Source organism: Solimonas variicoloris DSM 15731 (assembly GCF_000382285.1).
Classification (GTDB): domain Bacteria; phylum Pseudomonadota; class Gammaproteobacteria; order Nevskiales; family Nevskiaceae; genus Solimonas; species Solimonas variicoloris.
This window is the reverse complement of sequence record NZ_KB907943.1, coordinates 1-51,575: the sequence shown is the minus strand read 5'-3', so window position 1 is coordinate 51,575 and position 51,575 is coordinate 1. Positions and strand designations below refer to the sequence as shown.

At 65.6% G+C, this 51,575-nt stretch carries 53 protein-coding genes, 1 tRNA gene and 2 pseudogenes; 29 read left to right on the top strand and 27 right to left on the bottom strand.

The features are described 5' to 3' along the window. Both H149_RS0116375 and H149_RS24425 read right to left on the bottom strand, forming a co-directional pair. Positions 1-241: transposase (locus tag H149_RS0116375; RefSeq protein ID WP_020650852.1), on the bottom strand; the 241-nt coding region annotated here is incomplete at its 3' end. A 58-nt stretch (positions 242-299) separates the two neighbouring features. After that, positions 300-596, bottom strand: a pseudogene (locus H149_RS24425) (MobA/MobL family protein); the annotation flags it as partial. Between the two features lie 342 nt (positions 597-938). Here H149_RS24425 and H149_RS23415 point away from each other — a divergent pair. From H149_RS23415 to H149_RS0116370, 5 genes are all read left to right on the top strand, one after another. Then, entirely contained in the window at positions 939-1,133 is a 195-nt protein-coding gene (locus tag H149_RS23415; RefSeq protein WP_154654882.1) for a hypothetical protein, read from the top strand. A gap of 93 nt (positions 1,134-1,226) precedes the next feature. Continuing rightward, positions 1,227-1,673 (top strand): conjugal transfer protein TraD, encoded by a 447-nt coding sequence (gene traD, locus H149_RS22885; RefSeq protein WP_083931068.1) that lies wholly within the window; start codon positions 1,227-1,229, stop codon positions 1,671-1,673. Between the two features lie 239 nt (positions 1,674-1,912). Then, positions 1,913-2,401: a Panacea domain-containing protein gene (locus H149_RS22385; RefSeq protein WP_051101888.1), complete on the top strand. Its 489-nt coding sequence runs from the start codon at positions 1,913-1,915 to the stop codon at positions 2,399-2,401. Further along, positions 2,379-2,846: a hypothetical protein gene (locus tag H149_RS23405; RefSeq protein WP_154654880.1), complete on the top strand. Its 468-nt coding sequence runs from the start codon at positions 2,379-2,381 to the stop codon at positions 2,844-2,846. The genes H149_RS22385 and H149_RS23405 overlap by 23 nt, the downstream gene beginning before the upstream one ends. A 93-nt stretch (positions 2,847-2,939) precedes the next feature. After that, positions 2,940-3,048 (top strand) — tRNA-Ile (locus tag H149_RS0116370). A gap of 787 nt (positions 3,049-3,835) precedes the next feature. On the opposite strand, the gene H149_RS23400 is transcribed toward H149_RS0116370, so the two are convergent. From H149_RS23400 to H149_RS22880, 3 genes are read right to left on the bottom strand one after another with little or no spacing between them, the layout of a single operon-like run. Then, entirely contained in the window at positions 3,836-4,198 is a 363-nt protein-coding gene (locus H149_RS23400) for a hypothetical protein (RefSeq protein WP_154654879.1), read from the bottom strand. Continuing rightward, complete coding sequence (locus tag H149_RS23395) at positions 4,195-4,890, bottom strand: hypothetical protein (RefSeq protein ID WP_154654878.1); 696 nt, start codon at positions 4,888-4,890, stop codon at positions 4,195-4,197. Before H149_RS23395 ends, H149_RS23400 begins: the two co-directional genes overlap by 4 nt. Positions 4,891-4,906: 16 nt before the next feature. Beyond that, positions 4,907-6,271, bottom strand: a complete 1,365-nt coding sequence (locus H149_RS22880) for a tyrosine-type recombinase/integrase (RefSeq protein WP_083931066.1) — start codon at positions 6,269-6,271, stop codon at positions 4,907-4,909. A gap of 493 nt (positions 6,272-6,764) precedes the next feature. Between H149_RS22880 and H149_RS24120 the strand changes: the two are divergent. From H149_RS24120 to H149_RS0116320, 8 genes and pseudogenes are all read left to right on the top strand, one after another. Beyond that, positions 6,765-7,022: pseudogene (locus H149_RS24120) on the top strand (transposase); the annotation flags it as partial. A gap of 216 nt (positions 7,023-7,238) precedes the next feature. Beyond that, positions 7,239-9,536, top strand: coding sequence for a type I restriction-modification system subunit M (locus H149_RS0116350; protein ID WP_020650848.1), 2,298 nt, complete (start codon positions 7,239-7,241; stop codon positions 9,534-9,536). 2 nt (positions 9,537-9,538) lie between these two features. Further along, entirely contained in the window at positions 9,539-10,663 is a 1,125-nt protein-coding gene (locus H149_RS0116345; protein WP_039749265.1) for a DUF4062 domain-containing protein, read from the top strand. Next, positions 10,660-12,066 (top strand): restriction endonuclease subunit S, encoded by a 1,407-nt coding sequence (locus H149_RS0116340; RefSeq protein WP_020650846.1) that lies wholly within the window; start codon positions 10,660-10,662, stop codon positions 12,064-12,066. The genes H149_RS0116345 and H149_RS0116340 overlap by 4 nt, the downstream gene beginning before the upstream one ends. Beyond that, on the top strand, positions 12,063-13,529 hold the full coding sequence (locus H149_RS0116335) for an ATP-binding protein (RefSeq protein ID WP_020650845.1): 1,467 nt from the start codon (positions 12,063-12,065) through the stop codon (positions 13,527-13,529). Before H149_RS0116340 ends, H149_RS0116335 begins: the two co-directional genes overlap by 4 nt. Before the next feature lie 144 nt (positions 13,530-13,673). Next, on the top strand, positions 13,674-16,688 hold the full coding sequence (locus H149_RS0116330) for a type I restriction endonuclease subunit R (RefSeq protein ID WP_020650844.1): 3,015 nt from the start codon (positions 13,674-13,676) through the stop codon (positions 16,686-16,688). Positions 16,689-17,099: 411 nt separating this feature from the next. Beyond that, the gene (locus H149_RS22375) at positions 17,100-17,969 is read left to right on the top strand and encodes a TIGR04325 family methyltransferase (protein ID WP_020650843.1); all 870 of its coding nucleotides are present in this window, start codon (positions 17,100-17,102) and stop codon (positions 17,967-17,969) included. Positions 17,970-18,048: 79 nt separating this feature from the next. After that, on the top strand, positions 18,049-19,161 hold the full coding sequence (locus H149_RS0116320; RefSeq protein ID WP_169518368.1) for an alpha/beta hydrolase family protein: 1,113 nt from the start codon (positions 18,049-18,051) through the stop codon (positions 19,159-19,161). Between the two features lie 433 nt (positions 19,162-19,594). Here H149_RS0116320 and H149_RS21415 read toward each other — a convergent pair whose 3' ends face one another. Then, entirely contained in the window at positions 19,595-20,305 is a 711-nt protein-coding gene (locus tag H149_RS21415; protein ID WP_281167596.1) for an SDR family oxidoreductase, read from the bottom strand. Positions 20,306-20,449: 144 nt separating this feature from the next. On the opposite strand from H149_RS21415, the gene H149_RS0116310 reads away from it, so the two are divergent. From H149_RS0116310 to H149_RS0116300, 3 genes are all read left to right on the top strand, one after another. Further along, complete coding sequence (locus H149_RS0116310) at positions 20,450-21,343, top strand: AraC family transcriptional regulator (RefSeq protein WP_020650840.1); 894 nt, start codon at positions 20,450-20,452, stop codon at positions 21,341-21,343. Positions 21,344-21,693: 350 nt separating this feature from the next. Then, positions 21,694-22,923 carry a metallophosphoesterase gene (locus H149_RS0116305; RefSeq protein ID WP_020650839.1) on the top strand — a complete coding sequence of 410 codons (1,230 nt, stop codon included), beginning with the start codon at positions 21,694-21,696 and terminating at the stop codon, positions 22,921-22,923. Positions 22,924-23,322: 399 nt separating this feature from the next. Continuing rightward, entirely contained in the window at positions 23,323-24,096 is a 774-nt protein-coding gene (locus H149_RS0116300) for an SDR family oxidoreductase (RefSeq protein WP_020650838.1), read from the top strand. On the opposite strand, the gene H149_RS22370 is transcribed toward H149_RS0116300, so the two are convergent. Then, entirely contained in the window at positions 24,084-25,436 is a 1,353-nt protein-coding gene (locus H149_RS22370) for a GGDEF domain-containing protein (RefSeq protein WP_020650837.1), read from the bottom strand. The two genes, H149_RS0116300 and H149_RS22370, sit on opposite strands and share 13 nt — an antisense overlap. A 150-nt stretch (positions 25,437-25,586) precedes the next feature. Between H149_RS22370 and pncB the strand changes: the two genes are divergently transcribed. Further along, positions 25,587-26,753: a nicotinate phosphoribosyltransferase gene (gene pncB / locus H149_RS0116290; protein ID WP_020650836.1), complete on the top strand. Its 1,167-nt coding sequence runs from the start codon at positions 25,587-25,589 to the stop codon at positions 26,751-26,753. Positions 26,754-26,772: 19 nt separating this feature from the next. On the opposite strand, the gene H149_RS0116285 is transcribed toward pncB, so the two are convergent. After that, positions 26,773-27,246 carry a cupin domain-containing protein gene (locus H149_RS0116285; protein ID WP_020650835.1) on the bottom strand — a complete coding sequence of 158 codons (474 nt, stop codon included), beginning with the start codon at positions 27,244-27,246 and terminating at the stop codon, positions 26,773-26,775. 167 nt (positions 27,247-27,413) lie between these two features. On the opposite strand from H149_RS0116285, the gene H149_RS0116280 reads away from it, so the two are divergent. The 6 genes from H149_RS0116280 (at position 27,414) to H149_RS21400 (ending at position 33,113) form a co-directional block, all read left to right on the top strand. Beyond that, on the top strand, positions 27,414-29,183 hold the full coding sequence (locus H149_RS0116280) for a M14 family metallopeptidase (RefSeq protein WP_020650834.1): 1,770 nt from the start codon (positions 27,414-27,416) through the stop codon (positions 29,181-29,183). 88 nt (positions 29,184-29,271) lie between these two features. Continuing rightward, positions 29,272-29,727, top strand: a complete 456-nt coding sequence (locus H149_RS0116275) for a metallophosphoesterase family protein (protein ID WP_020650833.1) — start codon at positions 29,272-29,274, stop codon at positions 29,725-29,727. 55 nt (positions 29,728-29,782) lie between these two features. Beyond that, on the top strand, positions 29,783-31,210 hold the full coding sequence (locus H149_RS0116270; protein WP_020650832.1) for a M20 family metallopeptidase: 1,428 nt from the start codon (positions 29,783-29,785) through the stop codon (positions 31,208-31,210). Positions 31,211-31,339: 129 nt separating this feature from the next. After that, entirely contained in the window at positions 31,340-32,008 is a 669-nt protein-coding gene (locus tag H149_RS0116265) for a CsgG/HfaB family protein (RefSeq protein ID WP_020650831.1), read from the top strand. 59 nt (positions 32,009-32,067) lie between these two features. After that, positions 32,068-32,448, top strand: coding sequence for a DUF4810 domain-containing protein (locus tag H149_RS21405; RefSeq protein ID WP_020650830.1), 381 nt, complete (start codon positions 32,068-32,070; stop codon positions 32,446-32,448). Beyond that, positions 32,445-33,113: a DUF799 domain-containing protein gene (locus H149_RS21400; protein ID WP_020650829.1), complete on the top strand. Its 669-nt coding sequence runs from the start codon at positions 32,445-32,447 to the stop codon at positions 33,111-33,113. Before H149_RS21405 ends, H149_RS21400 begins: the two co-directional genes overlap by 4 nt. A 10-nt stretch (positions 33,114-33,123) precedes the next feature. Here the strand turns inward: H149_RS21400 and H149_RS0116250 are convergent, their stop codons facing one another. Both H149_RS0116250 and H149_RS0116245 read right to left on the bottom strand, forming a co-directional pair. Then, positions 33,124-33,942: a shikimate 5-dehydrogenase gene (locus H149_RS0116250; RefSeq protein WP_020650828.1), complete on the bottom strand. Its 819-nt coding sequence runs from the start codon at positions 33,940-33,942 to the stop codon at positions 33,124-33,126. A gap of 223 nt (positions 33,943-34,165) precedes the next feature. Beyond that, positions 34,166-35,095 (bottom strand): NAD(P)H-dependent flavin oxidoreductase, encoded by a 930-nt coding sequence (locus H149_RS0116245; protein ID WP_020650827.1) that lies wholly within the window; start codon positions 35,093-35,095, stop codon positions 34,166-34,168. A gap of 197 nt (positions 35,096-35,292) precedes the next feature. On the opposite strand from H149_RS0116245, the gene H149_RS0116240 reads away from it, so the two are divergent. After that, positions 35,293-35,898, top strand: coding sequence for a hypothetical protein (locus H149_RS0116240; RefSeq protein ID WP_020650826.1), 606 nt, complete (start codon positions 35,293-35,295; stop codon positions 35,896-35,898). Positions 35,899-35,901: 3 nt separating this feature from the next. Here H149_RS0116240 and H149_RS0116235 read toward each other — a convergent pair whose 3' ends face one another. Beyond that, positions 35,902-36,807, bottom strand: a complete 906-nt coding sequence (locus H149_RS0116235; protein ID WP_020650825.1) for a LysR family transcriptional regulator — start codon at positions 36,805-36,807, stop codon at positions 35,902-35,904. A gap of 132 nt (positions 36,808-36,939) precedes the next feature. Between H149_RS0116235 and H149_RS0116230 the strand changes: the two genes are divergently transcribed. Beyond that, a complete protein-coding gene (locus tag H149_RS0116230; RefSeq protein WP_020650824.1) occupies positions 36,940-37,317 on the top strand; it encodes a cupin domain-containing protein in 378 nt (125 codons plus the stop codon). A 6-nt stretch (positions 37,318-37,323) separates the two neighbouring features. On the opposite strand, the gene H149_RS0116225 is transcribed toward H149_RS0116230, so the two are convergent. The 3 genes from H149_RS0116225 to H149_RS0116215 all read right to left on the bottom strand — a co-directional run bounded on the left by H149_RS0116225 (position 37,324) and on the right by H149_RS0116215 (position 39,210). Further along, positions 37,324-37,806 carry a carboxymuconolactone decarboxylase family protein gene (locus H149_RS0116225; protein ID WP_020650823.1) on the bottom strand — a complete coding sequence of 161 codons (483 nt, stop codon included), beginning with the start codon at positions 37,804-37,806 and terminating at the stop codon, positions 37,324-37,326. Between the two features lie 131 nt (positions 37,807-37,937). After that, positions 37,938-38,675 carry a dienelactone hydrolase family protein gene (locus tag H149_RS0116220; RefSeq protein WP_020650822.1) on the bottom strand — a complete coding sequence of 246 codons (738 nt, stop codon included), beginning with the start codon at positions 38,673-38,675 and terminating at the stop codon, positions 37,938-37,940. 85 nt (positions 38,676-38,760) lie between these two features. Beyond that, the gene (locus tag H149_RS0116215; RefSeq protein ID WP_154654876.1) at positions 38,761-39,210 is read right to left on the bottom strand and encodes a hypothetical protein; all 450 of its coding nucleotides are present in this window, start codon (positions 39,208-39,210) and stop codon (positions 38,761-38,763) included. Positions 39,211-39,327: 117 nt separating this feature from the next. Between H149_RS0116215 and H149_RS0116210 the strand changes: the two genes are divergently transcribed. Continuing rightward, positions 39,328-39,552, top strand: coding sequence for a helix-turn-helix domain-containing protein (locus tag H149_RS0116210; RefSeq protein ID WP_020650820.1), 225 nt, complete (start codon positions 39,328-39,330; stop codon positions 39,550-39,552). A 14-nt stretch (positions 39,553-39,566) separates the two neighbouring features. On the opposite strand, the gene H149_RS0116205 is transcribed toward H149_RS0116210, so the two are convergent. Then, the gene (locus H149_RS0116205) at positions 39,567-40,265 is read right to left on the bottom strand and encodes a glutathione S-transferase N-terminal domain-containing protein (protein WP_020650819.1); all 699 of its coding nucleotides are present in this window, start codon (positions 40,263-40,265) and stop codon (positions 39,567-39,569) included. A 62-nt stretch (positions 40,266-40,327) separates the two neighbouring features. Here H149_RS0116205 and H149_RS23385 point away from each other — a divergent pair, with 62 nt between their 5' ends. After that, positions 40,328-40,654: a hypothetical protein gene (locus tag H149_RS23385; RefSeq protein ID WP_154654875.1), complete on the top strand. Its 327-nt coding sequence runs from the start codon at positions 40,328-40,330 to the stop codon at positions 40,652-40,654. On the opposite strand, the gene H149_RS0116200 is transcribed toward H149_RS23385, so the two are convergent. Continuing rightward, positions 40,651-40,884: a hypothetical protein gene (locus H149_RS0116200; RefSeq protein ID WP_154654874.1), complete on the bottom strand. Its 234-nt coding sequence runs from the start codon at positions 40,882-40,884 to the stop codon at positions 40,651-40,653. The two genes, H149_RS23385 and H149_RS0116200, sit on opposite strands and share 4 nt — an antisense overlap. 123 nt (positions 40,885-41,007) lie before the next feature. Beyond that, positions 41,008-41,616 carry a DUF2946 family protein gene (locus tag H149_RS21395; RefSeq protein WP_020650817.1) on the bottom strand — a complete coding sequence of 203 codons (609 nt, stop codon included), beginning with the start codon at positions 41,614-41,616 and terminating at the stop codon, positions 41,008-41,010. Positions 41,617-41,667: 51 nt separating this feature from the next. Between H149_RS21395 and H149_RS23380 the strand changes: the two genes are divergently transcribed. Together H149_RS23380 and H149_RS0116185 are read left to right on the top strand one after the other, a co-directional pair. After that, the gene (locus H149_RS23380) at positions 41,668-42,021 is read left to right on the top strand and encodes a hypothetical protein (RefSeq protein ID WP_154654873.1); all 354 of its coding nucleotides are present in this window, start codon (positions 41,668-41,670) and stop codon (positions 42,019-42,021) included. Positions 42,022-42,088: 67 nt separating this feature from the next. Further along, the gene (locus H149_RS0116185) at positions 42,089-42,796 is read left to right on the top strand and encodes a uracil-DNA glycosylase family protein (protein ID WP_020650815.1); all 708 of its coding nucleotides are present in this window, start codon (positions 42,089-42,091) and stop codon (positions 42,794-42,796) included. 102 nt (positions 42,797-42,898) lie between these two features. On the opposite strand, the gene H149_RS21390 is transcribed toward H149_RS0116185, so the two are convergent. The 10 genes from H149_RS21390 to H149_RS23375 all read right to left on the bottom strand — a co-directional run bounded on the left by H149_RS21390 (position 42,899) and on the right by H149_RS23375 (position 51,345). Next, on the bottom strand, positions 42,899-44,635 hold the full coding sequence (locus tag H149_RS21390) for a hybrid sensor histidine kinase/response regulator (protein ID WP_083931062.1): 1,737 nt from the start codon (positions 44,633-44,635) through the stop codon (positions 42,899-42,901). Positions 44,636-44,781: 146 nt separating this feature from the next. Then, entirely contained in the window at positions 44,782-45,960 is a 1,179-nt protein-coding gene (nhaA, locus tag H149_RS0116175; RefSeq protein ID WP_020650813.1) for a Na+/H+ antiporter NhaA, read from the bottom strand. A 63-nt stretch (positions 45,961-46,023) separates the two neighbouring features. Continuing rightward, positions 46,024-46,485, bottom strand: a complete 462-nt coding sequence (locus tag H149_RS0116170; protein ID WP_020650812.1) for a YaiI/YqxD family protein — start codon at positions 46,483-46,485, stop codon at positions 46,024-46,026. Positions 46,486-46,489: 4 nt separating this feature from the next. Continuing rightward, the gene (locus H149_RS0116165; protein WP_154654872.1) at positions 46,490-46,954 is read right to left on the bottom strand and encodes a coiled-coil domain-containing protein; all 465 of its coding nucleotides are present in this window, start codon (positions 46,952-46,954) and stop codon (positions 46,490-46,492) included. A 512-nt stretch (positions 46,955-47,466) separates the two neighbouring features. After that, positions 47,467-47,847: a VOC family protein gene (locus H149_RS0116160; RefSeq protein WP_020650810.1), complete on the bottom strand. Its 381-nt coding sequence runs from the start codon at positions 47,845-47,847 to the stop codon at positions 47,467-47,469. Between the two features lie 265 nt (positions 47,848-48,112). Further along, a complete protein-coding gene (locus H149_RS0116155; RefSeq protein ID WP_154654871.1) occupies positions 48,113-48,490 on the bottom strand; it encodes a hypothetical protein in 378 nt (125 codons plus the stop codon). A 75-nt stretch (positions 48,491-48,565) separates the two neighbouring features. Further along, positions 48,566-49,438 carry an alpha/beta fold hydrolase gene (locus H149_RS0116150; protein WP_154654870.1) on the bottom strand — a complete coding sequence of 291 codons (873 nt, stop codon included), beginning with the start codon at positions 49,436-49,438 and terminating at the stop codon, positions 48,566-48,568. A 120-nt stretch (positions 49,439-49,558) separates the two neighbouring features. Beyond that, complete coding sequence (locus H149_RS0116145; protein ID WP_020650807.1) at positions 49,559-49,858, bottom strand: hypothetical protein; 300 nt, start codon at positions 49,856-49,858, stop codon at positions 49,559-49,561. 266 nt (positions 49,859-50,124) lie between these two features. Beyond that, complete coding sequence (locus H149_RS22870; RefSeq protein ID WP_083931071.1) at positions 50,125-50,916, bottom strand: phytanoyl-CoA dioxygenase family protein; 792 nt, start codon at positions 50,914-50,916, stop codon at positions 50,125-50,127. Positions 50,917-51,030: 114 nt separating this feature from the next. Next, on the bottom strand, positions 51,031-51,345 hold the full coding sequence (locus H149_RS23375) for a hypothetical protein (protein WP_154654869.1): 315 nt from the start codon (positions 51,343-51,345) through the stop codon (positions 51,031-51,033). Positions 51,346-51,575: the final 230 nt, after the last annotated feature.

The window sequence follows — 51,575 nt, the reverse complement described above, 5'->3', positions numbered from 1 at the left end:
GCACCTCGCGCTCCAGCTGCTTGAGCCGGTCCTGCTCGGCCGTCGTCACGCCGGGCCGCAGCCCGTGGTCCCGCTCATGCCGGCGAACCCACAGCCGCAGCGTCTCGGCCTCGCAGCCGATCTTCGCCGCAATCGACTGGATCGCCGCCCACTGCGATCCGTGCTCGCCACGGTGCTCGAATACCATCCGCACCGCGCGCTCCCTGACCTCCGGTGAATACCGCGTCTGCTTCTTGCTCATAGCTCCATCCTCTCAAAGAGTGGAGCCTCCGAGATAGTCGGGGCGGTTCAATCCTCTGTTCTGGGCTGAGTTCATGAGGCAGTGCGATCAGGAATTCACGCGCGACCGTGGAGTTCTTGCGCTTCTCTGTTTTCTCGACCTGGTTCCAAAGGGTGGATTGATCCTTGGCCCATGCAGGTGAATTCTTGGGCAGCAGGATTTCAGAATGAGCGAGGCCTGGGCGTTTGCTGTAGTCATATCTCAGGCCAGTGCCTTCATCCAGAAAATTATCCCTGGCCCGATAGGCAGCTTTTGCGACCGCTGAATGTCCAGCAGACCGGGAAAAAGTTTTGACCTCACACCTATAAATTGCCATCCATTTTGCAGACCTAAATAACAAGGGAAAATCTTTCGCTTCTGCTGTTGGGGTCAAGGGGGCTTCATCCCCTTGCGCGGGCAAACGGCTTCATCGTTTGCATAACCGCGCTTTACGCTTCGCTTTGATGTGGCTTTTGAGGGCCACCCTTGTTCTTTGGATCAACTCCGGTTCTTACATATATGGTGACTCCTTTTCACCGACCGGCAAGGTTTTTCTCTGTTACAAGAAAAAGTCAGAAATGCAAATTTTTGGGCCACATTCATTGTGGCAACAAAGCGCCTCCCGCTTGACTCTTTTTTCTCGTCCGTCATCTTGGGAAATAACTACTAAGGTGGGTTTATGAGCGAAGTGGACGATGTGAAAAAAGTTTTGAGAAGAATTCAGCACAGGGCAGACACACTGCTTCATGAACTCAATACCGGAGCTAAACGGCGATCTGATCTTGTCATCACGAAAGAGCCTCAGAAGTTTGTGACCGAAGCACAGAACCTAGATAGGGCTTTGCAGGGTTTGCCTGTGAGCCATGTGGTTTAGGCAAGATTTGGCCCTGCGAAGCAGAAACAGATGCCACGGCCTTGATCTTTTTCATCTTCGAGTCATCTTGGGATCAAGAACCATAGATGAACGATGAAAATTGAAGCCCAGATAGAACGACTGACCAAACAGCTAAAAAACAAGAAGGCCCGCCTTGCATCGAAGAAGCTGGCCGAGAGAAACAGAAAGCGGGCACATGACCGAAGGGTGAGAGATCAGCGCATCTACAAGCTCGGTGGCATGGTCGAGAAAATGGGCCTTGATACACTGGATGATGATCTGCTGCTAGGCATGCTTTGCCTCATGAACAGGAACGCGCACAAGCCTTCCTGGTGCAGAAAATTCCTTGAGCTTGGCAAACCATACCTAGCCATCGGAAAGAAGCTGCCACGGCCTTCTGTGCCTTCTGATGAAAGGATCAAGGCAGCGACTGAGGGGTTTTACAGTGCGGAGCCTGAAGAGATCAGGCAGTCAGTAGAACAGCCCGCTATAGAGCCATCATCTTGGGTTTCAGTCGAAGATGGACAGCAAGGAGCTTGAAGCCGTGCTGGCTGTGGTTCGCCGAGTTCTGGAAGAAAACCATGCGTACTACATGGCCCACCCTGACTATCCCATGCCTAAGCCATGTATGTGGCCGGATGAATTGACGGGGGAGATTAGGGCCGAACTTGCGGGAACATTCGTCACAAAATCGCCTCAAAACCACTCGACCAAAACCGCATCAGGATTGACTGAAACTTGACCAAACGATATACTTAGTGTAAGCGAGGAAATGTGCCGTGAAAAAAGCAATCGACGTGGCGAAATGGCTCATCAACAGGACTCATGCTGATGATGAAGTTGGCGCCGCCATTACCCATCTGAAAGTTCAAAAGCTTCTGTATTACACAGAGGCTTGGTCTCAGGTGCTGCGCGGCAAACCGTTTATGCAAGAAGATTTCCAGGCTTGGGCGCACGGTCCTGTGGTTCAGGAAGTCTTCGATGTTTTCCGCGACAAGAAGTGGGAGTCCCTCCCACCTCAGCAGCTTGACGTCGAGTTCGATGATGAAGAGAGAGAGCTTCTGGAACAGGTCTACGACGTTTATGGCGAAATTTCAGCCAAGAAGCTGGAAGCGATGACACATGGCGAGAGACCTTGGATTTCTGCGCGCAATGGGCTGCCAGCAGAAGCAAGGTGCAATGCAATTATCAGCAAGGCTTCGATCAAGGAATTCTTCCAGGATAAGTACAAAGAAGCCTTAGCCGATGAAGAAAATTCCCAAGGATAAAATTCATTCCGAACCCGAAATCAAACTATCAGATATTGAATCGAAGGTTCTTGGCGTTTCTCCCCACAAAAGCAAAAACGTAGAAGTTCCGTACATTGCCCTTAAGTATTACGATTATGGATGGCAATGTCTTTCCGCGTGGGAGAAGGATGAGCTGAAGGCTTTTAGCTCATTTTCCGAGAAACTCGGCCAAGTGACTTGGCAAAAAATATTCGAGTCTGGCGGCTCGCTCGGAAAGAAAACGGGCTTTGGCTATACGAAGTTAGATGAAGCGAAAATTGCCCAATCTGCTGCAACCCATATCAAGAAGGTTAAAGACAAGATATCGGCCGACATCAACATCTTCGAGTTGAGAGTGTCGGGAGACATGAGAGTCGTAGGCTTTCGAGCGAAAGAAACCTTCTTCTTGGTTCTGCTGGATAGGGCGCACGCAGTTTGCCCCTAGAAGGGCCTTGTAAGCCGCCGCATGCCAATGCATGATCTTGCCATGCTCATCGCAACCAATACCTTCCTCATATGTCCGTGCGTGCATCTGCATGCCCGGATAGCTCAAAGGTAGAGCAGCGGCCTTATAAGCCGATCAGTCCTTCGGACTGCTTCGCCAGATTAGCGACAGGTTGTGGGTTCGAGTCCCACTCCGGGCACCACCTTGATGATGGTGTTTCTTTGGGCCGCATGCGCCGGCCAGATTTCCTGCTTTTCTCCAACTCACGAGCGCTAGCTCGTGCCTGCAATCGTTCGGAAAAATTTCCGAAAATCTTATAGGGGCCCATTGCATTGGCCCCTCGATTTTCACTCTCGTGAAAATCTACCCCCTCCGCTTGAACAGTGCCTTGCACTGTTCAAGTCCGGTTCTTCCGTAGTGGGAAAAGCTTCCAAGGGCTGAACCCATGCTGAGTAAGCGAAGCCTTGCCCGCAAGGGTTTGGCTGTGCCGAAAAGGGACAGCCAAAGGTCGGCCATCCCTGCTGGCAGAAGCAGGGTTCAAGCAACCTTGGACCCTTTTCTATTCTTCACCTTGCGGTGCGCCTGGGTTCCTTAGTTTCTGCACAGGCCCAGCTTACCGACCGATGCCATGCTGGCGAAGCAAAGCATCCATCTAAAGCTAGTGACCACAGCGGCAGACCTTTCGGGCTTCTCTGTTGCTGTCATGGGTATCCCCGCTTTTACAGCACATCACAATCAGGCCAAACCGAGACAAAGAACATCATCCTAGGGACGTACAAACCTGGTTGCTGCGGGATTAGGAAGTTTTATTTCCCCATAGCTCGCAATGACAAGCTATGAGATTTTGCCGGGAAGTCAACGGGCAACAAAAAACCCAGCCATCGAAAGTTGCGAGCTATGAGGGGCTGGGCTTTGATTTGTCTGTGTGGTTGGAGCCATCAGGGAGACAATCTCAGTATTGCGGAAATTTTTTGGTCGTCAAGCGCTTCTCATAGAAGTGGGCCCGCTTTCTTCTTGGGGTTGCTCTTTTGCAGGTGTGGCTTGTCCAGCACATCAGCCTTGATGATGCTGTTCTGTAACTCTGCTTTAGCCTCCGCAATTTCTTCCGGCGAGAATTCAACGCCTAGATATTCATCGCCTGGGTCTTCCGTGACTACCTCATGCCAGACCTGATAGACGTTGCCATCGAAAAAGACTTCCAGTGTGCCAGTCAGCGCTTGCCCACCGCCAAGCAATTCTCGAAATTTTTCAGGATGTTTTTTCAGTAGCGCCCTGATCAAAGCTTCATCGACGTCCTTGTCTGGGAACTGATCTGGTTGAAGCAGAATGATTTCAAGACTATCTGGGGTCATAGCAGCTCTCTTTTGGCGGGCTTTGGTGCAGGGCCTTCTTCCGTTTCGCGTGCCCTGAGCTTCTTTGCAGTCTTCTTGTCGATATTTTCTTTGAGCGTCTGGGCGGCAATGCCTCGTATAAAGTTATCCAAGGTAGTCGCTGGGCCATCTATCGTTGCGTCATAATCATCGTAGATGGGCAGTAGCCATCGAAGCGCCTTCCTTATTTCTTCTGGAGCTTGCACTTTGATGTAATCGGCAAAAATGGACGCCTTCTTTCTTCCCAACTGCTCCTCTAGCATCTTGCGAAGAGAAATGCTGGAGCCAGCAGGAATGTCAGATAGTGCGCTTTTTACGTGTACCTTATTGATGTGCATTTCAATATTTTCTTCGCACATTGCCCGGTAATCCTCCAGAAGCTCCAAATAATCTGCGGTGGCTTCATTCATCGAGGCAGTCGAAAAATTTATTTCAACCATCTGCAGCATTTCGACGGGCAGCTTTTTCTGAAATTTCTTATACAGTTTCAGAAAAATGGGCTGCATCGGCCGCACCCATATTTCCCAACCAGTCTGATCCAATTCAAGTACAGCACTCATGTCGGTTGTAGCATCCCATGAGCCATCAGGGGCAGTGCTGAACTTTGTTGTATTGAAGACGTGCAAGGCGCATTTTTGCCACTTGAGCACGTTTTCATCGGTAATGATTTTCATGGTCGCCCTGATTTTTCTAAGTGGATGAACCCTGCAAAAGTGCCAACAGCTTCTCTTTGAGAAGGGGGTTATTTGCTGCCGCCTGCACATCTGAAAGTAATTTATCTGGTTCAGCTACTTCTGGGTCAGATTGGCCGGACAAGCGCTTTAGCCGTGCTTCTCGGACTTCATATGCCGGCCTCAGTGCATCAACCTTGGCCTTGATGGCGAAGTATCCGACCGTTACGTCTTGATTGATGCCTGCATGGTTCATTGCCGACTTCACGAGGAACAGATTGCTCCCTGTATCTCCCACCAGTTCAGAGGCAAATGTTCTTCTCAAGTCATGGGGGCGAATGGTGAGGCCGCTTTCCTTGGCAAGCATTCCCAGCACATTCCTGACGTCTACAAGGGACTTGCCTGCTACACGTGATGCGAACACCCAATCACCCTCTCTGTCTCCATTTTTTTCAATGCGAGCCTTCACAATTTCTACGGCCCAAGGGGTCAGAGGGAAAAAGTGGTCTCGCTTGTTTTTGGTGTTCCTTCCCCGAAACACGGCCACGGCGTTCTTGAAGTCGATATCACTGGTCGTGAGCTTCTGCGTTTCTGTCTTTCTGCCACCCCACAGCAGCAGGCACAGCAGGTAGTCAGCGGTCACACTGACCGAGAACCTTGGATCATCTCGAAGCTTCATCAGTGCCTTGAGCCATGCTTGGCCTGCCGCTTCACCTGTTGGCAGGATTTCTTCTCGACGCTGAACTAGCTGGGGTCTTTTCCATTTGCGCCACAGAGAGAATGGATTGCCTGAAATTTGCAGCTTCTCGGCCTCGAACGCATATGCAGCCCTGCTATAGCGATAGATGCGCCAGCCGGTAGCTAGGTGTTTCTCAAACTGAGGTGCCAAGTCACGCTCAACCGTTTCGATCTTGATTTCATCGAACGGCATGTGCCACAGCTTTAAGGCTTGGAGCTTCTGCGCTGTCTTTTCCCGATCCCTGATGGTCAGGGCGGCGCTGCTGCTTGCCTTGATGGAAGCGTAGTCCAAGAAAACCTTGCCAAAGGTTCGCCGGCTCTTCTCCTGAGCTGCCAAGGTGGCCGCCTGCTGCTGCTTGATGCGCAGTAGGGGATCGATGCCTTCGGCCATCCAGCCGAGCCACACGGCGGCCTTCTTTCTGGCTTCCTCCACTGTCATGGCTGGGTAGCTGCCCAGCGTGCGCTTGACGGAGGTGCTGCCCCCCATCTTCCGCTGCACAAAGAAGCTGATGGCACCGGGCGACACCCGCACGCCAAAGTTCTTCTGCTTGGCGTCCCTGTAGATAGCATCTGCCTGCCGGTCGCTGGCAGTATCTAGCTTCTCAAGGAAAGCCCTGGTGATGGTGGGGCGTGCTTCAGTGTTCATGGGCCATCTCTATGGGGGCCATGTGATCTTATGGCTCCGTGATGGCTCCGGCAAGTAACGGATTTTAAGGGTTCTTGCCGATGCTCTCAGATTTGACGGCAGGAATTAAAGTGCTTTTATTCATGCAGTTATGATGAATTTGGCGGGGAATGACCCTCTTGCTGACAGATGCACAGAGGACTCATAATCTCTTGGTTGCAGGTTCGAGTCCTGCTGGGCCCACCAATAACCTAGAAAATCCCGTCCCGGTACTGTTTCGGTACAGTTCCGGAGCACAGCAGCATCTAGACACGCACGATGGCAGCCATCGTTCAAACGGAATCTCGGAAGTGGAAGGCCGTCATCCGAAAGACCGGATGGCCTGTCACGGTGAAGACGTTTCGACTCAAGCGTGATGCCGAGGATTGGGCTCACCAGACAGAGCGTAATCCTCCCCACCTGAGTGACAACTCGTAACCAGAGCTTTCTGGCATCGTAGCTGCCAGGAGGCATCATGAAGCAGTCGCATTTTACCGAAACCCAGATCATCACGATCTTGATGCAGGCTGACGCCGGCATGGTGATGAAGGATATCTGCCGCAAAGCCGGGATCAGCGAGCCGATGTACTACAGCTGGAAGTCGAAATACGACGGCATGGAAGCCTCCGATCTGAAGCGGACCAAGGAGCTGGAAGCCGAGCTGTCGCAGCTCAAGCGGATGTACGCCGACCTTGCGCTTGAAAGCCGTGCGATGAAGGATCTCATCGCAAAAAACTATAGGGCCGGACGCCAAGCGCACAGAAGCACTGCCCGTCGAAGTCGACACGTCGCTCACCTCGGAGCGGCTGATCCGCGTCTTCGAGCATCTGCGGCAGAAGTAAATCGCTCTGTCTGCAGGACATCCATCACATCGCCGACGCCCTAAAGCGTCCGATATCTCGTAGCTGAAGCTACAAATAAATCAAGAAAATCATCCAAGTACGAATACATGGATCAGGCGACCCACAACAAGATCGTTTCCTTCATCTGGGGCATCGCCGACGATGTCCTGCGGGACCTGTTCAAGCGCGGCAAGTACCCCGACGTCATCCTGCCGATGTGCGTCATCCGTCGCATGGATGCGGTGCTTGAGCCCACGAAGGCGGCCGTGCTCGACACCAAGAAGATGCTCGACGAAGCCGGCATCACGGAGCAGCGCGCGGCGCTGTGCGATGCCGCCGGGCAGGCGTTCTACAACACCTCCAAGTTCACCCTGCGTGACCTGAAATCCCGCGGCAGCCAGCAGCAGTTGCTGGCGGATTTCGAGGACTACCTCAACGGGTTCTCGCAGAACGTCCAGGACATCCTGGAGAACTTCAAGTTCAGGAATCAGCTGCCCACCCTGTCCCGCTCCGACTCGCTCGGCACGCTGATCGCCAAGTTCCTGGATCCCGAGATCGACTTCTCCCCGGCGGGCATCGATAACCACGCCATGGGCACGGTGTTTGAGGAGCTGGTCCGCAAGTTCAACGAAGAGAACAACGAGGAAGCCGGCGAGCACTGGACGCCGCGCGACGCCGTCCGCCTGATGGCCAACCTCGTGTTCCTGCCGATCGAGGAGCAGATCAAGTCCGGCACCTACATGCTGTACGACTGCGCTTGCGGCACCGGCGGCATGCTGACGGTGGCCGAGGACACGCTGACCCGGATCGCGGCAAAACACGGCCAGCAAGTGCGTAGTCTGCTCTACGGCCAGGAAATCAACCCGGAGACCTACGCCGTCTGCAAGGCGGACATGCTGCTCAAGGGCGAGGGCGAGAACGCCGAGCACATCGTCGGCGGCGCGGAGTGGTCAACCCTCGCGCACGACGCCTTCCCGGCCCAGGAATTCGACTTCATGCTCGCCAACCCGCCCTACGGGAAGAGCTGGAAGAAAGACCTGGAGGCAATGGGCGGCAAGGACAATATGCGCGACCCGCGCTTCCGGGTGACGCATGGCGATGAGCAGCTGTCGCTGGTGACCCGGTCGAGTGACGGGCAAATGCTCTTCCTCGCCAACATGGCGGCTAAGATGAACGGTAAATCCGCCCTGGGCAGCCGCATCGCCGAGGTCCACAACGGCAGCTCTCTGTTCACCGGCGACGCCGGCCAGGGCGAGAGCAACATCCGCCGCTGGATCATCGAGAACGACTGGCTGGAAGCCATCGTCGCCCTGCCGCTAAATCTGTTCTACAACACCGGTATCGCGACTTACATCTGGGTACTGACCAACCGCAAGCCCGAGCACCGCCGCGGCAAGGTCCAGCTGATCGACGCAAGCGGGTGGTTCAAGCCTCTGCGCAAGAATCTGGGCAAGAAGAACTGCGAGCTATCCCCGGAAGACATCGAGCGCATCACGCAGACCTTCCTCACCTTCAAGGAAACCCCAGAGTCGAAGATCTTCCAGAATGAAGCCTTCGGCTACTGGAAGGTCACGGTGGAGCGGCCGCTCCGACTACACAGCCAGCTCACGTTGCAGGCCATCGAAACCCTGCGCTACGCCTCTGGCGACGAGGACATCCGTGCACAGCTCTTCGAAGAGTTTGGCGACGCCCTGACGAAGCAGTTCTCGACCATCGAAGCGTCCCTGGAAAGGCGCCTGGCTGAATGGGGCACCGATGATGACGACGGCGAGGACGAGGACGGCAGTGCGAAGAAGGGCCTGCCTGAGAAGAAGCGCAAGAAACTGCTGGACCCGAAGACCTGGTCCCGCGACGCAAGACTGGTCGAGATCGCGATGCTGCTACGCACCGAACTGGGCGGGAACCTGTTCGATGACCACAACATCTTCAGGGATCGCGTCGCGGCCGTTCTGAAGAAGGCCGATGAGAAGATCCCTGCCGCCGATCTCAAGGCGATCCTCAAGGCCGTGAGCTGGCGCGAAGAATCCGCTCCGCCAGTGATCGCCAAGATCCACAAGCCCGGCAAGGTCGCCGCCGACCCGATGCGGGGCCTGTACGAGAAGACGGTAGACGGGAAACCCGCCGTCGTCGAATACGAACCAGATTCCGACCTGCGCGACACCGAGCAAGTCCCGCTGCTGGCAGAAGGCGGCATCGAAGCCTTCATCCGTCGCGAGGTGCTGCCATACACGCCGGACGCCTGGATCAACGAAGACGCCACCAAGATCGGCTACGAGATCAGTTTCACGCGGCACTTCTACAAACCCAAGCCGCTACGCACGCTCGCTGAGATCAGTGCGGACATTCTCGCCATCGAGAAAGAAGCGGAAGGCTTGCTCGACGGCTTGCTCCAGCTGGAAGTCTGAACATGGCGAATTCGAGCAAGCTGCGCGTGATGATCTCCAGTCGTTGCAACGACTGGTTTCCCGCAGGGCAGAAGTCCACCACGCTCACAGACATCCGGAAGATGCTGAAGCGCGAAATCGAGGCGATGGAAGTGGCCGGCAAGCCGACTTTCGAAGTCTGGATCAATGAGGACGCGCCGCCGCGGGGCGGCACGTGGGACTCCTGGGACACCTGCATCGAAGCAGTGAAGGATTGCGACATCCTTCTGGTGCTCAGCAACGGCAACGCGGGCTGGGCGCAGACCGGCGGCGAGATTGGCATCTGCCACACGGAGCTGATGACTGGTCTAGCTACCGCGCCTGCCAAGATCCGCCTCATTGACCTAGGACCAAATTCGCCGAGCACCGGCGATGAAGGCGCACGCAACAAGCGGTTTCAGGACTACGTGCAAACCCAGAGCCTGTTCCGCGGCGCGCCAGTCAAGACGATTGATGATCTCAAGGCGCGCGTGAACGATGCACTCCACGATGCCGTCATCAGCCTCACACAAGCAGGCGTCCGCGAAGCGGCGAAAGGCAAGTTCCATAGCGGTGCGGCCCTAGATTGGTCCCGTCTGGACTTTGCGAGCCGTGAAACGGCCATGATCCACGCAGCGCGAGGCACGCTCGCGGCCCGCACAGGATCGTCAGAGAGCGATGGCAGTCTGTTTGTCCGTCTCAACAAGCACGACGTGCTCGTCGAGGTTCATGCGATTCCAGCCGCGCTCAGCGTCGCGGCGGCGCGCGAGCGGGTCGGGCAGCCCTTCCTGCGGGACCATCAGTCGGTCGCGGCTCTGACCGGCAAGCGTGGTGGGCCGGTACATCTGATCGCCTGCCACAAGACAGCAACCGAAAGTCAGGCCGCCAAGCTGCTTGGATTCCCCGATGCGACGCTGGTTGCCGCACCCTTCGGCATCTTCGCGGCTGACCCGGTGCAGAAGGTGCAATTCGCTTTTGTTACCAACTGCCGTGACGAGACCACCACACGCCACGGCGTTCAGCGCTTTCTGGAGTGGCTGACGCAAACCGGTGAAGAGAGGCTGCTCGTTGAACGAGCGCTAGCACGCGCAAGAATTGTGCGGGCCATCGCCAAAGAGGTGTCGGCGTGATTGGCGATCTCAAGCCCTACTCTGACTACAAGGACGCGGGGCTGCCGTGGTTGGGACAGGTTCCCGCGCACTGGGACCTAAGGCCGGCGTTCGGGGCGTATGAGCCGAACCGTGAGTTGAATCGGGGGATGAAAGAAAAAACCGTGCTCTCTCTGAGCTACGGACGAATCATCATCAAGCCGCCCGAGAAACTGAGGGGGCTCGTGCCGGAATCATTCGAGACGTATCAGATCGTCAATCCTGGCGACCTTGTACTTCGCACGACAGACCTGCAAAACGATCACACCAGCCTTCGAGTCGGGATAGTTCGTGATCGTGGGATCATCACATCCGCTTACCTCGCGTTGCATGTGAAGCCGGATGTCCTGCCGGAGTTCGGATTCCAATTCCTAAATGTCTGGGATGCAAGCAAGGCGATCTATGGCTACGGCTCTGGGTTGCGTCAGAACCTCGATTTTTCACACTTCAAGCGGATGCCGGTCGCGGTGCCGCCGGAGGCGGAGCAGGCGGCGATTGTGCGATTTCTGGACTGGGCGAACGGGCGGCTGGATCGGGCGATTCGGGCCAAGCGCAAGGTGATTGCGCTGCTGAACGAGCAGAAGCAAGCGATCATCCATCGCGTTGTGACCCGCGGCCTCGATCCCGATGTTCCCCTCAAGCCCTCCGGCATTCCGTGGCTCGGGGATATTCCGCATCATTGGGAAGTTAGGCGCGCCAAGCAACTTTGCAAAGCGATCATCGACTGCAAGAACAGAACTCCTGAGTTGGTGGACGGAGGGGATTACACAGTCGTACGCACAACAAACATTCGGAATGGTCGATTTAATCCGAAGGGCTCCTTTCCAACAGATCGCAGCAACTACGCGATCTGGACGCAGCGCGGTGCGCCTAGACAGGGAGATGTTTTCTTTACCCGTGAGGCACCAGTAGGAGAGGCCTGCCTTGTGCCTAATCTGGGCAACCTGTGCATGGGTCAACGGATGATGTATTTTCGGCCCGACACGGCGGCGCTGAATGCGAACTTCCTGTTGCACAGCATTTATGGACCTATCGTTCGGCGCTATATCGAAATCGAGGTGAACGGAAGCACGGTAGGGCACCTTCGACTAGGGCAAGTTACAGGGCTTCCGTTGCTCTGGTGTCCGGTCGACGAGCAGGAACGCATCGTCTCCTTCGTAGAAACTGAGTCGCGGCCGATTGATGTGACCATCTCCCGCCTCGAACGCGAAATCGAACTCCTTCGCGAATATCGGACCCGCCTCGTCGCCGATATCGTCACCGGCAAGCTGGACGTGCGCGATGCAGCGGCGCAGCTGCCCGCTGAAGTAGCCCCTGAAGCCGTCGAAGACGAGGCCGAGATCGTGGACGAACTCGACGCTGAAGCCGAGGACGCTGCTGTATGACGTCCGATCGTACTCCGGAATACCTTGCTGGCCTGGTGCGGGAGCTGTGCAAGCTGCCGCGCGAGACGGAGTGGCTTGAGTTCAAAGGCAACAACTCGGACCCGCAGGAGATCGGAGAGTACCTGTCGGCACTGGCCAACGCGGCGGCATACAGCGGTAAGGCGTTCGCGTATCTGATCTGGGGTATCGAAGACGGCACGCATCGCGTGGTTGGCACGCGCTTCTCGCCCTCTGCCGCGAAGAAGAGCAACGAGCCGCTGGAAACCTGGTTGCTGCGGATGCTCGTGCCGAAAATTCACTTCCGCTTCCATGAACTAACTCTGGACGGTCAGCCGGTCGTATTACTGGAGATCGGCGCGGCATTCCGGCATCCGCTGCGCTTTCAAAACGAGGCGTTCATCCGCATTGGGGCGGTGAAGAAGCCGCTCAAAGACGCGCCGGATCGCGAGCGTGAGTTGTGGCGGGTGTTCGACCAAACACCGTTCGAGCGCGGCACGGCGATGGAGCGGGTTCAGGCCGAAGAGGTGTTGCGGCTATTGGATTACCCGGCTTACTTCGATCTACTCGAACGGCCTTTGCCAGCGAACCGGGACGCCATCATTGAGGCCCTGTCAGACGATGGTTTGATAGAGACCTGCGAGGCGGGCGGCTGGTGCGTTACCAATCTCGGTGCTGTGCTGTTCGCGAAGCGGCTGGAGGACTTTCCTGGCCTGCGCCGCAAGGCGGCACGCGTGATTCAGTATCGGGGCAAGAGTCGGGTCGAGACGCTGAAGGAACAGGTGGGCGGCAAGGGCTACGCCAGCGGCTTTGAGGGACTGATCGGCTACATCAACGGCCTGCTGCCATCGAACGAGATCATCGGCCAAGCTCTACGTCGTACGGTGCCGATGTTCCCCGAGCTGGCGGTTCGCGAGCTGGTGGCGAATGCGCTGATCCATCAGGACTTCTTCGTGACCGGCGCGGGACCGATGATCGAAATCTTCGAGGACCGCATCGAGATCACCAACCCCGGCGAGCCGCTGGTGGATACGCAGCGCTTCGTGGATACGCCGCCCAAGTCCCGCAACGAGGCCCTGGCCTCGCTGATGCGCCGCTTCCGGATTTGCGAGGAGCGCGGCAGCGGCATCGACAAGGTGGTCTTCGAGGTGGAGTTTTACCAGTTGCCCGCTCCCCTGTTTGAAGCTCCGCCAGGGTTCACGCGAACCGTGCTGTTCGCACACAAATCCCTGACGGAGATGAGCAAGGCGGACCGTGTTCGCGCCTGCTATCTGCACGCCTGCCTGCGCCACGAGATGCGGCAGCCGATGACCAATGGATCGGTACGCGAGCGCTTCGGGATCGAAGAAAGGAACAAGGCTGCGGCGTCACGGTTGATTCGTGAGGCCTTGGACGCGGGCAAGATTCGGCTGGTCGACCCAGAGGTCGGCGACAAGCTCCGGGCCTATCTGCCGTTCTGGGCATGATCAGGGGGAGCGGATTTGGTTGATGGGTGGTTGATGGGCGCTTAGGGTACGGGGTGATGGCGCCGGGTGGGGCCAGCAAAAACAGGTAGTTAGGAATCCCCTCTTGGTTGATGGGTGGTTGATGGAGCACCGAGGAGACGGCGTTTGAGCATCGACACCAGCGAAAAGGGCCTGGAGACCCTGATCATGCGGTACATGACGGGCACCGATGGCCTGTCCGTGCCGGCCGGCAAAGCGGCAGAGGATGCCCCGGCCTACGGCAGCGGCGGCTACCTGGCGGGCAGCCCGAAGGATTACGACCGCGCACAGGCGCTGGACGTGGCGCAGCTGTTCGCCTTTCTGCACGTCACCCAGCCGGAAATGTTCAAGAAGCTGGAGATGGCCGACCCCAGCAACCCCAAGGACATCAACCGGCTCAAGTTCCTGACGCGCCTGTCCACCGAGATTGGCAAGCGCGGCGTGATCGATGTGCTGCGCAAGGGGCTGGCGCACGGCCCGCTGAATTTCGATCTGTTCTACGGCACGCCGTCCGCCGGAAACGAGAAGGCGGCTCTGCTGCACAGCAAGAACCGGTTTTCGATCACCCGGCAGCTGGCGTACAGCAGCGACGAGACCCGTCGCGCGCTGGATCTGGGCCTGTTCATCAATGGCCTGCCGGTGGCGACGTTCGAGCTGAAGAACAGCCTGACCAAGCAGACCGCGGCCGATGCGGTGGAGCAGTACCGCCGGGATCGCGACCCGCGCGAGAAGCTGTTCGAGTTCGGTCGCTGCGCGGTGCATTTCGCGGTAGACGACAGCGAGGTGCGGATGTGCACGCACCTCAAGGGCAAGGGCTCGTGGTTCCTGCCGTTCAACAAGGGCTGGCAGGATGGCGCTGGAAACCCGCCGAATCCGAACGGCCTGAAGACCGATTACCTGTGGAAGGAAATCCTGACCCGTAACGGACTGACGGACATCCTCGAAAACTACGCGCAGGTCGTCGAGGAAAAGGACTCGAAGACCGGCCGCAAGAAGCGCGTGCAGGTCTGGCCGCGCTATCACCAGCTGGACGTGGTGCGCAAATCGCTGGCCGACGCTCGCGCGCACGGTGCGGGTCGGCGCTATCTGATCCAGCACTCGGCGGGCAGCGGCAAGTCGAACTCGATTGCCTGGCTGGCACACCAGCTCATCGCCCTGCGTCGCGACCACGCCGAGGTGTTCGATTCGGTGATCGTGGTGACGGACCGTCGCATCCTCGACGATCAGATCCAGAAGACGATTAAGGGCTTCATGCAGGTGGGCGCGACGGTGGGGCATGCGGAGCGCTCGGGTGATCTGCGTCGCTTCATCCAGGAAGGCAAGAAGATCATCGTCTCCACGGTGCAGAAGTTCCCGTTCATCCTCGACGAGATCGCACTCGACGCCGGCAAGCGTTTCGCGATCATCATCGACGAGGCGCATTCCAGCCAGGGCGGCAAGACCTCCGCCGCGATGAGTGCGGCACTCGCGGGTTCCTCTGGCGACGAAACAGAGGAGAAGGACCCGGAAGACGCCATCAACGAGGCACTGGAAGCACGCATGGCGGCGCGCAAGATGCTGACCAACGCAAGCTACTTCGCGTTCACGGCCACGCCGAAGAACAAGACGCTGGAGATATTCGGCGAGGCGCTGCCGCCGGACGCGGAAGGCAAGGTCAAGCATCGGCCGTTCCATAGCTACACGATGAAGCAGGCCATCGAGGAGGAGTTCATCCGCGATGTACTGAAGAGCTACATGCCGGTCGACAGCTACTACAAGCTGGTCAAGAAGACTGAAGACGACCCGGAGTTCGACACCAAGAAAGCGAACAAGAAGCTCCGTCGCTACGTCGAGAGTCACAACCACGCGATTCGCCTCAAGGCCGAGATCATGGTCGATCATTTCCATGACCACGTACTCGCTGCGGGCAAGATCGGCGGCCAGGCGCGCGCGATGGTGGTCACCAGCGGCATCGAGCGGGCGATTCAGTACTTCAACGCGTTCAAGGCCTATCTGGTCGAGCGCAAGAGCCCGTACCAGGCGATCGTGGCGTTCTCCGGCGAGCACGAGTTCAACGGGGCCAAGGTCAGCGAGGCCTCGCTCAACGGCTTCCCGAGCAACGACATCGCGGACAAGATCCAGAACGACCCGTACCGCTTCCTGATCTGCGCCGATAAGTTCCAGACCGGCTACGACGAGCCACTGCTGCACACGATGTACGTGGACAAGGCGCTGTCAGGGGTCAAGGCTGTGCAGACACTGTCGCGCCTAAACCGCGCACACCCGCAGAAGCACGACTGCTTCGTGCTGGACTTTCAGAACAACATCGATGGCGTCACACAGGCGTTTCAGGACTACTACCGCACCACGCTGCTGGCCGACGAGACGGATCCGAACAAGCTGCACGATCTGAAGACCGCGCTCGACGGTGCACAGGTTTACTCGCCCGAGCAGGTGCAGAAGTTCGTGGCGCTATTCCTAGGTGGTGCGGAGCGTGATCAATTGGACCCTATTCTCGATACCTGTGTCGCGGTGTACCTCGCGCAGCTCGACGAAGACCAGCAGGTCGAATTCAAGAGCAAGGCCAAAGTGTTCTGCCGCACTTACAGCTTCCTGTCCTCGGTCATCTCATACAACAACCCCGGCTGGGAGCGTCTGTCGATTCTGCTGAACCTGCTGCTACCGAAGCTGCCGGCACCGAAAGAAGAGGATCTGTCGAAGGGCATCCTGGAAGCCATCGACATGGACAGCTATCGGGTCGAGAAGAAGGCGATTCAGAAGATCGCACTCGCTGATGTCGAAGCCGAGATCGAGCCAGTTCCGACGGATGCCGCCGGCCGCAAGGCCGAGCCCGAGCTGGATCGGCTGAGCAATATCCTGAGCACCTTCAACGAGCAGTTCGGAACACTATTCTCCGACACCGACCGGGTCGCCAAGCGCATCCGCGACGACATCGCGCCCAAGGTCGCAGCCGATGCGGCCTACCGCAACGCGCGGGACAACACGCCCCACACCGCCCGAATGGCGCATGACCTGGCGCTGGGCAAGGTCATGCAGATCCTCCTGAAGGACGACACGCAGGTCTACAAGCAGTTCGTCGAGAACGAGTCGTTCAAGCGGTTTGTTGGCGACATGGTTTACGCGATGACGAATCCGTCGTGATGGTGCGTCTCGCTGCCCGACTCATAATCTCTTGGCTGCAGGTTCGAGTCCTGCTGGGCCCACCACTCCCGCACAGCGGCGCCCGCGTGGCGGGAATGGAAGTTTTGAAACGCCTTCAAACTTCGGCGTTCCGACGTCCAGCCCGAGACCAGCGGCGGTGACGCAACCGGCGCGGACCGTCGTTCCTCCTGCAATCGCGAAGATGCGGCGCGCGCGATAGACCATTCGACCGGCGGCGCGGAGACAGCGGACTTCGCCGGCGGGCGCTGACCGCTGTCCGCTCGGACATCAGCTTTTGCAGTCGCGATGTCCGGGGCGGCGCAAAGCGCGCCCGCTGCGTGGGGTGGCGCACGGTGGCACGCGGGGCGACGGGCGAACCTCCCCGGCCATTGTTGTCTGCCCGTGACGCCCATGAAGCTCGCCGACGATCACTCTCAGGCTGCGCCGGCCGCGCCACCGCCGCAGCGGATGCCGCGGCTGTTCTCGCGCGCGGTGGATGCGAGTGCCGGCATCGGCTGGATGCGGGCGCTGACGGAGCGCGTCTATGCGCAGCGATTCAACCGCTGCACGGCGCCGGTCCGCCTGTTCCGCGGCCTCTATCCCAGCTTCGCGGCGGCACGTCGCGATATTCCGCCGCAGCGTCTCGAAGGCTATGACCACGCCGAGGCGGCGGGGCGCGTCGCCCATGATCGCTTCCGCGTGTTCGCCTCCGATTATCCGGTGCTGCTGTGGCTCAGCCGTCTGCTGCCGGACACGCGTCTGCTGCTCGACTGGGGCGGCAATATCGGCATCAGCTACTACGCCTACCGGCGCTTCCTGCAGTACCCGCCGGGCTGCGTCTGGATGGTCAGCGACGTACCGGCGGTGGTCGAACTGGGGCGCCGCATCGCCAAGCGCGAAGGCGACGCCGCATTGCAGTTCACGACCGGCCTCGAGCGTCTCGCCGACGCCGATGTCCTGCTGGCGGCGGGATCGCTGCATTACATCGAGACGCCCTATGCGGCGCTCGAGGCCGCCTGGCGACGGCCACCGCATCTGCTGATCAACAAGTTGCCGGCATGCGCGGCGCCCGATGCCGTGACGCTGCAGAACATCGGTCCGTCGATCTGTCCGATGCATCTGTTCAATCGCGACGCCTTCGTCGAACGCATCGAGCGGCTCGGCTATCGGCGGGTCGACGCCTGGGAGAACGCCGATCTCGGCTGCCGCATTCCGGGCTATCCGCGATACCGCATCGACGCGTACAGCGGCTTCTATTTTCGCAGCGCCGCGGCATCGTAGACCACGCGGCCACGGTCACGCGCGGATGCCGATGGAACAGCGCTCGCCCGAACGACGGCCCCCGACGATCATCCGCGACATGAGCGGATATGCCGTCGCTCTGCTCGCGGCCCTGGCGCTCGTCGCCTTTCTGTGGCGCGGCGCCGGCATGACGGCGCGCGCCGCCGGACCGTTCGCGGTCGGCACCTCGCGTCTGTCGCTGCGGATGCCGGCCGCAACCGCGTCGGCCGACGTCCGACTCTGGTATCCGAGCGCGCCGCGCCGCTGGACCGACGCGCTCAGCGGCAGCGCGCCCGGCGCGCTCGTCGACGCGCCACCGGCAGCGGCGGGCCGCCCGTTCCCGGTGCTGCTCTATTTCTCCGGCTGGCCCGAGACGAGCATCCAGAACCGGCGTCTGATCGCCGCGCTGGTGAGCCAGGGATATGCCGTCGTCACCGTCATCTACCCGCCGGCGGCGACAGGCCGCGCAGCGACAGCGTTCATGGATTTCTCATCGGCGGCCACGTATCGCGCCAGCCTCGCGCGCGCCGACGCCCGGGTCCGCGAGCACGCGCGCGATGCCAGCGCCGTGCTCGACGGGCTCGCCGCGCTGGACGCGGGCACGCCGCCGAGCCCGTTCAGGGCCATGCTCGACCTGCGCCGCGCCGGCATCTTCGGCTACTCGTTCGGCGGCGCCGTTGCGGCGCAGGCCGCGTGCCGCGACGCGCGCTTCAAGGCAGCGGTCAATCTCGACGGCTGGCAGTTCGCCGAGGCCGGCCGCGACGGCGTGGCACAGCCGTATCTGCTGGTCAGCGACGATGCCCTGCCGTCCGCCGCCGCGCTCGCGTCGGCCGATGCCGAGATCCGCTATCGCGCGCAGCTCACGCAGGAGGACTACGAGCGCGCGCTCGCGCACTTCGCGCGCCACGGCGGCTATCTGCTGGTGCTGCGCGGCGCCGGGCATGCCGACCTCGGCGACGACGGGCCACCGTCGAAGCGCGCGCTGCTGACCGGCGGCGATTCGACGACGCGCCTGCAGCGCATCGTCGCGACCTACGTGCTCGCCTTCTTCGACCGCCATCTGCGCGCCCGCGACACGCCGCTGCTCGCGCAAACGCCGCCCCGGTATCCGGACGCGCGGCTGCAGGCATGGCCACGCCCAGCCGGCAACCGCGCCGATCCGGCCGATCGCTGCGCCAGCGATGGAAGCTGAGCTGCGGCGCCATGCGACGCGCTCGAAGCGCAGCTCCGGCCCCTCCGCGACCAGACTCGGCGGCACGGGCTCGTCATCGAGCAGCAGCGCAGGTTCGTCGCAGAGCGCAAGACCGGTCGGCATCGCGCCGATCCAGCCGAAGCCATCGGCCGGCTCGGCGCCAGGCATCGGCGCCGACAGCCTGAGCACGGCCCGATCGCCGTCGGCCTGCAAATCGACCGGCAGATCGCGCAATGCGGACGGCGGCTGTTCGGCGATGTGCGCGATCGCCGCGGGCCCTCGTGGAGATCGCGCCGCCACCGCTTTGCCGGTGCTGCCTTCGCTCTGGATCAGCACCGTCACCTCGCTGTCGGCGATGCGATCGAGCGGCACCTGGGCACTCCGCATCGCCGGCGCGGCCGGCGGGCGCGTGAGTCCGGCTGCTGTCGCACCCTCAAGCCCGCTGACGGTTCCGCACCAGCGCCACGGCGTCGGCGCCGGCCGGGAAATGCAGCTGGCCGGAGAGGTCGTTGGCGGCGCGCCACACGGCCTCGGCGACGTCGCTGGCCTGCGTCACCGACTCCACTCGCGAGAAGCCGGCAAACACCTCGTGGGCGTAGGCCTCGTACGGCGGTGGGATCAGGCCCTGCATGCGCTGCTGGCCGTTGGCGGCGAAGCTCGTTGACGGACCGTAGCCGGGTTCGACGATCTTGACGCGGATATCGAAGGCGCCGAGCTCGCGCTGGAGCGACGCGGAGAATCCTTCGATGGCGGTCTTGCTCGCGGTGTAGGCGGCGACGAGCGGGAACGGCGCCAGCGTCGTGCTGGACGTGACGTTGACGATGGTGCCGGCCCGGCGCTCGCGGAACTGCGGAAGGACGGCCTGGCACATCGCCATGACGCCGAAAGTGTTGGTCTCGAAGATCTCGCGCACGGTGGCCATCGGCGTGGCCTCGAACGCGCCGAGCAGGCCGATGCCGGCGTTGTTCACCAGCACGTCGATCGGGCCTGCGGCCTGCAGCGCCTGCGCCATGCTTTCGGGCCGGGTGACGTCGAGCGCAACGACGCGCAGCCGCTCCGACGCGGGCAGCAGGTCCTGCCGCGGGGTCCGCATGGTCGCGATGACCTTCCAGCCCTGCGCGAGAAAATGCCCGGCGGTGGCCAGGCCTTAACCGGACGAGCAGCCCGTGATCAATACCGTTTTCATGTCGCACTCCGCGTTTGTGATTGATGCAGCGGAGACGATGGTAGGCAGCCGAACCCGGATGATCGACAATTATCCGTCCATATTTATTTAGCGATCGTCCGGATGAGCGACCCGCTGTCCGAAGTGGTCCAGCTGCTGCGTCCGCGCGCGGTGTTCTCCAACCTCATCAGCGGCAAGGGCAGCTGGGCGGTGCGCTACGCCGAGTACGGGCAGCCGAGTTTCTGCATCGTGCTCGACGGCGACTGCCGGCTCGCAGTCGACGGCCACGAGGCGGTGACGATCAGCGCCGGCGATTTCGTGCTGCTGCCGACGACGCCGGCCTTCACGATCTCCAGCTTCGCGCCGGCGCCGCCCGTGCATCTCGATCCGCATCAGGTCGCCGGCGGCGGCGAGCTGCGCTACGGCATGGCCGGCGGCACACCCGACATGCGTTCGCTCGGCGGCGCGTTCACGTTCGATTGCGCCGATCCGCGTCTGCTGGTGGCGCTGCTGCCGACCATCGTGCACGTGCGGGGTTCGGCGCGGCTGACGCAGCTCGTCGGGCTCGTCGGCGAGGAATCGGACGGCCGCCGGCCCGGCAGCGCGTTCATGCTGTCGCGGCTCGTCGACATGCTGCTCATCGAAGCGATGCGCGCGACGACCGCCGGCGGCGCGCCGCCCGGCCTGCTGCGCGGGCTCGGCGATGAACGGCTCGCCGTTGCATTGAAGCTGATGCATGCGCAGCTCGCCCGCTCCTGGACCGTCGACCAGCTCGCCCGAGCCGCGGCGCTTTCGCGAACGAGCTTCTTCGAGCGCTTCACGCGGATCGTCGGCATGGCGCCGATGGAATATCTGCTGTCGTGGCGCATGGAGATCGCCAAGGATCTGCTCAGGCGCCGGGAGTTGAACGTGTCGGAGATCGCCGAGCGCGTGGGCTATGGCTCGGCCAGCGCCTTCAGCGTCGCCTTCAGCAAGAAGGTCGGCGTCTCGCCCGGCCGGTTCGCGCGCGGTGCTTGAGGAAGCGCTGAGGCATTCCGTCGTCGCGAGGCCGCGCGGCATTGAGGCAGGCCTGAAAAACGCCGTCATCGCGAGGCCGCGCAGCGGCCGTGGCGATCCGGACGCCACCGGTGTCGTGCATCGCGGGATCGCTTCGTCGCCGACGGCGCTTCGCCATGACAATGGATGCGTTTTCAGCGGGTCCTTAAGCCGAAGTGCCGGCAGCGCCTCCGGCTTCCGTCAGCGCATGGAAATAGATTTGTCAGCCTGACGTCATAAAAGCTTTCAATACTCCCGGTCCCGTTTCCGCTCGCTCACCTGCCGCCGCCCTGGCGCGCGGGGCGACGCCAACAGCCGAGGAGATCATCGGGATGCGCTTTACCACCCTTTCCATCGCGGTCGCCGCAAGCGCCATTCTTTGCGGATGCTCCGGCGGCGGCAACGACGCCCCGCAGAAGGCCGTGCTGGCCGCGATCGGCGATTCGCCCTACGGCACCTCGCCGACCGATACCGCGCAGTTCGACGTCTATCCGCAGTTCATCGCCGCGATCAACGCCGATGCGGATGTCTCGCTCGTGCTGCACGCCGGCGACACGCACTCGGGCAAGCAGTACTGCACCGAGGCCTACAACCAGTCGATCTACGATCTGTGGACTTCATTCAAGGCGCCGCTGGTCTACACGCCCGGCGACAACGAATGGGCGGACTGCCACAAGGTCAAGGAAGGCGGCGGCAGCTACAACACCGCCACCGGGTCGATCGATTACGTGGTCGATGGCAACGGCAAGCTGGTGGACTACGCGGGCGGAGATCCGCTGGCCAATCTGCAGCTCGTGCGTTCGATCTTCTTCGCCAGCCCGGAGAAGGCCTTCGGCGGCACGATGGACGTCCATTCGCAGGCCGACGAATACGACACCGCGCATCCGGCGGACAATGCGTACGCCGAGAACGTCTGGTTCGAACGCGGCGGTGCGCTGGTCGTCTCGGTCAACATTCCGGGCGGCTCCAACAACGGCACGGACCCCTGGTACGGCGCCCCGTCGATGAGCCCGGCCCAGCAGCAGGACGTCGCCGGCCGCACCGCGGCGGCGCTGCGCTGGATCGACTACGCGTTCAAGACCGCGACCGAGCACAAGGACCAGGCGGTGCTGATCCTGACCCAGGCCGACATGTGGGATCTGGACGGCAAGGCCGCGGCGCACATCGCCGGCTATGCGCCGTACCTCGACAAGATCGCCACGCTCACGGCCGGCTTCGGCAAGCCGGTGCTGCTGGTCAACGGCGACTCGCACGGCTACCGCTCGGACAATCCGCTCAAGAGCGGCGCCGCCTGCGTGACCGAGGATTCAGCCGCGCCGTCGGAGATCGCCTGCACGGACGACGCCTACGCCAACCAGTCCGGCAACCGGTCCTCGTCCGCGGACGTCGAGAATTTCCATCGTCTGGTCGTGCACGGCAGCAGCGCGCCGCTGGAATGGCTGAAGCTCAGCATCGATCCAGCCGCGAACGCCGCCGCCTCCGACGACAAGGCCGGCAGCGGCGCCTTCGGTCCGTTCAGCTGGACGCGCAAGCCCACGAACCTGCCGCAAGCGAATTCGTAACAAGCGGCCTGCGCCGGCTGCAACCCGGCACCGCCCGCGACTCGCGGGCGGTGCCTTTTTTGTACGGCGCGCATGCCGACGTAGCGCCCGGCCGCCACCGCTCTCTGCTCTCTGCTCTCTGCTGTCTGTTTCCTGTTTCCTGTTTCCTGTTTCCTGTTACCCGCGACTCTCGCACGTTGCCCGTCCCTGGGGCCGCTCTGAAAAACACCGTCATCGCGAGGCCGCGCAGCGGCCGTGGCGATCCACAGCCGCCGCCGGCGTCGTGCCCCGCGGGACCGCTGCGGCGCACGACGGCGACCCGGCTTCGCGATGTAGGCGCCTTTGCCGAGGCCGCCTAGAATCGCGGGCTCGTGCGCGGCGTCCGCCGCGCCGTTCCCGCAGCACGGCGGAGCATCCGGCATGCAGAAGCTCGTCATCGTCACCGGCGCCGCGCAGGGCATCGGCCGCGGCCTGGTCCGCCACTTCCTCGGCGCCGGCTGGCGCGTCGCCGCGCTCGATCTCGACACCGAAGCGCTCGCCGATCTCGCCGCACAGCATCCGGGCGCGCCGCTGCTCGGCCTGCAGACGGACGTCGGCGACGAGGCGCAGGTCGCGGCCGCGTTCGCGACGCTCGCCGACTGGCAGCGCGGTGCCGCTCAGCCGGCGGGCGCGGACCTGCTGGTCAACAACGCCGGCATCGCCGATCCGCACAGCGGGCCGATCGAAGCGCTCTCGCTCGCCGGCTGGCGGCGCTGGCAGGACAGTCACCTGACCGGCGCCTTCCTATGCACGCGCGCCGCGGTGCCGGGCCTGCGCGAGCGCGGCGGTGCCATCGTCAACATCGCCTCGACGCGCGCCCTGCAGTCGGAGCCGGACTGCGAGGCCTACGCCGCCGCCAAGGGCGGCCTGCTGTCGTTCACGCACGCGCTGGCGATCAGCCTTGGCCCGGCGATCCGCGTCAACGCGATCTGCCCCGGCTGGATCGAAACCGGCGCCGAGCAGAAGCCGGCGCGGCGACGCGCAGTCGCGCAGCGGGATGTCGACCGCGCGCAGCATCCGGTCGGCCGCGTCGGCACGGTCGACGACATCGCCCAGGCGGTCGCCTTTCTCGCCTCGCCGCAGGCCGGCTTCGTCACCGGCCAGTCGCTGGTCGTCGACGGCGGCATGACGCGCAAGATGATCTACGCCGAGTAATCCGGCATCGATTCGCTCGCCGCGCCGCTGGCGACGACGACGCGATCGCGGCCGCCGCGCTTGGCCGCGTACATCGCGCGGTCGGCGCGCTCCAGCACGCGTTCGAGCTCGTCGCCGCGCCCGGCGCTGCAGACGCCGAGCGAAGCCGTGATGGCCAGCGCCCCGTCGCCGAGATCGGTCCAGGCCGCGCACGCGATCGCCGCGCGCAGGCGCTCGGCCAGCGCCGCGCATTGCGCCGGCTCGCACTGCGGCAGCAGCACCGCGAACTCCTCGCCGCCGAGCCGCGCGAACGTGTCGCCCGGCCGCAGCAGCGGCTGGACCACGTCCTTCACGGCGCGCAGCACGCCGTCGCCGGCGGCGTGGCCGTAGCGGTCGTTGACCGCCTTGAAGTGATCGAGGTCCAGCATCACCAGCCCCAGCGGCGCACCGCTGTGCGTGGCGCGGATCAGCTCGCGCGCGGCGGCGGCGACGAAGGCGCGGCGGTTCGGCAGGCCGGTCAGCTCGTCGGTCGACGCGTGCTGCTCCAGCGTACGCGTCTGGCGCAGGCGGTGCGTGATGTCCTGGATCTGGGCGATGAACTGCAGCGGCCGGCCGTCAACGCTGCGCAGCAGCGAGACATCGAGCTGGATGTGCACGACGTAGCCGAAGCGGTGCAGGTAGCGCTTTTCGAGCCGGTAGCTGCTGCGCTCGCCGTACAGCAGCTGGCTGATGCACAGCTCGTCCTGCGCCAGATCATCCGGGTGCGTGATCTCGCGGAAGGACTTGGCCAGCAGCTGGCCTTCGGCGTAGCCGAGCATTTCACACAAGGCCTGATTGGCGCTCAGGAACGAGCCGTCGAGACTCACCGTCGCCAGACCGATCGGCGCGTTCTGCAGCGTCAGCCGGAAACGCTCGTTGCTCTCGGCGAGCGCGGCATGGCTCTCGCCCAGCTCGGCATTCAGGCGCCGCAGCGTGTCGCCGGTCTCGCGATGGAAGCGCAGCAGCGCCGTCGCCTTCGGCAGCAGCGGCCACAGCAGCGCCGCGGTGGCGAGCGAGGCGGCGGCGGTGACGACCTTGACCGACAGCTCCAGCCGGTAGACCGGCACCCACAGACTGACGATGTCCAGCAGGTGCCCGGTGCCGCAGGCGAAGATGAACAGACTGAACATGCCGAACATGCTGTTGAAGTGCAGGCTCGGATTGCGGCGGATGAAAACCAGCAGCGTGAGCGGCACCGAATAGTAGGCGAGCGCGATCAGCGCGCTGGACACGACGTGCGTGACGACCAGCGTCGGATCCCAGGCCAGGCAATAGCCGTGCGGCAACAGCGCCAGACCGGCCGCGGACGCGAACCCGTTCATCCCACCCACCTCGCTTGCGCTACTCCCCCGTTGCGCAGATTGCGGCGCCTGACGCGAAAACCTGAGAGGACTCGCGATCAGCGGTCGGATCTGCCGATCAGGCGGTCGGCGCCCGTGGCGGCGGCCCGGGCGCGCCGCTATCGTGGCGCCATGATCATCCCCTCGCTGCTCGACACCGATCTGTACAAGTTCACGATGATGCAGGTCGTCCTGCATCAGTTCCCGGCCGCCGAGGTCGAGTACCGCTTCAAGTGCCGCACGCCCGGCGTCGACCTGTCGCCGTGCATCCCGGCGCTGCGCGAGCAGATCGCCGCGCTGTGCGCGCTGCGCTTCAGCGACGCGGAGCTCGATTACCTGCGCGGCCTGCGCTTCATCCGCAGCGATTTCGTCGACTTTCTCGGTCTGTTCCATCTCAACGAGAAGTACGTGCATCTGGCGGCCGCGCCGCAGGAACGCGGCGGCATCGAGCTGGTGGTGCGCGGACCGTGGCTGCACACGATCCTGTTCGAGATCCCGCTGCTGGCGATCATCAACGAAACCTGGTTCCGCCGGCAGCAGCCGCAGCCCGCGCTCGACGAGGGCCGCCGCCGCCTGCGCGACAAGATGCAGCTGCTCGCCGCGCGCACCGACGCCGGCTGCCGGATCGCCGACTACGGCACGCGCCGCCGCTACTCGCTGCAGTGGCACGACGAGCTGATCGAAACGCTGTCGACCACGCTCGGCGCGCGCCTGGCCGGCACCAGCAACGTGCGCCACGCGATGAGTCACGGCCTGACGCCGCTCGGCAGCATGGGTCACGAGTATCTGCAGGCCTGCCAGGCGCTCGGCCCGCGCCTGCGCGACGCGCAGACTTTCGCGTTCGAGCGCTGGGCGCACGAATACCGCGGCGACCTCGGCATCGCGCTGTCCGACACCTACGGTCTGGCCGCCTTCCTGCGCGACTTCGATCTGTATTTCTGCAAGCTGTTCGACGGCGCGCGCCACGATTCCGGCGATCCGTTCGCCTGGGGCGAGCGCCTGCTCGCGCACTACGCGGCGCAGCGCGTCGACCCGGCCGGCAAGACGCTGGTGTTCAGCGATGCGCTGACCTTCCCGCGCATCGTCGAGCTGCACGAGCGCTTCCGCGGCCGCTGCCGGCTGTCGTTCGGCATCGGCACCAATCTCACCAACGACCTCGGCCCCGAGCCGCTGAACATCGTCATCAAGATGTTCCGCTGCAACGGCCAGCCGGTCGTCAAGCTCAGCGACGATCCGAGCAAGACGATGAGCGACGACGACTCCTACCTCGCCTACCTGCGCCAGGTGTTCGCCGGCTGAGCGCCGCCGGTCGTCTTGCTCAGTACGCGCTGCCGTCCTTGCGGGTGAAGCGGCGGCGGCCGTCGGCACCGGTCGTCATGGCGAGATCGTCGTCGGGATACACGACTTCGTCGCCGACCTCCAGGTAGACGACCGGCGCATCGCTGCGGTTGACGAGCTGGTGCGCGTCGCCGCGGCCGGCGCGAAAGCCCGCGCACATGCCGGGCGCCAGCGGCGTTTCGCCGGCGTCGGTGATCAGCGTCGGATGCCCTTCCAGCACGTAGACGAATTCGTCCTGGCGGCTGTGCGCGTGACGCAGTGACGAGCTCGCGCCCGGCGCCAGCGTCGTCAGGTTGACGCCGAAATTGGCGAGCCCGAAGGCCTCGCCCAGCGCCCGCTTGCTGCGTCCGCCGAAGCGCGCCGCGAGCGGCGCGGGGTACAGCGAGGCCTGCGCGCGCGGCGCGATCTGCCGTGCGTCGAGCGCCGGCGGCAAGGGCTGCTGCGATTCGTCCATGACGGCTCCCGTTTCATCTTCCCGATACGCCACCCGGCGCGCCCGCGATCATGTCCGAAGCGCGGGCGGCGCGTCACGCGCGGCGGCGCATGAGGAATCCCACCGTACTGGGCGGCGCGCCGACGCACTACGATGGCGGCCCGCCCGTCCCCCGCCGGAACCGTCCGATGTCCGCCACGCGCCTGCTCTGCCTCTGCCTCGCCCTGATCGCCGCGCCGCTGCAGGCCGCCGCGCCCGCCGACGACGCGCTGCGCAGCGTTGCCGAGCGCTCGGGCTTCGTGCAGACCGGCCGCTACGACGAGGTGATCCGGCTCTGCGCGGCCTACGCCGCGCGCTGGCCGCAGGCGCTGCGCTGCATCGACTTCGGCACCACGCCGGAAGGCCGGCCGATGAAGGCGCTGGTCGCCTCCACCAGCGGCGCGCTGACGCCGGACGCCGCGCACGCGCGGCAGCTGCCGGTGGTGCTGATCCAGGGCGGCATCCACGCCGGCGAGATCGACGGCAAGGATGCCGGCCTGCTCGCGCTGCGCGAAGTGCTGGACGGCGAACTCGCCAAAGGCGCGCTCGACCGCCAGGTGCTGGTCTTCGTGCCGGTCTTCAACGTCGACGGCCACGAACGCTTCGGCCGCTGGAACCGCCCGAACCAGGTCGGTCCCGAGGCAATGGGCTGGCGCACCACCGCGCAGAACTTCAACCTCAACCGCGACTACCTGAAGGCGGACGCGCCGGAGATGCAGGCGATGCTGCGCCTGATGAACGACTGGGACCCGATCCTGAGCGTCGACCTGCACGTCACCGACGGCGCCAAGTTCCAGCACGACATCTCGATCACGATGGAGCCGGTGCACGCCGGCGACGCGGCGATGCAGAAGGCCGGGCTCGCGCTGCGCGGCGACGTCGTCAAGAAACTCGCGCAGCAGGGCTCGCTGCCGCTGAGCTTCTATCCTTCGTTCGTGGTCGACGACGATCCGGCCTCCGGCTTCGCCGACAACGTGCCGCCGCCGCGCTTCTCGCACGGCTATCCGCTGCTGCGCAACCGCTACGGCATGCTGGTCGAAACGCACTCGTGGAAGGACTATCCGACCCGCGTGCGCATCACCCGCAACACCATCGTCGCCGTGCTCGAACAGACCGCGCAGCACGGCCGCGAGTGGCTGCAGCTGGCCGACGCCGCCGACGTCCTCGCGAGCCGGCTCGGCGGCACGCCGGTGGCGCTGACGTACGCGCCGTCCGACACCGTGCGCACCATTGACTTCCTCGGCTACGTCTACACGCGCACGCCCTCGGAAATTTCCGGCGCGCTGATGACGCGTTACGACGACACGAAGCCGCAGGTCTGGCATCTGCCGATCAAGGACGACATCCGGCCGGCGCTCAGCGTCACGGCGCCGAAGCTCGGCTATCTGGTGCCGGCCGCCGACGCGTCCTGGGTGGCGGCGAAACTGCGCCTGCACAGCATCGCCTTCGAAACGCTGAGCGACGCGCAGCCGCAGCGCGCCGTGCAGGCGTTCCGCGCCAGCCAGGTGACGTTCGCGCCGCGCTCGTTCGAAAGCCACCAGATGCTGACGCTGGCCGGCGACTGGCGCGAAGAAACGCGCGACCTCGCGGCCGGCGCGCTGCTGGTGCCGATCGCGCAGCCGAAGGCGCGGCTGGTGATGGCCCTGCTCGAACCGCAGGCGCCGGACTCGCTGGCCGCCTGGGGCTTCTTCAACAACGCCTTCGAGCAGAAGGAATACATGGAGGCCTACGTCGCCGAGGACGTAGCGCGCGACATGCTCGTGCAAGATCCGCAGGTCGCCGCGGCCTTCACCGACAGGCTCGCGCACGACGCCGACTTCGCGCAGAACCCGAGGGCGCGCCTCGCGTTCTTCGCGCAACGAGCGCCGTCCTGGGACGAGCGCCTGAACCTGTATCCGGTGCTGCGCGTCGAGCGCTGAGCGGCCCGGCATTTCGTCGCGCGCGAGCGCGGCGCTACCATCGCCGCTTGCGCACCCGCCGCCCCGCACGCCCCTTGCCTTCGCGCCTATGAACATCGGCCTGATCTCCGACACGCACGGTCTGCTGCGGCCCGAGGCGCTGGACGCGCTGCGCGGCAGCGAGCTGATCGTGCACGCCGGCGACATCGGCGCGCCGGAGGTGCTCGCCGCACTGCGCGAGCTGGCGCCGCTGGTCGCGGTGCGCGGCAACAACGACACCGAGCCCTGGGCGATGGACGTGCCGGAGACGCAGACCTTTGCCGCCGGCGGCCTGCGCCTGCACCTGCTGCACGACCTCAAGACGCTGGCCCTCGAACCACGCCGCGCAGGCATCGCCGCCGTCGTCAGCGGCCACTCGCACCGGCCGAAGATCGAGACGCGCGACGGCGTCCTTTACCTGAATCCCGGCAGCGCCGGACCGCGCCGCTTCAGCCTGCCGATCAGCGTCGCGCGCGCCGAGATCGTTGGCGATACCATCCGCGCCAAGCTTGTCGAGCTCGCGTAGCCCCGACCCCAGCCGCGCGCCGCGCGCGCGTCCCCCGCACCCCGACCACCCGATCATGAACACGCAAAAACTTTCCGCCTTCGTCGACGCGCTCTGGGAAGACGAGATCGTCCCGCAGCTCACCGACTACATCCGCATCCCGAACAAGAGCCCGATGTTCGACCCGCAATGGGCCGAGCACGGCTACATGGACGCCGCGGTCCAGCTGATGGAGAACTGGGCGCGCGGCAAGCTGGCGGCGCTCGGCGGCGCCACGCTCGAAGTCGTGCGCCTGCCCGGCCGCACGCCGCTGATCTACATCGACGTGCCGGCCGCCAACGGCGGCTCGAACGACGATTGCGTACTGCTCTACGGCCATCTCGACAAGCAGCCGGAGATGAGCGGCTGGGCCGAAGGCCTGGGTCCGTGGACGCCGGTGCGCAAGGGCGACAAGCTCTACGGCCGCGGCGGCGCCGACGACGGCTACGCGATCTTCGGCTCGCTCGCCGCGCTGCTGGCGCTGCGCGAGCAGGGCCTGCCGCAGGCGCGCTGCGTGGTGATGATCGAAGCCTGCGAGGAATCCGGCAGCTACGATCTGCCGTACTACGTCGACCACCTCGCGCCGCGCATCGGCAGTCCGTCGCTCGTCATCTGCCTCGACTCGGGCTGCGGCAACTACGAGCAGCTGTGGCTGACGACCAGCCTGCGCGGCCTCACCGGCGGCAACCTGCAGGTGCAGGTGCTGACCGAGGGCGTGCATTCCGGCGACGCGTCCGGCGTCGTCGCGTCGAGCTTCCGCGTGCTGCGCGAGCTGCTGTCGCGGCTCGAGGACGAGACCAGCGGCCGCATCAAGCCGGGCGACTTCCACGTCGAGATCCCGGCGCAGCGCGTCGAGCAGGCGAAGGCGGTCGCCCAGGTGCTCGGCGACGATGTCTTCGACAAGTTCCCGTTCGTCGAGGGCATGCGCCCGGTCAGCGACGATCTCGCCGAGCTGGTGCTGAACCGCACCTGGCGGCCGCAGCTCGCGGTCACCGGCGTCGACGGCATGCCGCCGCTCGCCAGCGCCGGCAACGTGCTGCGCCCGTACACGGCGGTGAAGCTGTCGCTGCGCATCCCGCCGACGCTCGACGGCAAGAAAGCCGGCGAAGCGCTGAAGAAGCTGCTGGAAACCGATCCGCCGTACGGCGCCAAGGTCAGCCTGGAACTCGAAAAAGCCGGCAGCGGCTGGAACGCGCCGCCGCTGTCGAAGTGGCTCGAAGACGCCGTCGCGGCCGCCTCGCAGGCCTATTTCGGCAAGCCACCGGCCTACATGGGCGAAGGCGGCTCGATCCCGTTCATGGGCATGCTCGGCGAGAAGTTCCCGGCCGCGCAGTTCCTCATCACCGGCGTGCTCGGCCCACACTCGAACGCGCACGGGCCGAACGAGTTCCTGCACATTCCGATGGGCAAGCGCGTGACGATGGTCGTCGCCGACGTCGTCGCCCGCCACGCGCAGCCGCGCTGAACGGTACGGCCCGCCGCCGCCGCGGCTGCGGGCCGGCGACCGCGGCGCCGCGACCGAAGGAGACCCGCGGCACACCCCAAGCGCGCGCGCGTCTCCGATAATCACGGCTCTCCATCAGGACAACTTCGAATGAACAAGCGGATTGCCAGTCTCGCGCTCGTGGTGCTGCTAGGCGCCGGCGGCTGCGCCACGGAAAGCTCGCGGACGCTGGAGGTGCCGCAGGTGGCGACGGCCGGCACGCCGTACCAGGGCACGCGCAGCCCGATCGCGGTCGGCAAGTTCGACAACCGCTCGAACTATCTGCGCGGCATCTTCTCGGACGGCGTCGACCAGCTCGGCGGCCAGGCCAAGACCATTCTCATCACGCATCTGCAGCAGACCGGCCGCTTCACCGTGCTCGACCGTGACAACATGCGCGAGATCGGCCAGGAAGCGAAGATCAGTGGCGCGACGCAGAAGCTCAAGGGCGCCGACTACGTGATCACCGGCGACGTCACCGAGTTCGGCCGCAAGGAAGTCGGCGACCAGCAGCTGTTCGGCATCCTCGGCCACGGCAAGCAGCAGATCGCCTACGCCAAGGTCGCGCTCAACGTCGTCGACGTCAGCACGTCCGAGGTCATCTATTCGTCGCAGGGCAGCGGCGAGTACAGCCTGTCGAACCGCGAGGTGATCGGCTTCGGCAGCACCGCCAGCTATGACTCGACGCTCAACGGCAAGGTGCTCGATCTCGCCATTCGCGAGGCGGTCAACAACCTCGTCAACGGCCTGCAGTCCGGCGCCTGGCGTCCGGCGAAGTAGTCCACATCCGCCGCGCACGTCCGGGGGAGCGCGCGCACCGCATCGATCAGGGGGATGCCTTGACCATCTCGACGACCGCGCTCATGCGCGCCGGCCTCGCCGTCGCGACGCTGCTGCTGTCCGGCTGCGTCACGCAGCCGAAGCCGCTGTACTACTGGGGCGACTACCAGCCGCAGCTCTATGCCTACTTCCAGGGCGACGGCAACAGTCCGGAGCAACAGCGCGAAGCGCTCGAAAAAACCGCCGCCCAGGCCAGCGCCAGGGGCGCGGCATTGCCGCCGGGCTTTCACGCGCATCTGGGCCTGCTCTATCTGCGCATGGGCCAGCCGGGGCCGGCGCGCACCGCGTTCATGGCCGAGGAAGCCCGCTTTCCCGAATCGAAGCCGTACATGGATTTTCTGATCGGCAACCTCAACCGCACCCAGGCCGAGGCGCCATGAAGACGATGCGAAGCTTGCGCCTGCTGAGCCTGTGCGCCATCGCCGCGCTGCTCGGCGCCTGCGCGACGACGACGGGCTACGACTACACGAACTTCCGCCAGAGCCGCCCGGCGTCGATCCTGCTGCTGCCGCCGGTCAACGACACGAACACGGTCGACGCCAGCTACAGCCTGCTGTCGCAGATGACGCTGCCGCTGGCGGAGTCCGGCTATTACGTGCTGCCGGTGTCGCTGGTCGACGAGACCTTCCGTCAGAACGGCTATACGAATCCGGCGGAGATCGAAGGCATTCCGGTCGACCGGCTGCACAAGATCTTTCAGGCCGACGCCGCGCTGTACGTGCACATCAAGCAGTTCGGCACGATCTACCAGCTGATCAGCAGCGCGACCGTCGTCACCGCCGAAGCGCATCTGGTCGACCTGCGCAGCGGCCAGGTGCTGTGGGCCGGCAAGGCATCGGCGTCGAGCGCGGAGAATCGCAGCAGCGCCGGCGGCGGTCTTGCCGGACTGCTGATCAGCGCCCTCGTCAATCAGATCATCGAATCGACGAGCGACCGCAGTCACGACATCGCCGGCGTCACCAGCATGCGCCTGCTGACGGCCGGGCAACCGGCCGGCCTGCTTTACGGGCCGCGCTCGCCGAAGTACCAGACGCAGCAGCCCTGAGCGGCGGCGCTCAGCCGCCGCGCGCGTACGCCGCCGCGGCGGCGACCTGTGCCGCGTCCGGCCGCACGCCGGTGTAGAGCACGAACTGCTCGAGCGCCTGTCGCACGCTCACCTCGGCGCCGCTGAGCGTGGCGATGCCGAGCTGGCGCGCGCGGCGGATCAGCGGCGTCTCGGCCGGCAGCGCGACGACGTCGAACACGCGCGCCGCCGCCTCGATCGTCGCTTCATCGAAGGCCAGCGCGTCGGCCTCGGCGCCGCCGGCCATGCCGACCGGCGTGACGTTGACCAGCAGCGCCGCGCGCGGCGCCGGCGCTTCGGCGCGCCAGACGTAGCCGCAGCTCTGCGCCAGACGGCGGCCGGCGGCTTCATTGCGCGCGATGATGACGCCGTCGCCAAAGCCGGCGTCGCGCAGCGCGCAGCCGACCGCCTTGGCCATGCCGCCGCTGCCGCGCAGCAGCACCGGCGTCGCCGGATCGATCGCATGCTCGCGCAGCAGCTGGCGCACGGCGACGTAATCGGTGTTGTAGCCGCGCAGACGCCCCGCGTCGTTGACGATGGTGTTGACCGCGTCGATCGCCGCCGCCGAATCCTCCAGCGCATCGAGCAGCGGGATGCAGGCTTCCTTGAACGGCATCGAGATCGCGCAGCCGCGGATGCCGAGGGCGCGGATGCCGGCGATCGCCGCCGGCAGGTCGGTGGTCGTGAACGCCTTGTAGACGTAATCGAGCCCGAGCGCCGCGTACAGGTGGTTGTGGAAGCGCGTGCCGAATTGGCCGGACCGCGCCGCCAGCGACATGCACAGCGTGGTATCGCGGCTGATCGCACGCATGCGGGCCTCCTCGCCTTACTGTCCGGCCGCCCGCGCCATGCGCGCGGGCGGCCGCATCTGCCTTGGGAACCTCTGAAAAAGCTCGCCCGTCGTCGTGGCGAGAAACCGCCGGCGACGAAACCACCCGGCGGCATACGACACCCGCGGCGTGGCCGGATCGCCACGGCCGCTGCGCGGCCTCGCGATGACGGTGCTGTTCAGACCTTCCCCATGCGGACCTTCCCTAGCCGGCGAGCGCGCGGCGCGTCGCTTCGTACTCGGCGATCAGGCGCTCGCAGAGCTGCGTCGCCGACGGCACGTCGTGAATCGCGCCGACGCCCTGGCCGGCCGACCAGATGTCCTTCCAGGCCTTGCCGCCCGACAGCTCGGCGCCGAAGTCGAGATCCTTCTTCGGTTCGAGATGGTCCGGATCGAGTCCGGCGCGCACGATCGACGGGCGCAGGAAGTTGGCGTTCACGCCGCTGATGTGCGGCGTGTAGACGATGTCGCCGGCGCGGCTGTCGAGCAGCATCTGCTTGTACGCGTCCGGCACCGAGGCTTCCTGCGTGGCGATGAAGCGCGTGCCCAGGTACGCGAAGTCGGCGCCGAGCGCCTGCGCGGCGAGCACGCCGCCGCCGCTGCCGATGCAGCCGGACAGCGCGAGATAGCCGTCGAACATGGCGCGGATCTCCGGAATCAGCGCGAACGGATTGATGGTGCCGGCATGGCCGCCGGCGCCGGCCGCCACCGCGATCAGGCCGTCGACGCCGGCCGCCGCCGCCTTCTCGGCGTGGCGCACGCCGATCACGTCGTGGAACACCACGCCGCCGTAGCTGTGCACGGCATCGACGACTTCGCTGACGGCGCCGAGCGAGGTGATGACCAGCGGCACGCGGTGCTCGACGACCTTCTTCAGATCCGCGTCGAGGCGCGGGTTGGTCTTGTGCACGATCAGGTTCACGCCGTACGGCGCGTCGTTCGCCGTCAGCGTCGCGCCGAGCTCGTCGAGCCAGGCGACGAAGCCGTCCGTGCTGCGCTGGTTCAGCGCCGGGAAGGTGCCGACGACGCCGGCGCGGCAGCAGGCGGCGACCAGCTTCGGATTGGAGACGAGGAACATCGGGGCGACGATCGCGGGCAGGCGAACGCGGCCTTTCCAGGCTTGCGGCAGGCGCATTTCGGGACTCGGTCGAAAAGTGGGACCGGCATTGTAGGATGCCGGCGCCGCCGGCCGCGCCTCCGCGCCCGCGCGGGGCAGAACGGCGCCGGCCACGGCGGCACGCAGCGCGGGCACGAACCCTCTGCGCGCGGTCCGGCGACGGCGTCGTGTTGCGGCGGTCACGCCCGTCGGTGCGTGGACGTAACATCGCCCCCATGAGACCGCCGCTCCTGTTCCGCGCCGTCTTCGGCCTGCTCACGCTCCTGCTGCTCGCCGGCCCCGCCAGCGCCGGCGAGCCGCGCGCGACGGGGCCGCTGTCGGCACCGGTGCGCGCGGCCGTCGGCGAGCTGGCCTGCGCGCGCTACGGCGTCGCCGCCGACAGCGTCGAGCCGGTTGCCCGGCAGTCCGGCGCCGGCGCGGCGGGCCCGCACGGCGCGCAGCGGTCGGTGCGCTGCGCGCCGCACGCCAGCGTCGACGGCCAGCCGGCCCGCTATCAGGTCGATTGCCGGCGCGACGGCGAGCGCTGGCGTTGCGGGGACGGCCGCGAAGTGCTCAGCGTGCAGACGCAGTTCGGCGCGGTCGCCGTCGAGCCCGGTTCCTTCACGCGCGAGCAGGCCGTCCGCGCCGTGCGCGCGGCGGCGGCGTCGAACCGCTACCGCGCGCAGATCCGCGAAGCGCTAGCCAGCGGTTGCGGCCTATATGTGAACGTCTCCGCACGCATGGACGAGGTCGTCGATCTGTCCTGCCGCAGCGGCCACAGCTTTCTCATTTCGTTTTGGTGCCCGCAGGGCGACTGCCCGCGCCTGCTGACCATGCGCTAGGGACTAGATCCTGCCCGCACGGCGCTCGCGCAGCGGTTCGAGGGCCTCGAGCAGCGCCCGCACGCGCGGCGGCTGCAGACGCGACGACGGCATCACCACGCTGATCGGCATCGCCGGCGGCCGCTGCTTCGGCAGCAGCTCCAGCAACGCGCCGCTCGCCAGCTCGTCGCTGACCATATGGTCCGGCACCTGGCCGATGCCGAGTCCGAGCACCGCGGCGGCGACGATGCCCTCGCCGTCATTGACCTGGACCTGCGCCGGCGGCTGCAGCGCGACCGTGCGCCGGCCGCTGCGCAGCTGCCACGGCCGTTCGCGGCCGCTGCTCGGCAGGCGGAAGACGATGCCGCGATGCGCGGCGAGATCCTCGATGCGCGCCGGCCGGCCCTGCGCCTTGAGGTACGCGGGGCTGGCGACGAGGACCAGATCCTGGCGGTCGATGCGGCGCGCGACCAGCGTCGAATCGCGCAGCTCGCCGACGCGGATCGCCGCATCGAGGCCGTCGCGTACGAGGTCGGCGTAGCTGTCCTGCAGGCGCAGGTCGAGGCTCAGCGCCGGATGCGCGCGCAAGAGCTGCGCGAGCAGCGGCATCAGGATGCGCCGGCCGTAGGTGATCGGCGCGTCGATGCGCAGCGTGCCGGTGACGACGGCGCGCGTGCCGGCGGCCTCGGCGTGCAGGTCTTCCATCTCGGCGAGCACGCGCTCGCAGCGGCGGAACAGGCGCTCGCCGTCCGCGGTCAGGCTGACCTGGCGCGTGGTGCGATGGAACAGACGCACGCCGAGCGAGGCTTCGAGCCGCGCGACGCTCTTGGCCAGCGTCGACGGCGCACCGCCGAGATCGCGCGCAGCGGCCGCGAAACTGCCGCGCCGCGCCGTTTGCGCAAAAGCCATCAGCTGCTGGAGGCCGCTCATGACGGATGCCCGATTAACGAATTAATGTCGCGAATGTTATGGCATTGGTGCATCTACCGGAACGACGCGCCGGCCGCGAGACTTGCTGCATGCCGGCCACCGCGCCGGCACCACGATCACCGGAGTCCCTTGATGAACATCCTCGAACAGCGGCGCCCCGTGCCGACCGCCCTGCCCGGCGTCGCGCACGTCACCTGGGCCGGCGCCGCCGACGGCCTCGAACAGATTTCCGTGTGGCGGCAGGATCTCGCGCCCGGCACGGCGACACCGCCGCACCGGCACGATTGCGACGAAGTCGTGATGTGCCTCGGCGGCTGCGGCGAGCTGCAGGTCGACGGCGAGCGTCTCCCCTTCGCGAGCGGCGCGATCCTCGTGCTGCCCAAAGGCCAGGTGCACCAGATCTTCAGCATCGGGCCGGCGCCGCTCGAAACGCTCGCCGTGCTCGGCCGCACGCCGGTGCCGACCTGCCTGCCCGACGGCGCGGCGCTGCCGCTGCCGTGGCGCAGCTGAGCGCGCTCAGGCCAGCCCGGCCTTGTCGAGCCCGAACGCGGCGTCCTGCGCGCCCGGCGTGCTGCGGAACGCGACGTTGAGGCGGTTCCAGCCGTTGATGGCCATGACGTCGTAGCTCAGCTCGACGATTTCATGATCCGTGAACTGTGCGCGCAGCGCTGCGTAAAGCGCGTCGTCGATGCCTTTCGCATCGAGTTGCGTCAGCGCTTCGGCCCAGGCCAGCGCGGCGCGCTCGCGGGCGTCGAACAGCGGCGACTCGCGCCAGATCGCGAGGTGATGCAGGCGCAGCTCGCGCTCGCCGCGAATGCGGGCCTGCTTGACGTGCATGTCGACGCAGAACGCACAGCCGTTGAGCTGCGAGACGCGGATCTGCACGAGATCGTGGATCGCCGATTCCACGCTGCTGCCCTGGCGCGTGGCCAGGCTGAAAGCGACGTACTTCTTGAACAGCTCGGGGGACTGCTGGGCGTAATCGAGACGCGGACTCATGAGAAAGGCTCCGATGGGGATGGGGCACCGGTGCCGTCGGCGGCGCCGGTTCATCCACAAGACGAGGGGCGCCGGCGGTTCGTGACATGCCGCGGTCGCGGCGCGTCGGCGTGGGCGCCGCCGCTCGCCGCTCAGGCCTTCAGCGTCGCGGCGAACAGCTCGGTGAGCGCCGCCCAGTGGCGCTCGGTGGCGGCCGCGTCGTAGGCCGCGGTGTCGCGCAGCACCCAGCCGTGGCGGGCCGGATAGGTCTCGACGCGATGCGCGACGCCGGCCTCGCGCAGCGCCGCTTCGAGCCGCGCCTTCATCTCGTCCGGGAAGGTGCTGTCCTCGATCGCGCCGGCGACGTAGACGCGCGCCTTCATCTTCGGCGCGAGCCGGTGCGGGCTGTCCGGCGCGTCGCTGGCGAGGCGGCCGCCGTGGAACGAGGCGACGGCGGCAACGCGTTCCGGATACGTGCCGGCGGCGCTCAGCGCCATCAGCCCGCCCATGCAATAGCCGACCACGCCGACCGCTCCGGGCCGCACGTCCACCTGCGCGGCCAGGTAATCGAGGAAGTGGCGCGTGTCGTCCATCACCAGTGCCGGCGTCGCGCGCGCGAAGTAGGTGTCGAACAGATGCTGGCGCCGGACCGGGTCGCCGAACACCTCGCGCGGGTCCATCGGCGCGTACGGCCCGGCGCGCCAGAACAGGTCGGGCAGCAGCACGTAGTAGCCTCCGCGCGCCAGGCGCTCGCCGACCTCCAGCATCGCCGGACGGATGCCGACGCCGTCCATGTAGACCAGCACCGCCGGCCACGGCCCGACACCGGACGGCCGGAACACGTAGGCGGGGCAGCGGCCGTCGCCGATGGCAATGTCGATCCTGGTCATCGCGCGCTCCGCACGGCGGTCTCGCGGCAGCCGCCGCTGGGGCCCGCAACTGTAGCGGATCGAGGCTGGCGGATTGCCGCAAATTTCAGCCGTCGCCGGCCGATTGCGGCCACTCGCCGAAGTATTGCGCCCAGCCCAGCCAGCGCCGCGCCACCTCGCCGGCGAGATCGCGCTGCGTGCGGTACATCGCCGCGTGCTCGGCCAGCTGTTTCCAGCGCGCCCCGTCCTGCGCCAGGCGGCCGAGATGCCGGGTCGCCAGCGCCAGGTCCTGCGCCGGCGGACGCGCCGGGGCGCGCGTCGCGTCCGCCAGCAAGCGCGCCAGGCACTGCAGCTCGTGCAGGCAATCGTCGGCGCGGGCCAGGGCGCCGCACTCGATGGCCTGCAGGCGCGCCTCGGACAGGCGCGCCAGCCCGGCGTCGCCCAGCAGCTTCGGGCCGCCGCCGAGCAGGGCGGCGAGCAGCAGATCCAGCGTATCGCTGCCGTCCGTCGCCTCGCCCGCCTCCGTTTCCGGCAGCCAGCGTATGTCCTCAGGCATCCCGCCTGCGGTGATCGCCATGAGATTCCCCAACCATCATGCCCGGCTGATGATACTTATAAGTAGTCCTCTTATAAAGCTGTAGAGCCCGGGGAGACCGCAACCTACCGTGGTTCGATGAAAGCCACGATCGAACAGGCTCTTGGCAGCGCCATCCGGCGGCGGCGGATGGCGCTGGGCTACAGCCAGGAGACTTTCGCCGATGAGATCGGCATGCATCGCACCTACTACAGTGCGATCGAAAGAGGGGAGAAGAACCTGCAGCTCAATACGCTGCGGCGGGTTTGCGAGGGGCTGGGCGTGAGCGCCTGGCAACTGATGCGCGAGGCGGAAGGCGAGTAGCGCGCGGCCGTCCTTTACGGAATCGCCAGCCCGCGCTGCACCGCCGGCCGGGCCAGGAAGGCGTCGAGCGCCCGCTGCACCTGCGTGAACTCGGCGAAGCCGACCAGCTCGCCGGCGCCGTAGTAGCCGATCAGATTGCGCACCCAGGGGAAGGTCGCGATGTCGGCGATCGTGTAGGCCTCGCCCATGATCCAGTCGCGGCCGGCGAGATGGCGGTCGAGCACGCCGAGCAGGCGGCGGCTTTCGGCGACGTAGCGGTCGCGCGGGCGCTTGTCCTCGTACTCGCGGCCGGCGAACTTATGGAAGAAGCCGAGCTGGCCGAACATCGGGCCGATGCCGCCCATCTGGAACATCAGCCACTGGATCGTCTGGTAGCGCGCCGCGCCCTCGCGCGCCAGCAGGCGGCCGGTCTTGTCGGCGAGATAGATCAGGATCGCGCCGGACTCGAACAGCGGCAGCGGCGCGCCGCCCGGCCCGTCCGGATCGAGGATCGCCGGAATCTTGTTGTTCGGATTCAGCGACAGGAATTCCGGCGAGAGCTGGTCGCCGGTCTCGAAGCTGACCTGATGCGCCTCGTACGGCAGGCCGCATTCCTCGAGCATGATCGACACCTTCACGCCGTTCGGCGTCGGCAGCGAATAGAGCTGCAGGCGCTCGGGATGAAGGGCCGGCCACTTGGTGGTGATCGGAAAGGCGCGAAGATCGGCGGTCATCGGGGTTCGGCGGTCGGGCTGGGGAATCGGCCGCCATCGTACGGCATGCGCGCGGCGCGACGTTGACGCGGGCGCACGCGCACGCGGTGCGACGCATGTGCCCGGATTGCGAAGCGCTGAATGCAGACCGGGCCCGGGTCGCGCGCGACGCCGGCCTGGTCGAAAGCGCCGTGGTCATCGACATCAAGACCCGCCGCGTCGGCAGCGGCCAGCACTTCCTGTGTCTGGGCTGCGCGCCAGCCCGGTGTCGGCTGGCATCCGCTCACGGCGGCGCGCCGAACGGCGTCGCGGCGCAGGCCGCCGGCAAGGGGCCAGCCCGCAGGTCCATTCGGAATCTCGCGTGCCGCGCGCACGCGCCGCCGCGACGGCGACGCGACGCCGCGGCCTAGTGCGCGGAGCGGCGCGGCCGCGAGTCGGCGACGATCGGCCGCCAGGTCGCACGGAAGTGCCGTTCGACTTCCTCGGTCACGGCCAGCTCGCCGAGCGGATTCCGGCACAGCCAGCCGGCGCGGACCAGGCGCGCCTCATCTTCTGCAAACGGCTGCGGCGGACTCTGTCGCTTGAAGAGCCGCATCAGGAAATTGAAGTCGTGATCGCTGCAACCTGTGGGGAACGACATGAAAGGTACCGATCGCGATCGAGTCCGGAGTCTGCGCGCAAAGGCGGGAGGTGGCAAATACCGGTCGCCGCGCGCGCGGCGAAACGCTCGCCGTGCGCAACGCGGCTCGCGACGGCCGCCGCCTCAGGGTGACGCGTCGTCGCGCGTCGTGCGCTCGCCGTCGCGCGGCTGCGGATCGAGCACGTAGCCGAGTACCGCCGGCCACTGCGCGCGATCGAGCCGGCGCACACTCAGCGCCCGATCGCCGATCGCCAGTTCGAGATCGCTCGGCTGGCCGGACGGCGTGGCGAGTGCGGCCGCGAGCGCCGCCTCGCCGACCGGCGCGCCGCCGGCGCGCAGCCGCGCCAGCGCCCAGTCGAGATCGTGATCGGCGAGCAGCGCCGGGCCATGCTCGGTGACGAGCAGCAGCGAGCCTTCCTCGTCGAGGAAAGCCTGCGTCGGCGCCGCGACCGGCAAGCCGGTATGCGTGCGCAGCGCGGCGCCGTCGGCCGCCACGCGCAACACGAACGGCGCGACTTCGAGCTTCATGTAGCCGCGCTGCGGACCGTTCTGGAAATACCAGCGCCCATACGCGTCGACGCCGTAGTTGCGGTCGATGGTGTCGATGATCTGCGGCCGCGTGATCGGCTCGCCGCGGATCAGCCAGCGGCCGCGGCGATCGAGCGCCAGCCAGCCGAACAGCGCCGGCACGTTCGGCCAGCGTTGCAGCGCGCGGTGTACCCAGTCTTCCATGCGATGCGAAGTTCCGTTGCCAGGCGCGCAGTGTAGGCCGGCCGGCGCGCGATGCCGAAGCGCCCGGCCGGACTCGACCGCTTCCGCCGCCGGAATCCATCGCCGCACGCGCACGCTGCCGTGCCGCCATTCGCGTGCGTCCGCAATTGCATATGCGCCGCGAAGCGCGCACCGTGGCCTGCGGCCCATGCCGCAGCAGAATCGGAGCAGGCCGTGAATCCCTCATTCAAAGTCGGCGATATCGTCGTATTGCGCGCCGGCAGCGTTCGCATGAAAGTCGCGGCGATCGACAAGACGGACGGGCGCGTCCGCTGCACCTGGGTCCGCGGCCCGGCCAAGCACACGCAGAGCTTCGCGCCCGCCGATCTGATGATGAACAACGCGGCGCCTCAGCCCCGGTTCTGAGCGCCGGGCACCGGCGCAACGCGCACGCGTCGCCGCCGCCGCGCCGCGCTTCGGGCATCATGCGCGCATGCCCGATCCGACTCCCTCTTCCGCGCCGCTGCTCGGCGACGCGCAGCGCCAGACCTTCCGCGAACTCGCCGCGACCACGCCCGGCATCGACGTCGAGGTCTACGCGCGCTTCGGACGCGATCCGCTCGAACCGATCGTCGCGCATGGCGATCCGCACGCGGCGCTCGGCTTCTTCGGCCGCGATCCCGGCCGCGACGAAGTCCAGCATCTGGAACCCTTCATCGGCGCCGGCGGCCAGCTCGTGCGCCGCGCGCTGTACGAGCACCGCCACGGCGCGCCGCTGCCCGACTTCGAAGCCTCGCGCACGATCGGCCGCGATTACTTCTGGGCCAACACCGTGCCGTACAAGCCGCTCGGCAACAAGGCCTGGTCGACGCGCGTCAAGAAGCGCTTCCAGCCCCTGATGGCCGAAGTCCTCGTCGACATCTGGCGCGGCGACGACCTGATCGTGCTCGGCCGCGAGGCCTTCTTCTGGTTCGCGCTCAATCGCGACAAGGCGCTGACGGCGGCGCTCGAAGCGTTCTGGGCGCGCGAGGACCGCTACGAGCAGTCGTACGCCGTCGCGGTGCGCAGCGCGTCCGGCCGCGAACGCGAGATCCGCCTGCACCCGCTGCCGCATCCCTCGCCGCTCAACGCCACTTGGTACCGCCGCTTCCCGGCACTGCTGCGCGCGCGGCTCGCCGCGCTCGATCGCGGCGCGCGCTGAGGCGGCCGGCCCTGGCGGCGGACGCCGCACACAGAATCATCCGGATGCAGAAGGGCGCGGGCCGCCGCGCCGCAGCCGGCGCCGCGCCGAAAGCGCCCGGCGCTAGATCGCCAGCGACGACGCCGGGGGCGCGGGCGACGGCGCGGCGATCGGCGCCGAGGTCAGCGCCTCGATCACCGTGAGCAGGCGCTCTGCATCCGAAGGCTTGTGCAGCAGCGCGCAGCCGGCCTGCGTCGCCATCCGCGCCGCCTGACCCGACATGTCGCCGGTGAACAGTACGGCCGGCAGCTCGCGCCCGAGCTTCTCGCGCACCCGCTCGATCACCTCGATGCCGTTGCTGCCGGGCAGGCGGAAGTCGGTGACGACGACCGCCGGCCGCAAGCCTTCATCCAGCTGCTGCAGCGCCGCCGCGAAGCCCGATGCGACACACACGCCGAAGCCGGCGCTGCGCATCAGCAGGCGCGTCGCGTCGGCGATCGCCGCATCGTCCTCGACGAGCAGCACGAGCGGGCCCTCGGGACGCGGCGCGCGGCGCGACGCCGCCCCCGCCGCGAGCACCGACGGCCGCGACGCCGCCGCCAGCGGCACGCCGAGCGGCAGCTCGACGGCGAAGGTGGAGCCGACGCCCGGCGTCGAGCGCACCTCGACCCGCAGACCGAGCACGCCGGCGAGTTGCTGCACGATCGACAGGCCGAGGCCGAGTCCGCCGCTGCGTCCCTGCGCCGGATGCCCGACCTGGTAGTAGGCCTCGAAGATGCGTTCCAGCGATTCCGGCGGAATGCCGATACCGGTATCGCTGACGGCGACGCGCACGGTCTGCGCGCCCGCTTCGGCCTCGATCAGCACGCGGCCCGCCGTCGTGTAGCGGATCGCGTTGCCGACCAGATTCTCGAACACGCGGCGCAGCAGGGCCGGATCGCTGCTGGCGACGCAGGGCGCCATGCGCAGGTCGAGGCGCAGGCCCTTGGCCTCGGCACGCGGGCGGTTCTCGGCGACGATGCGCTCCAGCAGCTCCGCCAGCGCGAAGTCGCGCGGTTCGGCACGCAGCTGGCCGCCCTGGATGCGCTGCAGATCGAGCAGCGTATCGAGGAGCTCGTCCATCGCCGCGATCGAGCGCTGCGCGCGGTCGCACAGCTCCCGCTTGTCGGTCGACGCCAGCTCCGGCGCCAGCAGCGCGAGATAGGTCTTCACCGACTGCAGCGGCTGGCGCAGATCGTGATTGGCCGCCGACAGCAGCCGGGTCTTCAGTGCGTCGGCGCGCTCGGCGAACTCGCGCGCGGCGACGGCCTCGGCCGTGCGCTCGAGCACGCGGCGCTCGAGCTGGGCATGCATTTCGGCATTTTCCATCGCCAGCGCGGTGGCGTCGGCCAACGCCTGCAGCAGGCGCACCTCGTCGTCGTCGGCACGATGCGGTTGCGCCCAGTAGATGCCGATCGCGCCGAGCGGCGCGCCGGTGCGAATCGGCACCATCGCCAGGCTCTTCACGAAAGTGCGGCGATAGGCGTCGTGCGGGATGCGCGGATCGAGATAGATATCCTCGATGACCGCCGCGCGGCGATTCAGCATCGCCCAGCCACTGATGCAGGTCTGCATCGGGAAGCGCTGGCCTTTCCACAGCGGCCCGATCGCGTCCTCGTCGGCGTAGTGACAGAAGTCGCCGTCGCGCAGCACGAAGGCCGCGCCGTCGGCTTGCGTCAGCTCGCGGGCGGCGCGTCGCACGGTTTCCTGGATGGCGGCGACGCTGCGCGCATAGGACAGCTCCTGGACGACCCCGACAAGGCGCTCCATCGCCACCATATGGGCTTCGTGCGCCTGCTGCTGGATGGATTCATGTGCCATGTCCAGGCCTCCGACCGGCTCTCCCGGCCGCCACGCGGCTCATCCCCATGCGAGCCGGTTTGCGGACCTTACCCGGTCCGCGGGAGGCGCTCAACATGCGGTCTTCTCTGCAATCGGATCGCCGTCACGGCTCCGTCACGGCACGGTCAGGCCGCGCCGGCCGGACGGCCGACCGACCGCAGCAGCACGACGCCGGCCAGCGCCGACAACAGCGAGCCGCCGAGCACGCCGAGCTTGGTGCCGTCCATCAACGCCGGGCTCGCCGCGAACGCCAGACCGCCGATGAACAGGCTCATCGTGAAACCGATGCCGCACAGCAGCGCGACGCCGTACAGCTGCAGCCAGCTCGCCTGCGCCGGCAGCTGCGCCCGGCCGCTCATGACCGCGAGCCAGGCGAAACCGAACACGCCGAGCTGCTTGCCGACGAACAGGCCGGCAGCGATGCCAAGCGGCACTGCCGACAGCAGCGAAGCGGCACTCATGCCGGCGAACGACAGCCCGGCGTTGGCGAAACCGAACAGCGGGATCACGAGAAACGCGCTCCACGGATGCAGGCCGTGTTCGAGGCGATGCAGCGGCGACTCGCCTTCCGCGTCGCCGCTGCGCAGCGGGATCGTCAGCGCCAGCATCACGCCGGCCAGCGTCGCGTGCACGCCCGAGCGCAGCACGAAGAACCACAGCAGCGCGCCGAGCGGCAGGTACAGTGCGAGGCGCCGCACGCCGCAGCGGTTCATCGCCACCAGCACCGCGAGCGTCGCGGCGGCAGCGGCGAGCGCGTCGAGATGCAGCTGCGCCGTATAGAACAGGGCGATGACGATCACCGCGCCGAGATCGTCGATGATGGCCAGCGCGACGAGGAAGACCTTCAGCGACGGCGGCACGCGCGAGCCGAGCAGCGTCAGCACGCCGAGTGCGAAGGCGATGTCGGTCGCCATCGGAATCGCCCAGCCGCTCATCGCCGTCGCGTCGCCGCGCGCGAAGACGGCATAGATCAGCGCCGGCACGATCATGCCGCCGAGCGCGGCGACGCCGGGCAGGATGCGCTGGCCCCAGCTCGCGAGCTGGCCTTCGAGCATCTCGCGCTTGATTTCGAGCCCGACCAGCACGAAGAACAGCGCCATCAGGCCGTCGTTGATCCAGTGCAGCACACTGAGCCCGCCGACGTAGCGGTGCTGCAGCGCAAAGTAGGTCGCCGCCAGCGGCGAGTTGGCGACCAGCAAGGCCAGCGCCGCCGAGGCCATCAGCACGATGCCGGCCGCGGATTCCTGGCGCAGAAAGTCGCGCAGCGGCGCCAGCGGGTGTCGACGGCTTGTGGCGTGCGGCATCAGTCTCGGATCAACGGGAAGGTCGGCGCAGTGTAGGAGAGCGCCGCGGCCGGCAGCTGACGCTCAGCTGACCGCGCGCTTCGGCACGCGCTGCAGCAATTTTTCGAGCTGGTTCGCGAAGGCCTGCTGGTCGCGCGCATGAAAAGCCGCCGGACCGCCGGTCTCGACGCCGGCGCCGCGCAGCTCGTCCATGAAATTGCGCATCGACAGCTGCTGGCGGATGTTGTCGGCGCTGTAGAGCAGGCCGCGCGGATTGAGCGCGGCAACGCCCTTGTCGACGACCGCCGCCGCCAGCGGAATGTCGGCGGTGATGACCAGATCGCCGGTCTGCACCCAGCCGGCGATCGCGCGGTCGGCGACGTCGAAGCCCTTCTCCACCACCACGCTGCGGATGTACGGAAAGCGCGGCACGGCCAGCGGCGCGTTGGCCACCAGCACCAGTTCGAGCGCGCGCCGCTGCGCGGCGCGAAACAGGATGTCCTTGATGACGCGCGGACAGGCGTCGGCGTCGACCCAGATCTTCACCGGCTCAGGGCTCCGTCGCCAGCGACGGCACGACGATGTCGTCGAGCCCGGCGCGCATCGCCGCCTGCGCCGGCGGCGGCAGCGCCGCGAAGTCCTCGTGCCGGTAGCTGCGCGCCGCGCAATCGCGCGCGTAATCCTGCTTGAGACGGTCCAGCACGACGATCGCCTGGCGCTGCGCCGCGACCTCGTCGTTGAACGCAACCAGCGTGGCGTTGTGCGCGCGCCGCCGCTGCTGCAGATCGAGCTGCGCGCGCAGATCGTCGCGATCCTGCGTGTCGGCTTCGCGGCGCAGCGCCGCCGAGCGCTCGTTCAGCGCCGCACGGCGCGCGTCGAACGCGGCAATCTGCCGGTTCAGCGCCGGCGCGTCGGCGCGCAGTTGCTGCACCTGCGCGGCGCAGGCCTGCAGCGCGCCGGCACTCAGCGGCCGTTCGTCGCTGGCGGCGGCCGGCAGCGCCAGCAGGGCGGACACCAGGAGCGCGCCCGCGCGCGCCCCGCCGTGGATGATTCGTGCTCGCTTGAATGCCTGCATGGCGCGGTGCCTCCATGGCGTATGCGCTGCGCGGATGCGCCGCGGGCCGCGCCTTCGGGATGGGCACCCTCCGCGACGCGGAGGCGCGCAGCCGGCGCGACAAGGGCCGCCATTATCAGCCAGTCCGGCACCGCCCGGGCGACTCCCGGCGCACCCGCCTGCGCCGACGGCTGCCGGCCACTGCGGCCGCCGTCACGGGCACGACAGGCCGCACGTCCTCCCGCCGATCGGCTCCCGATCCGGAGCGCCATTTCGGCATCGCGGGCGGCGCGCATGGCCGGCGCCAAGGAGCCACCCCGCATGTTCTGCGTCCGAACGCGCGCCCTCGACATGACGCCGTTGGTGATGTCCGGCGCCGTGCGCGGCAGCGACACCGAAACGGCAAGGACTTTGCAGTCCCCTCCCCTTCCGGCGGTGCTCTCCCGAAGGGTCCGGCATGTCGCGCCCCGCGCTCAGACCGGGCGGCCCGATGCGTGGCTTGAAAAGACCGTGATGACGTGCCCGGCAGGCTCGCGGACAGTGAATACCTCATGGTCGATGGCCGGCCTGGCTTCTATGTCTGAGGGGCAAAGGCCCAGCGATGTCAATTGCCGGTGCGTGTCATGAAGGTCGTCGACCATGAGATCGAATGGGGCGGCGCCCCCTGCGACTTTGTCCTTGAACATGAGGATGAGGTGCGTGCCGCCGCGCAATTCAAGGACAGAGACCTTGGGCCCCAAGAAGACGGGTCGCATGCCGATGGATTGCATGAACCCGGCTGTTTGTTCCATGCGGTCTGTCTCCAGAACGACATGTGCCACGGCGACGAGAGGACGCGACTCGTTCAGGTTCATTTCCTTGGCTCCCAACGCACCGGTGACGTGCGGCCCGCCGCGCAGCCTAGACCGCTGACAGGAACTTCTCCAGAGACATCCACGAGGAAGCGCCCCAGCAGCGAAGGAGACCCCCTGCGATTTCACTCGCGATCTCGCCGACTGGCGTTGCAGCTGCCCAGCAGCCGGCGTCTGCCGATCCTGGATCCCGCCGGGCTTCATCGCGCAGTGTCCGTGTTGATCGTTGGGCTGAATTTTGCCGTTTCGCACTCCGTTGCCGGGATGCTCAGTGCAGGCCGAAAACTTCGGGAACTGTGGTTACCTTCAGAGCAAACCCGTTCTGCTCAAGCCACGGCCGGCACCGCTCCAACAGAGCGAAGATACCCGGCTCCGAGCCCGGGTGAATGGCCGCTATCAACTTCGTGTTCATTGGGGTCGGGTCTCCAAACCGAAGCAGTAATTTCTCACTGTGGCGATCAGACATGTAGTCTTCGAGCTTCTGCAGAAGACGCCGCTGCGAACGCATATCCGCCCGCAGCGGAGCCGCCACAACCAGGCCGTAGTAGGTTGAACCCTCCTTGGTGGTCACGAACACGTCAATCCTTCCTGGGGATGGAATGGGGTGCTCGGGATCCTCGCTGTTCCAGTTATCGGGAAGGCTCATGGGCGCTCTCTGCCTGCCAACGGTCGTGTTGCACCGCCAGTCGGACCGTGCTGACGCCCATTTCTCAAACGCCTCTCACGATTCGCTTGCGAGGAAGCGCTCGACGATCTTCGGCAGCATCGGATCGACGGCGAGCGTGTAGTGGGTGCTGTTCGGCACGATGGCGAACCGGTTGGCGGGCCGCAGCGAGCCGTCGACCCCGGCATCGCGGTGACCGCCTCCCAGCGCCTTCCAGAACTCGACCATGTGTTCGGGCCGGATCGCGTCAGCGTCGGCAAAGACCAGCAGCGTGCGGGCCTGAAGCTTGGCGACGTCGGCGCTCAGGTCAAAAGGGCGTTTGGTCAGGTCACCGACCTTGCTGAAGAGGTTCGTCCAATCGACGTCAGGATAAGCCTGCCCTAGCGGCGATGCCTTGACGCCGGGGCCGTATGCGGCAGCGTTGGCCTCCAGCTGTTTGAAGGCCGCCACTCCCTCCGGATAAAAGCCATCCTGCCTCATCGCGGCGGACACGAGCACGAGCCGGTCGACCACGTCCGGATGGCGGATGGCGGTCTGCAGGGCGACGCCGCCTCCCAGCGAGTAGCCCATCACGTCGGCCTTGCCGAGGCGCAGATGGCGGATCAGCGCAGCCACGTCGTCGCCCATCGTTTCGCTGCGCAGCGGCCTGTCGGTGTCGGGCGTCCGCCCATGCGCCTGGAGATGCACGGCGATTACCTGCCGGCCCTTGGCCAGTTCGGCCAGATTGCTCCCGAAGCTGTCTGGATTGATGCCGCCATGAAGAAGAACGAGCGGCTTGCCGGCACCATGCACGCTGTAAAAGAGATGCTGGCCATTGACGTCGGCGAAATTCGCATTCGGCATGTTGGGAGTCTCCTTGGCCTGAACGGGAAGGGTTGTCGCCGGCACTGCGAGTACTGTCGCAATCTTCAGGAAATCGCGTCTGAGCATGTGATCCTTCCGTTGCGCCGGAACCGGCGGTGAAAAGCAGCGCTCTGATGCCCGATGCCCAGGTTAACGTGTGTCCCAGCCGCAGCGAAGCGGAGCCTGGACCGTCGCGTTGAGCACTCGCTAGAGCACAACCATGCGATATCCGTTGGCGCTTATCCTGATGACGTCACCCGACTGCATTGTGATTGCGCAATGACCCGCTGCAAAGTCTGCTTCCAGCACGCTGCTCGATGGCCCCCACGGTTCACCATGGGGGATGGAGACGTCAGAGACTTCAAAGAACTCGATGCAGGCTGATCCAGATGCGCCTTCAAGCCAGGCGCGGATGAAGCACTTGCACAGCTTCTCTTCCCACGCAATCTCGATGCGCTCCAACACCGCGTCGTGCAGATTGAGTGCCGCGCCGCCTCGCATGTCCATATTGCACTCCACGCCTCGGTTCACTCGCGCCACTGACGTCGCGTAGCGGCGGCAGGGTGGCCGATTGGAATCGTCGATTAAGCCAGCCCTCATGGCCCACCTCGAATGGCAACGCCAAACAAGTTGGCCGCCTCCTCCATACGGCTCGGGCCGTTATCGAACGCCTGGCCAGCCGCGACGGCGGCGGCAAACCAAAGCAGCAAACCAATAGAAAAACCGGCATGCAATGGCCAGCGCCGAGGAACTGCGCGTACCTGCATGAATTGTTAAACGGCGGCTCCCGATCGCTCCAGCGCCGCGCGGATAGCCGCTTCCACAGGATAGATGGGTGATGACTTTTCCTCTCGAACATCTAATTCCTTCTTCGGGAAAAGCGGAGGTTGCGCCATGAATCTTGGGGCATGCCCCCGATTGATCTGTGCCGCATGCACAAGGAACGGATGGCAAAGATAGACAGTCCCGGCCTCGCCAGTAGCAGCGACCTCCTTGCATGCCGACGTGGATGCGAAATCCAGTGACCGCACCGCAATGCCATCTCTCCCTGAAGCCTCCAATAGTCTTGCGATTAGCGCATGCGAGCCGACTCGAATTCGTGTCGGGGCATCCAACTCGCCAACGTCAGAGAACAGAAAGAGCGCGAGCAACGCGCGGCCCTTTGAATTGACGTTTACACGCCACGACGAGAAATCGTCGGCTGCGGAATCCGGGCCAGGGAAGCTCGCATCCAGATGCCAACCTGTATCACCCGTATCCGTGTCTGTCGGAAAACGCACCGGAAATGTTCCGAGACCCCGCATCGGCACCCAACAATCCGGACCGACCAATTGGTCGTATGCGCTCAACAACTTCGGCGTATTGGCGGCACTTACGAAAGGAGCGTCGTGATAGCCGCCGAGCCACACGACCGGGCGCTTCCAAGTTTTGGGGTCAGATTTTCTGACCCCCATATCTCGCCAAAGTACTTCTCGACCCTGATCTGCCAATTCCTTGGGGAAGGCGCGATCAATGCGGATATATCCGTCGGCAATGAATTTCTCTAGCTGCTGACTGGAAAGCATCGACTGCTGCTCCTCAGATACGCCGTTCAACCGTATGGCGCCGAAATCGACCTGCGGCCCCTCCGCAGCGAAGCGGCGGCAGGGACGTCGGGTTGAATGCCTTGTGGGCCGGCATCATTGCCAGCCGAAGCGTATAGACAGCAGTACGCCGCCCAGTAGAACAGTGGCCCCGACAATAACACCGACAAGAATGCGTAAACCTGATGAGTGATGGGCAGCCAATGCTCGCGCTGGCCGCGTGGACCAGAGCCACTCCGAGAATGCTTCCCCGAGCAGGTAAAGCGGTGGACCGAAGGCAATAAAAACGACCCAGCCCTTCGCCGAATGAGGCACCGATGGCCAGAACTGCAGCGCGAGAATGCCGGCGATAACCAGCCAGAAGACTGCTACGGCCAGAACAGCCCGGCCGAATTTGACGATAGAGCTCATGTCCGCCTCGCCGTCCAGACAGTATGACTTCCGCAGTCAGAGGCGCTGACCTCCGCAAAGGCCGTAACGCGGGTTAGCGAAGCGCCAGAGCCGCAGGAGCGAGTAAGCACTACGCTCATGGATCGGTTTCCTTTAGCGGAGGTCAGCATGGCAAACGATAGCACCGTCTTTGTGGGATTGGACGTTCACAAGGACTCGATCGTGGCGGCCTATTCGGTCGGTTTCGGAGA

What these genes read in the sequence shown, in the direction of transcription:
- H149_RS23415 (WP_154654882.1), top strand. Translation starts at nt 939, where the DNA reads ATGAGCGAAGTGGACGATGTGAAAAAAGTTTTGAGAAGAATTCAGCAC.
- traD (WP_083931068.1), top strand. Translation starts at nt 1,227, where the DNA reads ATGAAAATTGAAGCCCAGATAGAACGACTGACCAAACAGCTAAAAAAC.
- H149_RS23405 (WP_154654880.1), top strand. Translation starts at nt 2,379, where the DNA reads ATGAAGAAAATTCCCAAGGATAAAATTCATTCCGAACCCGAAATCAAA.
- H149_RS23400 (WP_154654879.1), bottom strand. Translation starts at nt 4,198, where the DNA reads ATGACCCCAGATAGTCTTGAAATCATTCTGCTTCAACCAGATCAGTTC.
- H149_RS23395 (WP_154654878.1), bottom strand. Translation starts at nt 4,890, where the DNA reads ATGAAAATCATTACCGATGAAAACGTGCTCAAGTGGCAAAAATGCGCC.
- H149_RS22880 (WP_083931066.1), bottom strand. Translation starts at nt 6,271, where the DNA reads ATGAACACTGAAGCACGCCCCACCATCACCAGGGCTTTCCTTGAGAAG.
- H149_RS0116350 (WP_020650848.1), top strand. Translation starts at nt 7,239, where the DNA reads ATGGATCAGGCGACCCACAACAAGATCGTTTCCTTCATCTGGGGCATC.
- H149_RS0116345 (WP_039749265.1), top strand. Translation starts at nt 9,539, where the DNA reads ATGGCGAATTCGAGCAAGCTGCGCGTGATGATCTCCAGTCGTTGCAAC.
- H149_RS0116335 (WP_020650845.1), top strand. Translation starts at nt 12,063, where the DNA reads ATGACGTCCGATCGTACTCCGGAATACCTTGCTGGCCTGGTGCGGGAG.
- H149_RS22375 (WP_020650843.1), top strand. Translation starts at nt 17,100, where the DNA reads ATGAAGCTCGCCGACGATCACTCTCAGGCTGCGCCGGCCGCGCCACCG.
- H149_RS0116320 (WP_169518368.1), top strand. Translation starts at nt 18,049, where the DNA reads ATGAGCGGATATGCCGTCGCTCTGCTCGCGGCCCTGGCGCTCGTCGCC.
- H149_RS0116310 (WP_020650840.1), top strand. Translation starts at nt 20,450, where the DNA reads ATGAGCGACCCGCTGTCCGAAGTGGTCCAGCTGCTGCGTCCGCGCGCG.
- H149_RS0116305 (WP_020650839.1), top strand. Translation starts at nt 21,694, where the DNA reads ATGCGCTTTACCACCCTTTCCATCGCGGTCGCCGCAAGCGCCATTCTT.
- H149_RS0116300 (WP_020650838.1), top strand. Translation starts at nt 23,323, where the DNA reads ATGCAGAAGCTCGTCATCGTCACCGGCGCCGCGCAGGGCATCGGCCGC.
- H149_RS22370 (WP_020650837.1), bottom strand. Translation starts at nt 25,436, where the DNA reads ATGAACGGGTTCGCGTCCGCGGCCGGTCTGGCGCTGTTGCCGCACGGC.
- pncB (WP_020650836.1), top strand. Translation starts at nt 25,587, where the DNA reads ATGATCATCCCCTCGCTGCTCGACACCGATCTGTACAAGTTCACGATG.
- H149_RS0116285 (WP_020650835.1), bottom strand. Translation starts at nt 27,246, where the DNA reads ATGGACGAATCGCAGCAGCCCTTGCCGCCGGCGCTCGACGCACGGCAG.
- H149_RS0116280 (WP_020650834.1), top strand. Translation starts at nt 27,414, where the DNA reads ATGTCCGCCACGCGCCTGCTCTGCCTCTGCCTCGCCCTGATCGCCGCG.
- H149_RS0116275 (WP_020650833.1), top strand. Translation starts at nt 29,272, where the DNA reads ATGAACATCGGCCTGATCTCCGACACGCACGGTCTGCTGCGGCCCGAG.
- H149_RS0116270 (WP_020650832.1), top strand. Translation starts at nt 29,783, where the DNA reads ATGAACACGCAAAAACTTTCCGCCTTCGTCGACGCGCTCTGGGAAGAC.
- H149_RS0116265 (WP_020650831.1), top strand. Translation starts at nt 31,340, where the DNA reads ATGAACAAGCGGATTGCCAGTCTCGCGCTCGTGGTGCTGCTAGGCGCC.
- H149_RS21400 (WP_020650829.1), top strand. Translation starts at nt 32,445, where the DNA reads ATGAAGACGATGCGAAGCTTGCGCCTGCTGAGCCTGTGCGCCATCGCC.
- H149_RS0116250 (WP_020650828.1), bottom strand. Translation starts at nt 33,942, where the DNA reads ATGCGTGCGATCAGCCGCGATACCACGCTGTGCATGTCGCTGGCGGCG.
- H149_RS0116245 (WP_020650827.1), bottom strand. Translation starts at nt 35,095, where the DNA reads ATGCGCCTGCCGCAAGCCTGGAAAGGCCGCGTTCGCCTGCCCGCGATC.
- H149_RS0116240 (WP_020650826.1), top strand. Translation starts at nt 35,293, where the DNA reads ATGAGACCGCCGCTCCTGTTCCGCGCCGTCTTCGGCCTGCTCACGCTC.
- H149_RS0116235 (WP_020650825.1), bottom strand. Translation starts at nt 36,807, where the DNA reads ATGAGCGGCCTCCAGCAGCTGATGGCTTTTGCGCAAACGGCGCGGCGC.
- H149_RS0116230 (WP_020650824.1), top strand. Translation starts at nt 36,940, where the DNA reads ATGAACATCCTCGAACAGCGGCGCCCCGTGCCGACCGCCCTGCCCGGC.
- H149_RS0116225 (WP_020650823.1), bottom strand. Translation starts at nt 37,806, where the DNA reads ATGAGTCCGCGTCTCGATTACGCCCAGCAGTCCCCCGAGCTGTTCAAG.
- H149_RS0116220 (WP_020650822.1), bottom strand. Translation starts at nt 38,675, where the DNA reads ATGACCAGGATCGACATTGCCATCGGCGACGGCCGCTGCCCCGCCTAC.
- H149_RS0116215 (WP_154654876.1), bottom strand. Translation starts at nt 39,210, where the DNA reads ATGCCTGAGGACATACGCTGGCTGCCGGAAACGGAGGCGGGCGAGGCG.
- H149_RS0116210 (WP_020650820.1), top strand. Translation starts at nt 39,328, where the DNA reads ATGAAAGCCACGATCGAACAGGCTCTTGGCAGCGCCATCCGGCGGCGG.
- H149_RS0116205 (WP_020650819.1), bottom strand. Translation starts at nt 40,265, where the DNA reads ATGACCGCCGATCTTCGCGCCTTTCCGATCACCACCAAGTGGCCGGCC.
- H149_RS0116200 (WP_154654874.1), bottom strand. Translation starts at nt 40,884, where the DNA reads ATGTCGTTCCCCACAGGTTGCAGCGATCACGACTTCAATTTCCTGATG.
- H149_RS21395 (WP_020650817.1), bottom strand. Translation starts at nt 41,616, where the DNA reads ATGGAAGACTGGGTACACCGCGCGCTGCAACGCTGGCCGAACGTGCCG.
- H149_RS23380 (WP_154654873.1), top strand. Translation starts at nt 41,668, where the DNA reads ATGCCGAAGCGCCCGGCCGGACTCGACCGCTTCCGCCGCCGGAATCCA.
- H149_RS0116185 (WP_020650815.1), top strand. Translation starts at nt 42,089, where the DNA reads ATGCCCGATCCGACTCCCTCTTCCGCGCCGCTGCTCGGCGACGCGCAG.
- H149_RS21390 (WP_083931062.1), bottom strand. Translation starts at nt 44,635, where the DNA reads ATGGCACATGAATCCATCCAGCAGCAGGCGCACGAAGCCCATATGGTG.
- nhaA (WP_020650813.1), bottom strand. Translation starts at nt 45,960, where the DNA reads ATGCCGCACGCCACAAGCCGTCGACACCCGCTGGCGCCGCTGCGCGAC.
- H149_RS0116160 (WP_020650810.1), bottom strand. Translation starts at nt 47,847, where the DNA reads ATGAACCTGAACGAGTCGCGTCCTCTCGTCGCCGTGGCACATGTCGTT.
- H149_RS0116155 (WP_154654871.1), bottom strand. Translation starts at nt 48,490, where the DNA reads ATGAGCCTTCCCGATAACTGGAACAGCGAGGATCCCGAGCACCCCATT.
- H149_RS0116150 (WP_154654870.1), bottom strand. Translation starts at nt 49,438, where the DNA reads ATGCTCAGACGCGATTTCCTGAAGATTGCGACAGTACTCGCAGTGCCG.
- H149_RS0116145 (WP_020650807.1), bottom strand. Translation starts at nt 49,858, where the DNA reads ATGGACATGCGAGGCGGCGCGGCACTCAATCTGCACGACGCGGTGTTG.
- H149_RS22870 (WP_083931071.1), bottom strand. Translation starts at nt 50,916, where the DNA reads ATGCTTTCCAGTCAGCAGCTAGAGAAATTCATTGCCGACGGATATATC.
- H149_RS23375 (WP_154654869.1), bottom strand. Translation starts at nt 51,345, where the DNA reads ATGAGCTCTATCGTCAAATTCGGCCGGGCTGTTCTGGCCGTAGCAGTC.